Raw genomic sequence first — 55,244 nt, forward strand, 5'->3', positions numbered from 1 at the left:
AGGCACGCCGCCAGCGTTCGTCCTGAGCCAGGATCAAACTCTCCAAAAAAATCTTGGCTTTAACTACACAAACTAGACATTGTGCACCGTATTCTATTGACAAGGTTCATGCCATCGCTAAACTAGCGACGGCGATGAATATACCATGCCTTTCATCTTTGTGCAACCCCTAATTTAAATGAGCTTTGCATGTAATTCATCTTAGCTGTTCCCCCTCTGGCGTTTTTCTGGTATCCTTTCTTGTTGTTTTAGTGTTTTGTTTACTTTATTATCGTTATTATCGTCAACCCGGCTCTTATCAGCCAAGGAGGATCTTAATGTCTAAAAATATGTCTAAAAATAAAAAATCTAAGAAAAATCGTTCTGTATTAGGAACTATTGCTTCTTTTCTGCTACTAGTAATCTTATTTGGTGCAGCAGCCGCTGCAGTAGCTGGCTCTTTATACATAAGAGAGCTATCAGCATCTCTACCCACGGTCGAGGAAATAGCAAGGTATGAACCGGACCTTTCTACCATAGTCTATGACCGTCACAATCGGATTATCACAAGACTCTTCAGACAGAATCGTACGTGGGTTAATCTTGATGATATTCCTCTCGTCATGAGAAATGCCGTCATCGCAGCGGAAGACAGCGAATTTTACAAGCATAGGGGCGTTGATTTAAGTGCCATTTTAAGGGCCTTCTGGAAAAACTTCACCAGCGGGCGAGTAGAACAAGGAGCAAGCACCATTACTCAACAACTTGCTCGCAATATGTTTCTGACCCATGAAAAAACGTTGGAACGGAAAATAAAGGAAGCCATTCTAGCAATGCGCCTAGAAAAGATTTTTTCCAAGGAAAAAATTCTAGAAATGTATTTAAATGTAATTTATTACGGCCATGGAGCATGGGGGCTTTATTCTGCGTGCCAGTTGTATTTCAACAAAGAACCCAAGGACTTAACTTTATCCGAGGCATCCTTGCTGGCCGGCATAATAAAGGCTCCAGAGTACTACACTCCCATAAGACATCCAGATAGGGCTGCCATAAGACAGGCATATGTCTTAAGGCGCATGGTGGAACTAGGAATGATAAATCAAAAGGAGGCAGACGCGGCTAAAAAAATTCACATCAACTTCCATAGTCTCAAAAAACCTTCTTTAATGTTTGACAACGCACCATATTTTGTTTCCTACATCCTTTTCGATCATCTATTACCCAAATATGGAAGCGACTTGGTCTACAGAGGAGGTCTCAGAATATACACTACCATTGATCTGGATATCCAGCATGCTGCAGAAGAAAGCATACAGGGCCTCAAAAGTGAAGGGGCTATTGTTGCATTAGATCCCTACACAGGAGAAATACTTGCCCTAGTGGGAGGCAAGGACTTCAAAAAAAGCAAATTCAACAGGGCAACTCAAGCATACAGACAACCAGGTTCAGCCTTTAAGCCTTTTCTTTATGCAGCTGCTTTAGAAAAAGGGCTAAGGCCCGTAGACCACATCTTTGATGCACCCATATCATTTGATAACGGCATTGATGAAAATGGCGAAGAAAACATTTGGTCACCAGGTAACTACGGGGGAAAGTATCACGGAGAGGTGACGATCCTTGAAGCCCTGGTTCACTCTTACAATACAGTAGCAGTAAGGGTTGGACAAATAACAGGTATCCAAAATATCATTAACGTCGCAAGAGATGCAGGATTCACATCACCCCACCTCCCCGCAGACTTATCAATCACACTCGGCTCCGCAAGTATCACGCCCCTTGAATTGGCAGCAGCATACTGCGTATTCGCAAACGATGGCTTTAGAGTTCAACCTTTTGGCATAAAAAAGGTCACTACAGCAGCAGGAGAAGTTCTCGAAAGTTTTGAACCTTTAAAATTCCAGGCTCTTCCTCCAGAAATAGCAACAAGTATAAGATCCCTAATGGAGGAAGTTGTAAGGTCAGGAACAGGAAAACGCGCAGCGATAGAAGGCTACGAAGTATTTGGGAAAACAGGAACTACCAACGAATACAGTGATGCGTGGTTTGCCGGAGGAATTCCCAATATGGTATCCGTCGTCTACGCAGGAAATGACGACCACACCAGTCTGGGCAGGCCAGGAACTGGAGGTGCCGTAGCGGCTCCAGTCTGGAAAAACTTCGTATCAAAAGCAAAAGAATATCTGCCTAAAGATGTATCCTTCTCTGATACATCCACATATAACGTAACTGAAGTGGACATTTGTAAAGAAACCGGCTTCTTAGCGGGACATTCATGCCCAAGCACAAAAATCATTCTTCCTGCAGGCACTGCACCTGAGACGACATGCCCCATCCATGGTGAAGGAACATGGAACCTTGCAGCTTCGGATCCTAACGCTCCTAAGCTTTTGCTTTCTCCTAACGATCAAGAAGTCTTAGGAGTTACAGTTGCGTCTGTGCCAATCTACAGCATAAATCCACCTGAGATAGAAGGGCAACAGCTCGTAGTGTCACCACTTCAAACCCAAGAACCCCTTGTTGAGGTCAAACGGAAGCAAAAAGAACCCAGCAAAAAGGTCAAGGCCCCTTTACCCAAACAGAAACAAAAACTGCCAAAAGAGAGGTCTCCAGAAGAAGTAGAAAAGCGTTTCAGAGAACTACTTAAACAATATGGAATTACTGATGAGTAGAGAATAAATCATTGAAAGGATCATGAGGCCATGGCGCTGGAAGCGCTATCCTCTTAAAGAGCAACATAGCGTATCTGTCTGTCATGCCTGAAATAAAATCAATCACTGACTGTACGCGGTCAGAGGTGTATTTCTCAGGTATAAAATGAGGGTTTTCCATAAAAAAATTGAACAAAGTGCTAATTAGATGTTCTACCTTCGGCTCCTCCTCAGAAGCCCTCTTAGCAATATACACATTTTTGTAGAGAAACGCTCTTAGAGCTTCCACCGCCTCCAAGATTCTTTCGCTCATACCTATCCCATCTGGGCCACTATTATCTATAATATCCTTTACTATGGTCCCTATCCTTTTGCTATGCCTGTCGCCCAAAGTCTCCGTTACAATAAACGGCAGGTCATCAACTGTTACCATTCCCGCGCGCAAAGCATCATCAAGGTCGTGGTTTAAATAAGCCACAGAATCTGCCACTCGCACTACCCACCCTTCGAGGGTCATAGGAATATCACTATAAAAACCGTACCTTACATTGATTTGCCCTTTCGAATGCTTCAATATGCCGTCTCTGACCTCTTCGGTCAAATTAAGCCCTAAGCCATCCTTTTCCAGCACATCCACTACTCTCAGGCTCTGCTTTGCGTGTGAAAAACCTTCCTTGCCATGTAATTTAGCCAGTTTATTGAGAACTCTTTCTCCCATATGCCCAAAAGGCGTATGCCCTAGGTCATGCCCCAGTGCTATAGCTTCCACCAAATCTTCATTAAGGGAAAGGGCTCTCGCTATCACGCGAGATATTTGGCTGACCTCTAAGGTATGAGTTAAACGGGTTCTATAATGATCTCCCTCCGGCAAAAGCAATACCTGTGTTTTGTGCTTTAGCCTTCTAAAAGCTTTGCTATGAACAATTCTGTCTCTGTCTCTTTGAAAACAAGTCCTGATAGGACAAGGCTCCTCAGGCTTACACCTCCCCTTACTCATACGGCTTCTAGTTGCCCAAGGTGCCAACATATTATCTTCCTTAACTTCGTACTGCTCCCTTGCCGTTTTATCTTCCATATAGGTTCCTCCAGATAAAACAACATGGCTAACAGAGACATTGATCCCTGCTAGCCATGTATGGGTTACTCTTATTCTATAATTCCCAATGCTGCATGAGCAGCAGCCAAACGAGCTACAGGCACTCTAAAGGGAGAACAGCTCACGTACGCCAGTTCCAGCTTATGGCAGAAGGCTATACTTTTGGGATTTCCACCGTGTTCGCCGCATATGCCGATTTTTATATCTTCCCTCTGTTTTCTCCCATCATGGACAGCTATCGTCATGAGACGGCCTACACCTTCCCTATCAAGAACATGGAAGGGATTCTCTGGAAGCACCCCATCAGTTATATACTGGGCCAGGAACTTGCCTTCAGCGTCATCCCTTGAGTAGCCGAAGGTCGTTTGCGTGAGGTCATTTGTCCCAAAGCTGAAGAATTCAGCATACTCGGCAATCTCTCTCGCAACTAACGCAGCCCGAGGCACTTCAATCATTGTTCCAACTGCAAAATCAACTTCTATGTTCTCTTTTTCAAAAACCTCTTCAGATACCCTTTCTACCATCTGCTTCAGCCGTTTCATTTCTTCCTTGGTACCAACAAGGGGCATCATTATCTGAGGTTTGACATCTTTCCCTCTGGCTTTAAGCTCACATGCTGCTTCCAAAATGGCGTGTATCTGCATCTCATATATTTCAGGGAATATCATTCCTAGGCGACATCCCCTAAAACCTAACATTGGATTGCTTTCCTTCAAAGCTAAGACCCTACTTAATGTTTTCTTGTACTTTCTATATTCCTCCGTATTTTCTTTGCCTTCTTTTTCCAACTCCTCAAGCTTCAAGTTTAATTCGTGCTCCTTAGGCAAAAATTCGTGTAATGGGGGATCTAGAAGTCTAATTGTCACAGGAAGTCCTTCCATAGCCTCAAAGATACCTCTAAAATCCTTCGATTGCATTACTTTAAGTTTACCAAGGGCTTCCTTTCTAGCTTGTAAGGTTTCTGCCACTATCATTTCCTGCATTACTGGCAACCTGTCTGTTTCCATGAACATATGCTCCGTCCTGCAAAGCCCAATGCCCTTAGCTCCAAAATCCCTTGCCCTGCGCGCATCTTGAGGGGTATCAGCATTGGCCCATACCTGGAGTTTTGCCACCTTATCGGCTAATTCCAGCAACTTTCTAAAATCTCCCGAGAAGGAAGGTTGAACCAGATTAACCTCACCTAAGATAACCTCTCCTTTACTACCATCTATGGTGATAATATCTCCCTCCTTCACAACCTTACCGTTTACGACAAACTCCTTGCGCTCTGCAGAAATTTCCAAAGCCTCACATCCAGAAACACAGGGTTTGCCCAAGCCTCTTGCCACCACCGCGGCATGACTGGTCATACCTCCCCTACTGGTCAAAACGCCCTGCGCTGCAAAAAGGCCGTGAATATCATCCGGCGTTGTCTCTGGACGCACCAATATAACTTTTTCACCCGAATTACCAAGTCTTTCTGCATAATCAGCGTCAAATACCACCTTACCCACAGCAGCACCTGGAGAGGCGGGAAGCCCCTTAGCTATAGGCTCATAACTGGCCTCAGGATCTATCTGTTTGTGTAAAAGCTGTTCTACCTGTTCAGGGTTGACTCGTGACACGGCCTCTTCTAAACTTATCAAGCCCTCTTCATACATATCCACTGCTATCTTCACTGCTGCACGAGCGGTTCTCTTACCGCTTCTTGTCTGCAAAATATAGAGTTTCCCTCTTTCTATGGTAAACTCAATATCTTGTACATCTTTATAGTGTCTTTCTAGCAACTCTGCAGTATCAACCAACTCATTAAAGGCCAAAGGAAGCTCCTTCTCCAAATCTTTTATAGGTAACGGAGTCCTTATACCCGCTACGACATCTTCGCCCTGAGCGTTTATCAAAAACTCTCCATAAAGCTTCTTTTCTCCTGTAGATGGGTTCCTTGTAAAACACACTCCTGTACCACAATCGTTCCCCAAGTTTCCGAAAACCATCGTAACTACGTTAACGGCTGTGCCTAAGTCGTCTGGAATTTTATTGATTTTTCTATAGGTTTTCGCTCTAGGAGTATTCCAGCTGTTGAATACAGCGATAATCGCCATCCTTAGTTGTTCCCACACATCACAGGGGAAAGGAAAACCTTTCTCCTGCAACACTATAGCTTTATATTTGTCGATAATTTTGCTAAGGCCTTCAGGAGATATCTGATAATCGAATTCAACATTCAATTCTCTCTTGACCTGAATGAGAACGTTCTCAAAGTAACTAACATCAATACCTAAAACAACATCGCCAAACATTTGAATGAACCGTCTGTAGCTATCCAGCGCGAACCTTTCATCCTTGGACTCTGCCGCAAGCATCTTGACAGTTTCGTCGTTCAACCCCAGGTTCAAAATAGTGTCCATCATTCCAGGCATGGAAATAGCAGCACCAGAACGAACTGAAACCAAAAGGGGGTTTTCACCACCAAAATTCTTTCCCGTTTTCTTTTCAAGTTCCCGTACAGCCGATGTAACATCTTCCCAAATCCCACTCAAAAACTGTTCCTGCCTATCTAAGAATTCAAGGCAAGCCTCTGTAGTAATAGTAAAACCAGGAGGTACAGGAAGACCTATCCTGGTCATTTCAGCCAGGTTAGCACCTTTTCCCCCCAAAAGATCTTTCATCTCAGCCTTGCCCTCTTCAAACATGTAAATATATTTCTTACCAGCCCTCATAATAAATGCCTCCTCCCCAGGAATAGCTACAGCTACCCCCGTAAATAATCAAGGATTTCTTGAGCTGTCTCTTCGATGGCTCTATTCGTAACGTCCAACATCTTACATCCAATGCGCCTCATGACTTTTCTCGCAAACGACAACTCCTCCTCAACCCTTTCCCACTGAGCATATGTAGATACGTCAGCATCAAGGCCCAATAGGCGAAGCCGTTCTCTTCTTATATTAACCAGCTTCTCTGGCTGCACCATCAAACCAAAAACTTTCTCTGAAGGAACCTCAAAAAGCTGTTTTGGTGGCTCAATTTCTGGAACCAAAGGTATATTAGCCACCATAAACCCTCTATGTGCCAAATACATACATAAAGGAGTCTTACTCGTCCTAGAAACCCCGATTATAACGACATCTGCGTTAAGAAGTTCCTCTGGGCACCTCCCATCGTCACATTTTATTGCAAATTCTATGGCCTTAACTCTCCTAAAATACTCCTCATCCATCCTCCTTAATAAACCAGGAGTCTCCAACGGAGCATGGCCGATGCGCTTCTGCAATGCATCCAAAACTGGCCCTAAAATATCAATTATATCCAACCCTTTTATGTTGGCTTCTTCAACAAACCACCTTCTCAATTCATGATCCACCAAGGTGCAGACTATTATGGCCTCCACTTTTTCCGCTTCTTCTATGACTTCTTCTGCTCTATCTCTATTATTTATATAACGAAATCTCTTAAGTCTAATAGAATCCGAAGCAAACTGACTCGAAGCAGCTCTAGCTACGTGTTCGGCCGTTTCTCCTGTGAAATCTGACACCACGAAAATTGTAGTCTCCATACAAGAACATCCTTTCGTCTTATGCCTTCCCCTCCGACTTTTAACCTTTCAGTCTGCTTAAATCCCCAACAGTAGAAAATAAACTTTTTGTCTGTTTCAAAAGTGCCAAGCGATTCTTCCTTATCGCTTCGTCTTGTGCCATAACAAGAACGTTATCAAAAAACGCCGACACAAAAGGCTCTAAGCGAGAAAGGATCTTAGTGAGCTCTTCCCAATCATTATGTTCAACAGCGCGAGCTACTTCATCTTTGATGCCATTTACGCCCTCATATAGCTCTCTTTCTTGAGCTTCAACAAAAAGAGCCTCATTCGGGAATTCGGGCACTTCATCAGCCTTGTCCAAAATATTATTAACCCGAACCGCTGACGTTACTAACCCTTCAAACCAATCCTTCTTCAGTACTTTAGAAAAGGTCTCTGTAAATCTGTAAGCCTGTAGGGGGTTAGCCCAAGTAACATCTAAGGCAAGTTCCACTAATTCATGGCCGAACCCTTTCTCTTTCAATTGGAAAAGCAAACGTTGTCGGATAAAATCCAGTACCTCCGCTATCTGCTCGTCACTCATCTCATGCAAGCCAGCCCCTGCACTAAAAACCTGAATCAGGTCTAAATCTAAGCCCAACCCCCATATTATCTCATTTATGCCTCTGGCAGCCCTCCTCAACCCATATGGATCTTGAGAACCTGTAGGCTGAAGTCCAACTTTAAATCCTCCTAATATGGTATCTGCTCTCTCTGCTAAACCCACTACTGCTCCCACGACATCCGTAGGCAAAGAATCCCCTACGTATCCTGGCAAATACTGTTCGTACAAAGCAAGGGCAACTCTCTCATGTTCTCCACTTTTTTTCGCATATTCCCGACCCATAATACCTCTAAGCTCGGGAAACTCGTAAACCATATTCGTCAAAAGATCTGCCTTGGAAAGATATGCTGCACGTTCCACAAGGGGTTTCTCTTCTTCCAATCCCAAAAGAGTGCACACATGTGATGCAAGCTCTTTGACTTTGGTCGTCTTATCGTACATAGAACCCAGTTTTTCCTGATAAACTATATTTTTTAAACCTTCTACCCTGTTCTTCAAAGGCACCTTCAAATCTTCTTTCCAGAAGAATGCAGCATCCGACAACCTGGCTCTAAGTACCCTTTCGTTACCCTCTCTTACATTGGCCATGTTAGTGGCTCTATTATTGCTAACACCTATGAAATACGGCTTGAGCTTCCCAGAAGAATCCCTCACGGGGAAATATCGCTGATGGTGCTTCATCGTGGTAACTAGAACTTCTTCTGGCATCTCAAGAAAAGACTCATCAAAGGTGCCTACAAAAGGTACAGGGTATTCAACCAGATATAGATTTTCCTCCACCAGCTCTTTGTCTAATTGAGCCTTACCATTTATCTCTTTCTCTAATACAGCAATTCCCATCATCATTTTTTCTTTCCTCTTCTCAGGATCCACTATTACGTAATTTTCATATAACTTGGAGAAATAATCATCAACTTTTTCTAAATCAAAGGTTTTAGCCCCCATAAACCTATGCCCCGAAGTCTTTCTATCTGATGTGATGTTACCGTATTTAAAGGACACAACCTCTTCCCCATAAAGAGACAAAATCCACCTAATAGGCCTGGCAAATCTTATCATGGAGCTATCCCAATACATGTTTTTAGGAAAGACCAACCTCTTTATTATTTTTTCAAGAATCTCTGGTAAGATTTCTCTTACGTCCTTACCCTCAGTCCTTCTTACGGCAAAAGCAAAATAGCTCCCTCCTACTTCCCTTTTCTCCAGCTCTTCAACATCTACGCCTTTGCTTTTTGCGAATCCCTTTGCAGCTTTTGTGGGGTTGCCATACGCGTCAAAAGCTTGTTCCCACGCAGGTCCCTTAAAAGCTTCCACAAAATCTTCCTGTCTTTCACTTAAATCTCTTACATAAATAGTCAATCTCCGAGGAGTAGCAAAGCTTTGAATACATCCAAACGAAAGCCTCGCCGCACTAAATTCTGTTTTCGCTATCTCTTCTATCTCTTTGACAGCCCATGAGACAAATCGAGCTGGTATTTCTTCTGTCCCTATCTCAAACAAAAAATCTTTCGTAATCATCTTAGCGCCTCCCTATTCGGTCTTAAATTTACCCATGAGAGGATATCCCAATGCCTTACGCTGTTCACAGTAAGCAGCGCAACAGCGGCTGGCCAAATTGCGAACTCTCGCGATATATCCCGTTCTCTCCGTAACACTTATGGCATTACGAGCATCAAGAAGGTTAAACGTATGAGAACATTTCAAAACATAATCGTATGCTGGGAGGACAACTCCCGCGTTAAGAGCCTTTCTTGCCTCCTCCTCATACATTGAAAACATTTGAAACAACATCCTGGTATCTGCTATCTCAAAATTGTACTTGGAATGCTCGACTTCACCTTGAAAATGAACGTCGCCGTAACTTACTTCTCCAACCCAATTGAGATCAAAGACACTATCCACTTTCTGTACAAACATAGCCAACCTTTCAATTCCATAGGTCAGTTCTACTGGCACTGGGTTCATATCCACGCCACCAACTTGCTGAAAATAGGTAAACTGGGTTACTTCCATGCCATCTAACCACACTTCCCACCCTAGTCCCCAAGCTCCTATTGTGGGAGATTCCCAGTCGTCCTCCACAAAACGCACATCGTGGTCTTCAGGTTCGATGCCCAAAGCTCTCAAACTTTCCAGATAAATATCCTGAACATCCGCCGGCGTAGGCTTCAAAATAACCTGATATTGATAATAATGCTGCAACCTGTTAGGATTTTCTCCATAACGCCCATCTGTAGGCCTACGAGATGGTTCAACATAAGCAACCCGCCAAGGCTCAGGGCCAAGGACCCTCAAGGTAGTTGCTGGATTCATCGTACCAGCCCCGACTTCAATATCGTAAGGCTGTTGAATAATACATCCTTGATCCGCCCAAAACTTTTCAAGTCGCATTATTATTTCCTGGAAATTCAATTTATTCCCTCCTCGCCTATGGAAACTTCATTTTATTTTTCATACTATACAGTTTCTTGTAGTGCCTCTATCAAAAGTTTATTGCACTTTTTTATTACAAGGGAATCTACTAAATCTAACCTTGAACCCCACTCTACAAAATCAGCCTTTTTAAGAAAGGCCGAATTTTTAAGTACAGTTAGCAAGGTTGAGTCAATAGCTATACCGCCATTTTTACCCACCTTACAATCAGCACAAAGAACACCCTCCTTGGTCAAATACCACCATTTGGCTTTCTCCCTCCCACATTCATGGCAGATCCCAATTTCGGGAGCTGTGCCCCAAAGTTTAAGCCATCTCCAAAAAAATCTCCACTCTGTCAGAGTGGAAGGAATTTTGGGATTTTCAAGAAACTTCATGGACCAATAGAATAAAGCAAGGATATTATCGTTTTCCTGCTGAACCATCAACGTTGAACAAAGCACCCTTGCCCATTCCATAGCAAGCCTCAACCGCTTAGGCATTTTCCTCAAAGCCCAAAAATCGTCTTTTACATCTAGGTTCTTGAGATAAACTCTGCTGGGTGTCCTATATATATCCACTATGCTCCATATCAAGGGATCAGTAGCTCCACCAAATCTAATTTTCCCTCTCCCCGCTCCTGGAGCAAACACCCATGTAGGGCCATATCGTTTCAAAAAAAAATATATATTCCTATCACCAGAGGAAGTGTCTAACCTTCTCAAGACCACTCCTTTTGTCCGTACAGTGCCTTGTCTTTGAGTCTCTACTGTAGCATCAACTAACATCTAGAGATATCCCATCCTCCTCAGTTCCCTTTCTGAGTTCCTCCATCCAGGCCTTACCTTAACCCATAAATCCAGGTAGGCAGGATAACCAAATTGCTTCTCTATCTCTTCTCTTGCCTTTTTCCCTATCTTCTTAAGCATTCGCCCGCCCTTACCAATAAGAATTCCCTTTTGACCCTGCCTTTCTACGTAAATATCGGCCCTTATAAACAAGGTATCTCTTTGTGGATACTCCTCCGGGCTCTTAAACTCTTCTATCACAACAGCTACAGAATGAGGCACCTCTTGTTCTGTTTCTTCGAGTATCTTTTCTCTTATTATTTCCTCTGCCACAAACTTTTCTGTGAAATCTCCTACAAACTCCGGTGGATACAAAAGGTCTCCTTCTGGAAGCATTTTTATTACTGTATCTACAAACTCACCTACTCCTTCACCAGTCAAGGCAGAAAGGATAACAGCAGCTTTTATATTAATCTCTTGTCCATATAATGAAACTAATCTTTCCTTTGCTTCTGAAGGATTATCCGCCAAATCTATTTTATTAATTACAAGCACAACTGGAGCCTTAGAATTTTTTTTCATTCTTTCTATCATAACGGCATCTTCAGATCCAAGGTTTCGGGTACGAGCATCCACTATGTAACACACAAGATCCACTTTTTCCATGACATCACAAAGCTGTTTTTCCATAGCTTTGCCTAAGAGATGTAAAGCTTTGTGCAAGCCAGGCGTATCAATAAACACAATCTGCCCCTCTGAGGGACGGGTTATAACGTATCTTGTACATTTACGGGTGGTTTGGGGCTTTGGCGACACTATCGAATATTTCCATCCTAATAAAGCATTAATCAAGGTAGATTTACCTACATTTGGCTTTCCGACAAGCGCAACCATGCCTGATCTAAATTCATCCATGCTCAATTTCAGACACCTCCCATTCATCTACCTTGATTGAAAGGGAAAGGCAACAGTTCCTCCAAGCGAAGGACCTCAGGGCTACCATCCTTCTCAACAACTATTTTCATCCGCTCATTAAATTCCGTCATAACTTGCAAACAAGCTCCACAAGGATAGCAAGGATTCTGTTTAAGGGAATACACCGCTACAGCCAAGGGCTTAGCACATCCTTGAACCCTGGAAGCAGCCAACGCATTTCGCTCAGCACAGATAGTAAGCCCATAGCTTAAATTTTCTACATTGCAACCAAGAACTATTCGCCCATCTGCACAAAGGACGGCAGCTCCAACCTCAAAATTAGAATAAGGGCAATATGCTCTAAGAGCTGCCTTTTTTGCTTCCTTCAACAACTTACTATAGTCTATGTTTGTTTGATTTATCTCTTCCATTTGAGTTTAAGCCATCCTCCTCAGGAGCATCTTCCACCAAAGTTAATCTAGCCTGTCTTATCCTATGTTTACTTACCTCAACAACCTCAATGTCCCAAGGACCATACCTAAAGTGCTGTCCTTGCTCTGGGAAATGCCCCGAAAGAGAAAGAATTAATCCTCCCAGAGTATCCGCCTCATCCGATTCAAAGTTATAATCTAAAGCCTCACTTAAATCCTCCAAATCAATATACCCTTTCACCATGTAACTCCCGTCTTCTTTCTTATTTACCAATGGTGTTTCCCTGTCATATTCATCCTGTATCTCTCCTACTATTTCCTCCAAAAGGTCCTCCAAAGTTACTAACCCCGCTGTACCTCCATACTCGTCTACCACTATGGCCATATGAACTCTTTTGTTTCGCATAACATCAAACAGATCAGCAATTTTCATGGTTTCAGGGACAAACAATGCTTCGCGTTTAAGCTCTTTTACCGGTATGTCCAGCTTTCCTGCCACAATGACACCCATAACATCTTTTACGTAAAGTATCCCCGTTATATTGTCCACATTGTCTTCAAACACTGGAACTCTAGAGTGTCCGTAATCCTCAAAGACTTTAACAGCCTCTCCCAACGTAGTCTCCCCCGCAACCGCCACCATATCAGTTCTAGGAATCATGATTTCATATACCTTTGTCTCTTCAAAAGAAATAACTCCGTGAATCATTCGCCTTTCCTCTTCTTCTATGGCTCCCGAAGCCTCCCCTATGTTCACCATCTGCTCAATTTCCTCACGAGTAACAAATGTATTTCCCCCTGCTATGTCTAGTTTAAAAATTGCACCAATAAACTGGACAATGATTCTAACAAAGGATAAAAGGGGTAACACCAAATAGCTAAACAATCTCAGAATAGGTAAAGCAACCAACACTATCCTCTCAAAGTGGGAAATTGCCACACTTTTAGGCAGGATCTCTCCAAAGATTACTATGAAGACAGTCATACCCCCTACTGCAATTAAAAGACCTTTTTGGCCAAATAACAACATACACACTGACGTAGCTACTGCACTGGCTGCTATATTGACAAGGTTATTTCCTATAAGGATAACCGAAAGCACTTTCTGCATATCCGCCAAGAGCCACTCAATTGTTTTTTTCTTCTGTGGAAATTTTTCCTCAAGGGCCAGCAGCCTTCCTCGTCCAACTATCGTTATAGCTGTCTCAGAAGCACTAAAAAAAGCGGAACAGAAAAGCAGGACAGCTAAAACAACAAACCCCGTATAAATATCCTCTACCACAGATATATCAGCCTCCTGAAATTAGCTTGTTATTTTTTTATATTTATCTATAAGTTTATTTTGCAATGACCACATAAATTCCTTTTCTTTTTCCTCCCTATGATCCAACCCTACAAGGTGCAAAAAACCATGTATTACGACCAGCAATAATTCTTCTTCATAACTATTCCCGTTGTTTCCCGCGTTTTCCCTAACTACCTCCGGACACACTAAAACATCTCCTAATTCTACTACCGGCAAGTGATTTGGAGGCACAAAAACCCCTTCTTCTTCCCACAGCGGGAAGGACAATACATCTGTGGGATCGTCAAATCCCCTATACTTCCCATTAACATTCTTTATATAGTCTTTATCTACAAGGCTAAGGGAAAACCTGCACCTTTCCATCTTCTCCATAGTACTTGGCAAATAATTCCACACGTATTCAAGACATTTTTCAAGCTTTTCCACATCTAAAGCGCAAAGACTCACCACACTATCACTATCCACATCGATTTCTAGTTTCTTACTTGCCATTCTGCCCCTCCTCTAATTTACCATCTTCAGGTTCAAGGGAGGTCACTTTTCGAGAGTGATACATATGTCTAAGTGATTTTATAAAACTCTCTTTTATGACTGAAATATCCCTTAAGGTAAGAGGTGTTTCATCTAGTTGAGATTCCTTTATTTTGGTCTCTATAACGTCACAAACTATGCCTTCGATATCCGGAGCCACACCAGCCTCCTGCCAGACAGCGCGTACCGCAGCTTCAACTGAATCTGCCAACATTACTATAGCAGTTTCAGCGCTTTTTGGCTTAGGACCTGGATAACAGAATTGAGAAACCGACACATAATCGCCTGCCATTTTGGCTTTCTTATAAAAATATTGAAGGCAAGTGGTGCCATGATGCTCTCTAATAAAATCTCTAATTTTTAAAGGCAGTTTGTATTCCCTTGCCAACTCCAATCCATCCCTCACATGAGAGATTATAACTAAGGCCGACATGGAAGGAGCTAACTCATCATGTACGTTTTCCCCCGGCCTTTGATTTTCCACGAAAAAGTGGGGCCTCCGTAATTTGCCAACATCATGGAAATAAGCACCAGCTTTAACCAGTAGGGAGTTTAACTCGAGGCTTTCCGCGGCTACTTCAGCCAGAGTCCCCACCATGAGTGAATGGTGATACGTACCGGGCGCCTCAAGTTGCAAGCGCTTCAAAAGCACATGTGATGGGTGTGTAAGCTCTACAAGCTTTAACGGCGTCATAGCACCAAACAAAACCTCCCATAGAGACAGGAATACTACTCCAATAACCGATGACAACACCGTCCACAAAACAAAAATAACCACAGTTTCCCAATTTATTTGTAAGGAAAAACCGAACATAGCAATCAATACTGCTAAGACTACTAAAACACCAATAGCACAAATTGCTACGAACAGTTTATCGCGAGTTCTCACCTTGGGTATAAATAAGTACCCGCCGCACGTGCTAGCACTTACAGTAACAAAGCCAAGGATCAAATCCATTAAAGAATAAGCAGGTGATGCCAAAACACCTAAAATCCCTGCTCCCAAAACAAGATGGAACGCTACGGAAGGCTCCAATATAAGATACAGCCATATAACAAGAGGTAAAACGCCTACTCCTACCCCACCTAAATATGTTGTTACGCCTAGGAGTACCCACCCTAAGGCCATAGCCGTCGTAACCATTACTTCGTTTTTAAAGTTAAACAACATTCCTCGTCTTCTTAAATACCAGCGAATCCACATTCCCCACAAAATAGTCATCAATGCAAGAGAAACAACATATTTCCACGGAAATTTTTCAGGTAAATATCCTTGCATCACTAGTATTTCCGCTCTTTCCGGCGTTACTATTTCTCCCCTCCAAACTATCACATCTCCGACTTTAAGTCTTTTTTCAACAGGTTCAAATTGCTCCTTTAGATAATCCCGGTAAGCTTTGACTGATCTAGTATCTAACTCCATTGCCATCTTGAAAATATCCAACAACACCTGATATGCCACGTTTCTTTCAGAACTATCTAAATGAGATGCTTCTAGCTCAGACCAGATATCCTCTTCTGAGATGCTTATGGGATGAGATTTCAACAATCTTCTGCCGGTGAGGGAGATAATTTTAAGCAAATTGTTCCTTTTTTCTTCTGGAAGTACATCAAGCAAATATACTAACTTGCTATCCAACATATTGCTATAATAGCCATTTCCTAAATACTCTAATTTTTCTGCGACCTCTCTGGCTTTCTCCGGCTCATAAAGGAGCACGCCAAAGGCCCTCTCGCTCCATTGCTCCTTCAGCCAGAGGGCCATATCTTCATCCTTATAATCCATCCCATATCGGGCATAAAAAGTCCGAGGCGCAGGTTCACCTACTGCAAAGGAGTTGCTTTTTCCCCGCAGCCACCAACCGCAGGAATAGATTGAGGATAAAACCACTACCCAAACTGCTAAAAGAGCCAGCAGTTTAAGGTTCGACCTCGTTAAAAAACTGCTTTTCCTATCATCTTCACCGCTGTTCATATTTTTCATAAGCCTGTACTATTTTTTGGACTATTTCGTGCCTCACCACATCACTACGATCCAAAAACACGAAATCAATGCCAGATATTCCTTGAAGGACATTCTGAACTATCTTAAGCCCTGATTCCTTGCCAGTAGGCAAATCTATCTGGGTGATATCTCCTGTTATAACTGCTTTTGAACCAAAACCTAATCGAGTTAAGAACATTTTCATTTGTTCAGGTGTAGTGTTCTGAGCTTCATCCAAAATGATAAAACTATCATTCAAAGTCCTTCCTCTCATGTAAGCAAGAGGAGCTATTTCTATAACTTTCTTTTCCACGTACTTCATAAAGCGCTCCGGTGAAAACATCTCATAAAAAGCATCGTATAGAGGCCGCAAATAAGGTTCGACTTTTTCTCTCAAATCACCTGGCAAATAACCTAGGCTTTCCCCTGCTTCGACCGCAGGCCGCACTAGAACGATCCGAGTTATAGATCCTTCCTTAAGGGCTGCAACAGCCAAAGCTACGGCCAAGTACGTTTTACCTGTTCCTGCCGGGCCTATCCCAAAGACAACGTCATTTTTCCTTATCGCATCAACATAACGCTTTTGCCCCTCTGTTTTAGGCCTTATAGGCTTCCCTCTATAAGTCATGCAAATGACATCTTCATACAAAGACAAAAGATCCGTTTGACCTTTCTCCGAAAACACATTCAACGCGTACGTCATCTCAGCTCTACGCAAGGCATGTCCTTTCCGTACAATTTTGATCATCTCATTAACAAGCTTCGATACCAAAACCACCACATCTTCGTCTGGTCCCTGTATGACAATCTCTTTGTCTTTCACCAGCAACTGTACGGGGAAGCGTTCTTCCACTATGCGCAAGTTTTCGTCATGTTGCCCTAAAAACCGCATCATCGTTGCTTCATCGGGAATAACAACTACTGCACTATAAGTTATAAGCTATCACCTCTCTGTTGAAATTAATGAAAGCCTATGGCTATTTTTATCCTCTTTTTATGCTATTTACATCTCCCTGACAACACTTTTTATCTCTGGGATATCCTTTTTTAAAACAGCCTCTACCTGGGCCCTAAGGGTTTCCTGCGCAAAGGGGCAACTCCCACAAGCCCCCTGCAGCCTTACCTTCAAAACCCCATTCTGCTCATCAAATTCAACAAACTCAACATCTCCGCCATGACTCTGGAGCGCCGGCCTTATTTTTTCCTCAATAGTACTTAATATCTGCTTTTCAACTGACATCTTTTTCCCTCCATTTTCAGTTTCTCTCAATCACGATCATACAGCGGGATTATATCATACGGGATATGCAACATTTTCAATAGCCTCTTGGAGGCCAACATCCCTTTTAGTCTCTCTAGCATATTTCCTTACTAAGAAATCTTTAGCAACAGCTGGGAAAAGGACATAACTAAGAACATCTTCCGGCTCTACAATCCAGGGTTCCATTACTTCCCTTGCCTTCTCAAGCTCCGGCTCCAAGATTTCCCCAGGGCGCCCTTTAATAGGCTCATCTTCTCCTATTACAATTTTCTTTATCTCTTCGTCCATCTTCCCTGGAGGCCTCCCATAGAAACCTAAGAAATAGTTTTTAACTTCTTTTGGCACTACCTTCCATCTATTACCGGTAAGCACGTTTAATGTCGCCTGAGTTCCAACAAGTTGGCTCGTAGGAGTAACAAGAGGTGGATATCCCATCTCTTTCCTGACTTTGGGCACTTCCTCCAGAACATCATGTAATTTTTCTAATGCATTTTGTTCCTTTAGCTGGCTCACAAGGTTAGAGTACATTCCTCCAGGAATTTGGTAGATCAACACATTTACATCTACACCCTCTATCCCCATCACCAAGCTGCGATTTTCCTCTTTGACCTTCTTGAAATGCTCAGCAATGGGCACCAGCTTTGTAAGTTCTATCCCCGTGTCCATTTCACTACCTTTCAGTGCAGCCACTATTGCTTCTGTAGCTGGCTGACTTGTCCCCATGGATAGCGGCGATATGGCACAATCGACCACATCTGCCCCTGCCTCTATAGCCGCAAAATAAGCCATAGAGGCCATCCCGCTGGTATAATGGCAATGTACCTGCACAGGCAAAGAGGTCTTTTCTTTTATGGCTCGAACTAAATTGGCCGCATCCACAGGGCTCAAGAGGCCTGCCATATCTTTGATACATATGGAATCAGCCCCCATATTCTTCATCTCTTGCGAAAGCTTAGCGAAAGAATCTAGGGAATGAACAGGAGATATCGTATAGGAGATACACATCTGTAGATGACAGCCTTCCTTCTTGATCTGATCCGCCGCAACCTCCATATTCCTTAAGTCATTTAAAGCATCAAACACTCTTATAATGTCCAAACCATTACCTACTGCCCTCTTTACAAACTCTCGCACGGCATCATCAGCATAATGGCGATATCCCACCAAATTTTGCCCTCTAAGAAGCATCTGCAGTTTGGTTTTCTTGAATCTCTTTCTAAGCTCTCTAAGACGTTGCCACGGATCCTCATCTAAGAAACGCATGCATGCGTCAAAAGTTGCCCCACCCCACACCTCTAATGAATGATAACCTACCTCATCCATGAGCTCCGCAACAGGTAACATGTCTTTAGTCCTCATCCTCGTTGCCATTATAGACTGATGAGCATCTCTTAGGGCTGTTTCCGTAATAAACACCTTTTTTTTCTTTTGCTTCTCAGGCTGAGCCTGCACTTTCTCCTCTTCCGCCACATTTTTCACTAAACTATTATCTTGCTGCTTGTTCGGCCTCTTCTTTCTCGGTTCCATTTAGGCACCTCCAAGTCATACTGTTCCAATGCTAGCTATTTTATACGTATGTTTATTTTTATTCCACAATTAAATATCGACCTTCGATTTTTGCCACAATGCCTCCAATTCTTCCAACGAGTATTCCGTCCATTTTTTACCACTTCTTTCTATTGACTCTTCTATAAATTGGAATCTTCTCGTAAATTTATCATTGGCCTTTTGCAGGCATATCTCTGCATCCTTCTTAAGATGCCTAGCCAAATTAACTACTATGAAGAGCAAGTCTCCCAACTCCTCTTCTATTTTGCTGTCATCTCCTTTTTCTCTCGCTTCCTCCAACTCTTCTATCTCCTCCTGCAACTTGTCAAAAAGAGGGGCAATCTCCCCTTGAGGCCAATCAAAACCCACTTTTGCCGCTCTTTCCTGTATTTGCAGTGCTCTAATTAAAGCAGGCAATTTTTTGGGAATCCCAGCTAGTATAGAAGAGTCTTTTCTGCCTTCCTTTCTCTCCTCTTTTTTTATTTTCTCCCAGTTTTTCCTCACTTCCTCACTACTTTCCACCTCAGTGTTACTAAATACATGAGGATGCCTCCTTATCAACTTTGCTACTAGCTTCTCCACAACCGAGCTAAAGGTAAAAATCCTCTTCTCATTGGCAAGTTGAGATATAAACACTACCTGCAGAAGTAGATCGCCGCACTCTTCCTCTATATCCTGGACATCCCCTCTATCTATCGCTTCTACAAGTTCATAAGCTTCTTCTATTATAAAAGGTTTAAGAGTTTCCATGGTTTGTTCTCTATCCCAAGGACATCCACCTGGAGCTCTAAGTCTTTCCATTACCCCCAATAAATTGTCCACCTTATCTCCTAAATCTTTTTTATCTAACATTCAAATTCCTCCCTAAATACTCAAAAAAGTTCTAAGTGCCCTATCTAAAAGGAGTAAGCCCCTGTATCCACCGGGTCCTACTATACTACCATCAGATTTATAAAACCACTCGGTGGGAGATAGCTTTGGCAATATATCCTTACATTCTCCCCACACCAAAGTTTCCTCTTTTGTGCATCTTACACTTACAATATCTAAACGTGGCCCTATGAGCTTAATCCTGGCCGCTGAGAACAAAAATATCATACTTTCCGGCAACTTCCCGAATCTATCTCTGGCTTCCTTTTCTAAAGCATAAACCTCCTCTAGAGATTCACTTCTCAATAATCTGCGGAAAAATGCCACTCTTACCGATGATTGGGGCATAAAGTAAGAGGGGAAAGATAATGGTAACCTTATATCCACATGAGTTTGAGCAAACTCTTGCCTGCCTTTCAACTTAGCAACCTCTTCTTCCAACATTTTACAGTACAGATGAAAACCTACTCTCTCTATGTGCCCATGCTGGCGAAATCCTAAAATTTCTCCCCCTCCTCTTATTTGAAGATCTCGCTTAGCCAGCTCGTAGCCCGTCAACTCCTCCCCTAAATCGGCTATCGCTTCCAATCTTTCTCTGGCCTCTTGAGTAAGTGCCTCCTCTTTGGGATACATAAAAAAGGCGAAAGCTTGCTCCTCCCTCCTTCCAATTCTACCCCTAAGTTGATACAGCTGGGCCAGCCCCAGCTCCTGAGCATTATCTACGATAAGAGTATTGGCAGAAGGGATATCTAATCCACTTTCCACAATGGTTGTACATACTAGGACATCAATTTTACCTGCCACAAATTCCTCCATAACGGAATTTAGTTCCCTCTCCTTCATTCGCCCATGAGCAACCCCTATTCTAATTTCAGGCAGAAGCTCTGACAGAAACAAAGTTTTTTGTCTAATAGTCTCAACTCTGTTATGAACATAAAAGACCTGCCCTCCTCTGTTTTTTTCTCTAATTATTGCCCGTTTAACTAAAACTGGATTCCAAGAGCCAATGTACGTTATAACCGGTTTACGCCTATATGGTTGAGTATTTATTACAGACAGGTCTCTAAGCCCACCTAGGGCAAGATACAAAGTCCTTGGTATGGGAGTTGCTGTCATTGTTAAGACATGGACACTTGGCTCAATAAACTTAGGCAGCTCCTTGTGAAACACACCAAAGCGGTGTTCTTCGTCTATTATCACTAACCCTAGATTTTTAGCTTTTATATCTTTTTGAAGCAGTTTATGGGTTCCTATCAAGATATCGACCTCCCCAGAAGCTAAGCCTTCCTTGATGCGCCTATCCTCCGAGGGAGGCGAAAACCTGGTAATATGTTCTATATTTACCGGTAAACCTGAACATCTAATCTTAAAGGTCATGTAATGTTGTTGAGAAAGAATCGTCGTAGGGGCCAACACAAAAACTTGTCTTCCATTTTCCACCATCTTGACGGCTGATCGGATTGCAACCTCCGTTTTCCCTATACCCACATCGCCTACAAGCAATCGATCCATGGGCCTATCTGATTCAAGGTCTTTTTTTATCGCCTTTAAGGCTTTATCTTGATCTGGCGTCAATGAAAAAGGACAATCTGATTCAAGCTTCTTTAGAATCTCTCCGTCCTTGCCACAAGGGGTGGCTTTTACGGTCTCTCTCTGGGAATACATGGCTACCAACATCTCTGCAGCTTTCTGGGCTCTTTCTTTCGCCTTCTCCTTAGACTTCTTCCAGGCTCTCCCTTTAAGCCTATCAAGCTTTACCTCCATAGTCTCGGGAACATAATAAGGAGCTATCTTATAAAGCTGCAATAGTGGAACCATTAGCCGTTTTTTCTCCGCGAACTCCAAAACAACAAAATCTGTGGACATGCCATCCACAGTAAGAGTCTCTATGCCTAAATTCTTTGCTATGCCGTAATCTTCATGCACCACATACGAAGATTTGATTACTATCTCGTTCCACTCTAAAGGAGGACCTGCATGATAAACCTTACCTTCAGTAGAGGCAGACAAACCATACAGCTCCAGATCACTTAAAAAAACTTCCTTAGTAGAATGGTCTATGAAACCACTAGAAAGCTTTCCTTTTGCAACGCACACATTCGGATCATGTTCAAATAAAGAAACATCCTGAACAGAATGGAAAATGTGTATATTATAATTTTTTCCCCCCCAATATCTGACAAAACCCCTATAAGCTCTAACATCCCCCTTGAATTGGGGGAGCTCTTCTATCCTTGCCCTAAATTCTGCTAGCTCTATCTTCTTGGCAATCTCTATTGTCATTAGTTCGCTAAAACAGCCTAAAAGTTTTTCCCAGCTCAATGATGTTGATTTGTTGGCATTTGTATTTTTATAAACTTCCTCAGCAAGCCAGCTCCAGTCACTAGCGTTTTTCTCTATTTCTGCAGGTTCGTATAGTATCACTTGCGTATTTGAGGGGATTATCTCCTCAATATCAGCTCTTTTCCCGCTATTTAAGCTAAAAAAACAAACTTCCTCTATAACGGAAATACTTCTTTGATCATCAGGCTTGAAAAAGCGCACACTTTCTACTACTTCATCAAAAAATTCAATGCGAACAGGATTTTTGCTTGTGGGGCTAAAAACGTCTACTATACTTCCTCTGCTTACATATTGTCCCGGCAACCAAACGATATCTGTTCTTTCATAACCTTCATTTGAAAGCCACTCCAAAAGTTCTTCTCTGTTAACTTGGCTATGCTTTTTTATATGAAACACCTTTTCTGGAAGGATAAAAGGAGCTAGAAGTGACGCAGGCGTAGAAGCCAAATGGCTTTTCCCTTTGCTCCAGTCTAGGAGGATTTGCCCTCTATTTACCTTTAGCGCCTCGTTTTCAAAACCCTCAGGAGTTAAAGGTAATTCTGGCAAAACTTCAATTTTTTTCTTGCCTGCAATAGACATCCAGTCTAGAACAAAATCCTCCCGGGTTCTTTTATCTGGAAAAACAAACAAAACTGGAGGAGATAGCATTCTTGAGATCCAAGCCAAAGCACTCGTTTTACCTTTTAAGTGTAGGCGAACTCTCCCCTTGCTTTTTTCTGAAGACAATTCACTTAGATCCTTTATGTACCTAAATCTATTCATTTTCACCTTTTTAAATAAACTGTGCGCAAGGGAGAGAAATCACAGTGCTTCTCAGTCCCCCGCGCACAAAGAATTTTATTCCAAAACAAAAGAATTAGCTACCTGCATTCCAATATCCCAAGCACCATCTGCGACGTACCTGACAACTTCAATTGCTTTATCGAAAAGTGCTGGCAACTTCTCCTTCTCTTCTTCCGTAAATTCAGATAAGACGAACTCAGATAACTCCCCTTGAGCTTTTTCATTTCCTATGCCAATCCTCAGACGAGGAACCTCAAAAGTCCCAAGAGAGACCAATACAGACATAATACCATTATGTCCACCAGCTGAGCCCTTTTTACGAAGTCTCATTTTCCCGAAAGGTATAGCTACATCATCATAAACTACCAACAAGTCACCAGCATCACAACTAAAACCTTCCGGTAAATCCTTTAAAGCCATGCCGCTTCTATTCATATAGGTTGTAGGTTTCATCATGGCTACTTTCCTGTTACCAATATCAACAGGCCCCCACAGCATGTAGTTTCTGTTATGAACTCTCAGCTTTGCCTCTGTTTCTTCGATCAACCGATCGACGAAAAGCCAACCAACATTATGCCGTGTCCACACATATCGGGGACCTGGATTCCCCAACCCTACCACAAGCAGCAAAAAACTATTCCCCCTCTTCTTTCTTTCCCTTCTTGATGACTTCTACTTCCGTCTCTTCTTCCTCAACCTCAGTTTCCTCTACTTCAATCCTTGCAGTAGAGATCATAACTACAGGTGTATTGGGGTCTTGCTCTACCACAGCACTCTCTGGCAAAGGCAAATCCTTTATGTGAATTACCTCGTCTATACCCAATTTTGATACATCTACAACTATTGATTCAGGAATTTCCTTGGGAAGCACCTCCATCTCTATTTCGTGCATTAAAATCTCAAGAATTCCACCCTGTTTGACACCCACACACACATCCTTACCTACCACATCAACTGGAACATTAACCATAACTTTATGCCCCTTGACAAGTTTGAGGAAATCAATATGAAGAATCTCCCCTGTCAAAGGCTCTCTTTGAATTTCCTTCATCAAACACTCTGCTTCTGTTCCATCCTCAAATTGGCATTCAATTCTTATTGTTTCCCAGTGTGCAGAGTTGGCAAAAGGCCTAATAGCTTTAGCATCAACCATTACAGGAACAGCTTCTTTTAGCTCTGGACCATAATATATTCCTGGAATATAACCTTCTTTCCTTATTTTCTTGTTAGCCCCTTTACTTCCTGTTTCTCTTCTTTTCATGGGAATTCTTGCATTAAGAGTCATCTTTCGTTCCTCCTTTTTATACTCTAACTTCTAAACTTCATTTACCTAAAAAGAATACTGACAGAATGGTCTGAATGAATTCTGCTTATGGCTTCAGCAAAAAGGGGAGCTATCGAAAGCTCCTTTACCTTGCTCAGGCGCTTTTCTTCAGGGATATTCACAGTATCAGTCAAAACTAACATTTCAATGGACGATTTTTTGATCCTCTCAACAGCGGGACCAGAAAGTACACCATGGGTTGCACACGCATAAACCCTAGAAGCCCCTCTCTCCAAGAGGGCTTCGGCTGCCTGCACTACCGTTCCAGCAGTATCAATTATATCGTCAACCACAATGGCTGTTTTCCCACTAACATCCCCTATGATCTCCATAACTTCGCTATAGTTAGCTACTTCATGAGATCTCCTCTTATCTACAATAGCCAGGTCTGCATTCAAATGTACCGCAAAACGCCTAGCCCTCACAACACCTCCTATATCCGGAGAAACAACAACAAGGTTATCTTTTTCTATCTCTTCTTTAAGCTGCTGCTTAAAGTATGAGGCCAAAAGGGGCACACCTGTAAGGTGATCTACTGGGATATCAAAGAAACCCTGTATTTGTCCCGCATGCAAATCTGCCGCTATGAGCCTGTCCGCGCCTGCTTTTTCAATGAGATTTGCCACTAGCTTAGCTGTTATGGGCTCTCGAGCCTTAGTTTTTCTGTCCTGCCTTGCATATCCAAAATAGGGAGTAACAACGTTTATCCTGTAAGCAGAAGCCCGACGTAAAACATCAATCATAATCAGAAGCTCCATCAAATTTTCATTAACAGGATGGCACGTTGGTTGTATAACATACACATCTGCTCCTCTTACACTTTCCTCGACGGATACCCCTATTTCTCCATCTGAAAACCTAAACAATCTAGCTGCTGCCAGCTTACTACCCAGGCTTTCACAAACCCTCTCAGCAAAAAGGGGATGCGCTGTGCCAGTAAAAACTTTTATTTCTCTCAATTTGGACACCATTTAAATCTCCTCCCCTCGTTTTTCACGTCTTTTAATCCATCCTTCTATATTCTTCTGCTTCGCCCTGCCTATAGCAAGGTTACCAGGAGGAACATCCTTAGTTATAACTGATCCTGCACCAGTATAAGCTCCATCCCCTATGGTTACTGGCGCCACCAGCATGGTATCGCTCCCTATAAAACAATTATCACCTATTACAGTCTTATTTTTTTTCTTTCCATCGTAGTTACACGTTATAGTTCCAGCTCCTATATTAGTATTAGATCCAACCTCTGCGTCTCCCACATATGAATGATGGGGAACTTTGCTTCCTCTCCCTATCTTGGACTTTTTTATCTCCACAAATTTACCTACAAAGGCCTGCTTTTCAATTACGCTACTCTCCCTTACATAGGCAAACGGACCTACCGTCGCACCCTCACCTACTGAACTATTTTCCAAAACAACATGCTCTTTAACCACAGCCTTAGGTCCAACCTGCACATTTCTCAAGACGGAGTAACTTCCTATCTCACTTCCACAAGAGACAAAAGTCTTCCCCCAAAGCTGAACGCTAGGGGCAAGGCGAACATCTGGTTCTATTATTACCTGGGGGCCAATCCACAAAGATGCAAAATCGTCACATCTAACACCGTTTTCTAGATGTTTTCTAATAATTTTTACGCGCATAGTTTCAGATGCTTCTATGAGTTGAGAAGGACTATTTACTCCTTTTGCCTCTGAAGGGTCTTCTAAAACCTTTACCCTAACCGCCTTACCCTTCATTGAGAGAAGCTCAATTACATCAGTCAAATAGTATTCCCCTTGAGCATTATTGTTACTTATTTCCCCTAAAGCCTTAATTAGCGATTCTGTCTTAAACACATATATTCCCGCGTTAGCCAAATTAACTTTCTTTTCTTCTTCTGTGGCATCCTTCTCCTCCACTATTCTAACTTTGCCATCAAGTACAATAACTCTACCATACCCTTTCACCTCTGAAGGGCAAAAAGCCAAAAACGTACCGTCGCTGCATTTCTCTACATGCTCCTCAATAAGGCTTTTCAATGTTTCACTTTCGACCAATGGCACATCCCCAGGCATGATTACTACATGGTCATACTTAGAAAACCAACTTGAGGCAATTTGAGCTGCATGCCCTGTTCCAAACTGCTGTTCTTGTGTTATAGCAACTACCTGAGGCCAAGAAACCCTCAAGTAACTTTCCACTTCTTCTTTCTTCCATCCTACGATCACCGCTATATCCTGCAAGAAAGGCACACCAGACAGGGCTTTTAAAGGATAATAAAGTATGGGCTCTTCCAGCAAAGGTATCATAACCTTGGGCCTGGAACTTTTCATGCGGGTCCCCTTACCCGCAGCCAAAACTACCGCTCCTACTGTAGGTTTTACCATTTCAGCCTCTCCTTATTGAAAGCAAAAAAATCAATTTTACGTAACTTGCACTGACATTATACAAATATAAATTCTTTTAGCAAAAAAACAACATTAAATAAGGGGAAGCCCGGGCTTCCCCTTATTATTAGACTTTGGCTGGGGTGGCTGGACTCGAACCAGCGATCGCGGATCCAAAGTCCGCTGCCTTGCCAACTTGGCTACACCCCAAAGTGGCTTTGCAATTATATATTGGATAACCCACTATCTGTCAAGATGTTAGATTTTTTGTTATCATAAATCGGTCACACCTGTCATTCTATCATTTTTAACGCCTAAGGGGTATTGGAAAAGAGAGAAAACCATGCAGATGATATTTAAAGAGACCTCATCATATACCTACAGTTTTTTGGTTGTCCTGCCAATATTTTTTTCTGTGGTGATAATATCATCTGTCGCTAGAAAATCTAATTCACCAATATGGAGAAACCTCTTTTGGGGAAGTCTTTTTACTTTTTTTTCTATCGCTTTTGTTTTGCTTTATAAAATAAAAATGTGGCTAGCTATTGCTCCTGTATTGCCAGCTGCCATAATAACAGCCTTCTTTTTATGCCATAAGAGATTTCAAAACAAAAATAGCACCGATAAAATCGAAGCAGGTGTAGAAAATGAATAACCTATTCTCGAAAAAAGCCAAATCCCTGATTTTAATATGCATCTGGATATTTATATTTACCTTCACGCCCCATGCAGTTTTAGCTTTTAAAAATCACGGATTTGTCATAAGAATAGAATGTTTCCCAGGAGGCTCTATCACGGTACAAAGAGAAACAGAGCCACCCGTTATTCTAGGCAAAGTTGTGCAAATACCTAAAAAAACCAGATGGCCCTCATTCACCGCATCCAAATGGGGCACTCCAGGTACGGTAGTAGCCTCTGCAGTAAACGCCTTACACATTCTCGTAAGTTTGGAAGATGGTCATGGCAGAACCATAAGCATATTACCTCAAGGCACGATTGCTCCGGCAGCAGGCAAAAATTCATATATTTTAACAACCATCCCCCCTGGCCATGGCATATTCGGCGCATGGGCCCCTACTGTAGGAAGCAAAGTAAAACCCAACCTAAACAAGCAATATAAAGGCATCCCGAAGGAACCATGGGTCTTGGAAATACGTCAAGAACCTAAAGTTAGCCCATATTTCGTTGAAATAGAAAACCGCCCAGGGGGAAAGATCACCCTGTGGACCAGAGAAGGCCCTTCGATTTTAGGTAGGGTAATAAAACCTGTCTCAGGAAGCGGGCGCTTTCAAGGAACTCTTTTTCAGGACAAAGGTAGGATAAGAGCAAATCATCCAGGCGTGATAGATATAAGTACTTCTCCTAAAGGGCAAATTGGAGGCTTCCAGATCTTACCTCTAGAACATGCCGCTTCAAGGGAAATGTACTCAGCCTGGAAGCTTACCCAATGGCTGATAGTAGCTCCTTATAAGGGAAAATTCGTGGGCAGTGCACCGCTTTTTAGCAGTTACTTTGTTCCCGGACCTGCGCGAGGAGAGAAATTATGGGATCTGTGGTCCACTTACGGCAGGAAACCGCTGGTTTTAGTAAGAATAAATGGAGGGAAATGGAGTTGGATGCCAGAAGCTGTGGGGAAAAAAGATTATGCTTTGGCCAGCATCACTCACATACGAATTTATTTCCCTTTTACTGACCCACTCCTCTCCGAAGGGACAACACACTAAGCAAACAAGATAAAGGCGGCGGTAAGCGGTAAAAAGCCTCACCCACCGCCTTTTATATAATCTCTACGTATAATTACAGCTATCTTTCTTTTACTCTACTACAACACCCTATATGCATACAACTTTCCGCTCTATGCTTTATTCCACAGTTACGCTCTTTGCCAAGTTTCTGGGTTGGTCAATTTCCCTACCAAGCATCTTAGCCATATGAAAAGCAAACAGCTGCAAGGGAACTACCGTTAAAAATGGAGAAAACTCCTCATCAGTCCACGGAACCTCAAAATAGTCATCCATGTATTTCGATGCGTGATCATCTCCCTCTGTGCAAATACCCAACACAGGAGCGTTCCTGGCCTTAGCCTCCAGTACGTTTGAAAGTGTTTTTTCATACATCATATCCTTAGGAACAATTGCCATAACAGGAACTTTAGCATCCAAAAGGGCAATAGGACCATGCTTCATCTCTCCGGCTGCATAGGCCTCCGCATGAATATAAGAAATCTCCTTTAACTTGAGGGCCCCCTCCAACGCCACAGGGAAAGATATACCCCTTCCTATAAACAGAAAATCCTTTCGGTCATAATATTTCTGCGCAAGCTTTATTACTTTGTTTTCTTTTTCCAGTATGTTCTCTACTTTGTAAGGTATTTGCAAGAATTCGTTTACCAAACGCTCCTCTTCATCTACAGTGATGGAGCTCCGCAAACGTCCTAAATAAAGAGCCGAAAGGAACAAAGCAGCTACCTGCCCTGTGAAAGTCTTTGTAGCAGCCACACCTATCTCTGGTCCAGCTTTTAAAAGCAAGACGCTATGGACCTCTCTTGCCAGCGTAGACCCTCTAACGTTAGTTATAGCCAGACAATGAGCCCCTTCTGCTCTGGCCTTTCGCTGAGCGGCAATAGTGTCCGCCGTCTCCCCAGATTGGGAGACAAAAATTGCAAGGGTCTGGGGGTCACACCTCAAGCTTCGGTACCTATATTCAGATGCTATGTCCACCCTAACCTCCATATCTGTCCATCTTTCAAAAACTCTTTCTGCCACCAGAGCAGCGTAATAAGAAGTACCACAGGCAACTATATGGACTCTATTCCATTTTTTAGCATCCTCTGGGGTCCAAGCCAAATCACTAGATAAATCAACCTTGCCGTCAGCTATACGCCCTTTCAACGTCGTTCTCAAGACCATTCCCTGTTCATGGATTTCCTTGTGCATATAATGAGAATGACCAGCTTTTTCAGTCATGTCTACATCCCATTCAACGGTATGGGCCTCTTTATCTACAACTTCACCCTGGCTGTCCCATACCATGACTCCATCGGGCCTGAGCTCTGCTATTTCCCCTTCTTCCAAATAAATCACCGATCTGGTGTATGGAAGAAAAGCTGGAATATCAGATGCACAAAATGTCTCTCCATCACCGACTCCCAAAACCAAGGGAGATCCTCTTCGAACACAATATATCTTTTTATCCTCCCCTTCTCTAATAACAGCGAGGGCATAAGAACCTGTTAAAGCTTCTTGAAGTTTAACCATTGACTTAACCATATCTTTTGTCTCATCATAATACCTAGAGAGCAAATGTACTATTACTTCTGTGTCCGTCTCTGATTTAAATACCACTCCATCACGCAAAAGCTGTTCTTTTATGTCCATGTAATTCTCTATAATTCCATTGTGCACCAAAGCAAGCTGCCCGTTCCCATCGCTGTGAGGATGGGCATTCAGTAGTGTTACACCACCATGAGTAGCCCATCTAGTATGACCTATGCCTCTCTTTGCGTTAAAGATGTTTCCTTCTACTCGCTTTGCCAAATCCGCTACCTTACCTACTTCTTTGTATATTTCTATACCATCTGCTCCATCAATAGCCATGCCTGCCGAGTCATAGCCTCTATATTCAAGACGCCTCAAACTATCCAGTATGACACTTGAGGCATTCTTCTTACCCACATATCCAACAATTCCGCACATCTATATTTATGACACTCCTTCCTGATTAACTACAATAGAGAGGTTGCCGCTTCCTTTGTCCCACAGATCGCTCCGCGGTTTTGTAAAACGACTTTTTGGGCTGACCTCTACAACCCCTGGGACACCCGCCGAAACTTCGAAAATCCCAGCCCTCGTCAGCTGACTTGAGCCAGCTCAGGCGCTTGACATTATCCAACCTTATCGTATTCAAATCTTCAATAACTACTCCATAATCTCCTCTTTATATTTGTTCACCTCCTCTAAAATTATTGTTCGCAAAGATTGCTCCCTAAGCGCCAATGCCACATTGGTTCTTAACCAAGCTTCACCTGTCCCACAGTCATATCTTTCACCTGAGAAGACAACCCCGTAGACAGGCTCTTCTTCAAGGAGCAATCTAATGGCATCGGTGAGCTGATATTCCCCTCCTGCACCAAGGGTACACTTTTTTATGTACTTGAATATCTTGGAAGAAAGAACATATCTCCCCATAATGGCATAATTGCTTGGCGCATCCTCAGGAGAAGGTTTCTCTACCATTCCCTTTATGGAGAAAAGTCCTTCACCTATAACTTGACCTATCTCTACTATTCCATACCTACTTGTCTCTGAAGGTGGAACCTCCATCAAGGCTATCACTGAAGCATTTTGGGATTCACATACATCTATGAGCTGCCTTAGCACCGGACAACCTCCTTGAGGGGGAATCATTATATCGTCAGGCAATATAACCCCAAAAAACGGCTCATCGCAAAAAGCCTCCCCCATCAATACTGCATGCCCTAACCCAAGAGGCTGGCTCTGACGCACCGAGGCAAACTCTATATCTTTCGAAATACTTTTTACTTTCTCTACCAGGTCCTTTTTACCCCTTTTCTCAAGCTCCTTTTCTAGCTCTAAGTTGCGATCGAAATAATCTAAAATAGAGTTCTTTCCTCTTGATGTGACAAAAACTATTTTTTCACAGCCTGACAAACGAGCCTCCTCAACACCATAAGCTATAACTGGTCTATCCAATACGGGCAACATCTCTTTAGGGATCTCTTTGGTTGCTGGAAGGAACCTGGTACCTAAACCGGCGACAGGGAAAAGGCATGTTTTCACCAAGCTTTTCCTTTTCATAACAAACCTCCTTAAGCTTTGGTAGCAGTTCTAATAATAGCATCTACCACCTTCTTGGCAGAAAGCTCCAACATTGAATCTTCCTTAGCCTCCACTAATACCCTAATCAAAGGCTCCGTCCCCGATGGGCGAACTAAAATCCTGCCTACACCCCTCATTTCTTCCTCAATCTCCCTGATGACACTCCACAATTCTGGATCTCCCATAACCTTCTCTTTTTTGTCTAAGGGCACATTTTTCAATAACTGGGGGTAACGATGAAACCTATCGATCAAAGTCGACAGATCTTCGTTAAGATAGCAACAGGCAGTTACAAACGCCAGCGAAGAGAGAAGACCATCTCCTGTAGATGTAAACTTCTTTAAAATTACATGTCCTGACTGCTCCCCCCCCAGAAAAGCATTATATTTGTCCATCGTCTCTAAAACGTATCGATCTCCAACCTTACATCGGAAGACAGCTATACCTTCCTTCTGCAACTGCTCTTCAAGAGCCATATTGCTCATTACTGTTGCCACCACTCCAGCTCCAAGGTCATTCGAACTTTTGAGCCATCTTGCAAGAACCCACAACATAACATCTCCGTCTATAACACGACCTTTTGAATCTACAATCAACGTTCTATCTGCATCTCCATCAAAGGCGATCCCAAAGTCGTATTTATCCTCACTAACCTGTTTCGCCAAATTATTCAAATGCATAACACCTGAACGTTCATTTATACTCAACCCATCTTGGCGTACTCCCAAAAAATCTACTTCGCAGCCCATGCTACTGAAAACCTCCATAGCAGGTGCTACGACAGCTCCATTGGCACAATCAACTAATATCTTCCATTTATCAAAAACTGACCTATCGAAAAGTCCCTTCAGCCATTCGGCATATTCTTTCCAACCGTCAGAATTTTCCTCGATTTTGCCTATTGATGCACCGGTAGGTCTCCAGTCATCATTAAGGCTATCACCTATATATTCCTCAACCTCCCCCTCTGACTCATCTAATAGCTTGCTCCCCTCTTCGTCTAAGAATTTAACGCCGTTATATTCAGGAGGATTATGAGAGGCACTAACAACAGCCCCTCCGCTAGCTCGTAACTTCCTAACCATATAACTCACTCCGGGGGTTGGTATAACCCCTAAAGTCATCACATTTGCTCCTGCTGACACCATCCCTGCTATTAGGGCTGACTCTAACATTTTGCCCGAATGCCTGGGGTCCCTCCCGACAACAATCGTTGGCTTGGAATTACCCCTCTTCTCTATGAGATAGAGAACATAGGCCCTTCCTAACCTCAAAACCATTTCAGGGGTCATAAAACCACGATTAGCAACATCCCTAACTCCATCGGTACCAAAAAGGCACCTTATACTATGTCTTTTATCCACAATATTCACCTCTTCGAAACTTATTTCACTCCATATTAGCGAACACCTTCACAGTGGGAGGCTCTATCTTTAAAACCTTCACTCCAGGCTTTAGAAGCTTATATTGCAAAGGGACTCTAATCTCAGTAGATACCAAGTTCGTTACCTCAACATAAAGTTCTACTGGTACAGGCGCCCCTTCTTCTAAAACAGAAGATATTCCTTCCAACGTAACCGATGCACTCTCTGGTTTTACCCTCCAGGAAGGATAAATGCTTTTCCCCTTAATCACTATAAAAACCTGTTCAAAGGTCCGTCTCACTAGGTTGGGCTCCACCATCAAATTAACCGTCACCCTATCAGGTGCCAAAACTTTTGCTCCTTTGTAGATTTCAGGCATAGATGCTTTAATAGTCACATCTTCTTTAATTCCATTGACGTTCACTGGTAAAATTATTTCTTTTATATCTTCTATCACTTCCAAGGGCCCTTCAACAACTGCATTTTTAGGTTCAATAGTTATATCTTTCATTTTATAATTTCTATCCAGTTTTCCTTCCACTTTTATTTTTATAGGTACTGTTTTTTTAGGAACGCCTTTTATCAAAAAGTAGCTTACTTTGGCTCTAGATGGCTCTATTATCAACCCAGCACCAGATGTTTCTTGGCTTACCTTTAAAGGCAAAACTAGGCTGTTTCTATCCTTCAACATCTCAAAAGTTACTTCTGCTTTTACATCAGATATATTTCGCAGGTCATTTTCTGGTCCTTTGACCACAACTTTCTCAGGCTCTATTCGCACTTCTTCCAAAGTATATCCTGGAGGAAGGCCACCCGAAACTTTCAACTTTATTGGCACTTCCTTACTCTGGGTTTTGATTATATTTATTTCTATACTTGCTGGCGAAATACTTATCAATTTAAATCCGGATGGTAAAATGACCTTTACTGGCACCACGTGCCTCCCTGGCCCCAGCCCTCTCAAATCTGCTTGGCACGTTATTTCAGACCACCTCTTACCCAGGAAAAGCTCTCTGCTTGCAGATACTTGCACCTCAACCTTTCGGACATTGCTATTTATGGCATATTCAGAAGGTACATTAAGATACTCTATTGGAAACAAAAAAGTACGTATAACTTCCGAAGTTCTATCGGAAGCTACATAATACCAAATGGCAATTGCCATCAATAAGGAAATCACCTTGAGAAACGTTCTAGACGAAAGCAGACGATCAATTTCCTTTAGCATCTTTGTCTTCCTTCCTGTTCCCTTCTCTAACGGGCCAAAGGGTTTTTAGCTCTTTCTTCAATGTCTCCCACCAGGGGCTAGAGCCTCTTGAAACAGCAGAAAAATAATGTAGGAGCAACCTTCTAATTTGGTCCTCCCTTAATTTTCTCGACAAGTGGCCATTTATAGCTAACGCTATCTCCCCTCTTTCCTCCGAAACTACCAATGCCATAGCATCGGATACTTCTGTTATCCCCAAAGCCGCTCTATGTCTTGTGCCTATCCATCTGGAAAGATTGCTGTTTTCAGTTAAAGGCAAATAACAAGCAGCAGCAATAAGCTTCTCCCTATCAAGAATAACCGCCCCATCATGTAAGGGCGTTCCCGGCCAAAATATAGTAACAATCAAATCTTCTGATATCTCACTGTTGAGCTTAACAGCAGATCGCCAAATATCCTTTAGCCCCGTATTCCTCTGAAAAACCAAAATAGCCCCTATCTTTTGGCTTCTGAGATATTCCAATGCCCTAGTCACTTCGTCCGTAAGCTGGCCCGCTCGCTCCTCAGCTTGCTTTCTCCTAAGAATATTGCCCCTTCCTAGTTCCTCGAGCATACGCCTCAATTCTGGCTGGAATACGATTGGGATAGCTATGACTATGACCCCAAACAGTCTGCCTAATACCCAAGACAGTGCCTCTAAGTGGACCAATCTTGCCAAAGCTGCTATCGATCCCAGTACTATAAGCCCCTTTACCAATTGCATTGCCCTGGTATCTATGAGGAGCAAAAGCACCCTATACAAAATAAAAGCTATTATGGCTATATCCAAAAAATCTCGCCAATGAACCATATCAAAAAACATGCTGTCCCTCAGCCTTCTTTTCTGTTTTTATATACACTACCCCCTACGAAACAATCCTAATGTTTACATAACGAGATGTGGAAGCCGCTAACATGGCTCCATAGTCCACTTTGAAGCGAATCACATCCCCCACTTTAAGCTTATTCTTCATATCCTCCGCATCCATGGTAAGGTGGTCGCTGGATGCTCCTATTATCTCCAATCCTTCCTCCAAAGGAGTTAACCCTTCCAATCTTACATCTTGCCTACCGATAGCAGCAATGGCTCTAAATCTTATACCCCGATCCTCAAAATGAGGCACATTTCCGAAGGCATCTGCGCCGACCTCTCCTATTGGACTGCTGGGCTTCCTGCGACATTCTACTATTTCCGCACATACTTCTATAGCATCGTCATGTAAATAGGGAATCACTCTGTCTCTAGTCACATCTGTACCCAGTAAAATAGCCTCCCCTATCCGCAACTGATTTACCTCTGGTGGCATAATGCCATCCTCTACTAGCTTCAAAGAAGAAGTCCCTCCCCCAGAAACATATTTGAGGGGATTTCCTACCATATTTGCTATCTTCTTTCCTGTTTCCACCAACATAGTCAAATTTTCAGCTGTCGGTATAACACCAGACAGGCACCCCAAATTGCTTCCTACACCTGCAAACTTTACAAATTCACATCCTCGAAGAACGTTTCCTATATCTTCCGCCTCATCTGGCCAGATTCCTTCCCTTAGATCACCAACGTCCACCATGATAATTACTTCACACTGCCTACCTTCTTTTCTGCAGGCTTTCTCCAAAAGAGAGATGGTTTCCTTCATCGAAATCAACGTTACATCAGCATACTTGGCAACTAAATCCAATTCGCTCACCATAGGTATGCGTAAAAGCATAAAGGGGCCATCAATGCCAGCTTCTTTCATACTCACTATATTTTTCATTCTGCTATCTGCAATGCCTACACATCCTCCCTCCAACATTGCCCTGGCAACTCTGGGATTACCAGATAACCCCTTACTAACTCCCCAAACCTCTATGCTGTTTTCTGAGCATAATTGCACTACCTTTCTCGCGTTTTCCTTGATTTTCTCAATATTGATCACAAGCTCTGGAAATTTGAACATTTATGCCCCTCCACTTCCTTATTTATTATGCTCCTCTCATTTTTCGCAAAAGAGTCAGATTTCTCACATCTGAACCTTTCTCCTTAGGCGTTTCCAAAATGCAAGGTACATCCATCCACTTGGGATCGCTGACGATCCTTGAAAAAACTTGTTCCCCTATTTTCCCCTCTCCGATATGCTGATGCCTATCTTTTCTGCTGCCCCTTTCCTCCTTGGAATCGTTGAGATGCCAACACCCTATTCTCTCCAATCCAAACAATTTTTCCAACTTTTGAACAAGTTTTTCGTATGCATAGGGTGTACGTAACTCATAGCCAGAAGCAAATATGTGGCAGGTGTCAACACATATACCGAGCCTGGAAGTCCAATCCAAAGAGCTCAACACCCATTCCAATTCCTCCAAATTAGCCCCCAAACCATCGCCCGATCCTGCCATTGTCTCAAGTAGAACCCTTACTCTCACTTCCTCACTCCTAGCAAAAACTTCCTCCAATGATCCAGAAAGTCGCCTTAGTCCCTCCTTAACGCCCGCTCCCCTGTGGGAGCCAGGGTGGAGAACAAGATCCTCTATGCCAAGCTGATCACACCTTTTTATTTCCTGAACCAACGATTCTATACTTTTTCTTCTTACACTCTCTTCCCCAGCCAAATTAATCAAATAAGATGCATGAGCCACCACTTTACGGATACGACTTTCTCTCCAAATCCGCAAAAACCTATCTACAACGTGATCTGGTAAAGGTGATGAATGCCATTGCAGCTGATTTTTAGTAAATATCTGAATTGCCTCACAGCTCAATAATTCTCCTCTCTCTATCGCCTTCCATAAACCACCTGCAATGGACATATGGGCTCCTATTAAAGACATAGCTCACCTGTATTCATATAATATTTTCTTATTAATCTCCACAAAATTCGTGCCGTAGCCCCCCATACCATTCTCCTAGAACTTAAATAGAACTCTGGATAAACAGTTACACCTTGTGGCGTTTTCATCCAACGCAATTTGGGAGGTAAGGGAAGCTTTTTTATGTCTACCAGCACTGCACTAGCCAATTCCTCTTCGTCTAGGCTTATAGCATCAAACAAATCATCACCATTTATGTAAGCCAAATAAGGATAAATGACAAAATCGCTGCTATACACATATTCTTTCGGTAACGCTTCTACTACCTCAACCATTTCCTGAGCGATCCCAACCTCTTCTTCCAACTCCCTTAAAGCTGTATCTAAAGGTGTCATGTCGTTCTTTTCTCTTGATCCTCCAGGAAAAGCCATTTGTCCAGCATGGTGTTTGAGGTTCTTCCCCTTTTCAACCAAAAGTATCGCGTCTCTGCCGTCTAAATCTTTAACACATGGTATTATAACCGCGCTTTGCCTTCTTTCAGTTTTAGGCAAAGAAGCCCACAAAAACACTCCCTCAAGAGAAAGTCCCCTCGAAGACTCCCTTTTATTCTTTATTTTGTCTTGGGTTTTTCTTTCTTGAGAACTCCATTCTTCGATTATCAGAAAAGCATTATCTTCCATTAGGATTTCCCCAAAAAATCACTAATTTTTTCGCCTTTCGACTCTAAATGCACTCTTCCCCGATATACTATTCCTCTATTCCCGTCCACGGTAACTATCATACCATCCTCTAATACTTCCATTGCCCCTTTGGCATTCACAATACAAGGAATCCTCAACTCCAAAGAGAGTATAGCAGCATGGCTAGTAAGGCCACCTTCTTCCGCTATTATTGCCGCCGCCCTTTTAGCTGCTTCTATGAAATCTCTGTCGGTCTGCCTACACACCAAAATATTCCCATTTCTCATTTTTTCAGAAGCTTCTTCACCGCTAGAAGCTGTAACAATTTTACCGAAGGCCACCTTCTTCATTATTGGTATACCTTTAAGCAGCATCTGTCCTACAGAAACTACTTCTATGATGTTAGTGGTACCAGAAATACCCACTGGAAGTCCAGCAGTCACAACTACCAAATCTCCCTCTTTTAACATATTCTTTTGTAACGCAGTCTCAATGCCGGCAGTTATAGCTTCCTCTAAATTTTTCTTCTGAGAAACCAGCAGCGGTTCTACTCCCCACACAAGACCTAATCGCCTATAAATCTTCTTCGAGGGAGTAGCTCCAATTATTCTCGCTCTAGGTCTATATTTACTAACTATTTGGGCGGTACTGCCACTTTGAGTCATACATAAAATGCCATGAGCTTCCATCTTTCTAGCTATTATCTCCGCTGCATGCCCCACAGCATCTGACACTATCTTGATATCTTCATAAGACCTGTTAGAAGTAATTGACCAAAAATAGTGGTCTTTTTCCGTTCTTTCTATTATTCTCGTCATAGTTTCCACAGCTTCAACAGGATACTTGCCCTGTGCTGTTTCTCCAGAGAGCATAAGCGCATCCGCCCCATCAAGCACCGCATTTGCCACATCACTGCATTCAGCTCTCGTAGCCCGCGGGTTCCTGATCATGGAATCAAGCATCTGAGTAGCCACAATTACAGGCTTTCCAACAAAGCGGCACAAGTTAATAATTCGCTTCTGCTGCATTGGTACTTCTTCTAAAGGGATCTCTACTCCTAAATCTCCTCTTGCCACCATGATTCCATCTGAAACTTCTATAATCTCATCAAGGTTATTTACAGCCTGCATTGTCTCTATTTTGGATATTATTTTTAAATCACCATCTAGGTCTTCCAATATTTTTCTTGCCTTCAAGACATCTTCTCTCGCTCGAACAAAGGAAAGGGCAAGGTAATCAGCTCTTTTTGATATGGCCCACTTAATATCATTCACATCTTTTTCAGTCAGAATGGGTAAACTGTTTAAAGCACCTGGCACTGAAACACCCTTGTGCTCTCCCAATTCCTCACCAACTACTACCTTACATAAAAGTTCCTCTTCAGATATTACTTTTTCAACTATAAGGTTAATCTTCCCATCATCGATGAATATAGTGCTCCCTGGAGACAATTCGCATATCAAATTCGGGTAGTCCACATAAATTTTCTCCTTGGTACCCTCAGTCTGCCTGGTAGTAATTCCTATTAAATCCCCACTTTTTAAAAGTATCGGCTTATGCCCCACAAGGGAGCCAGTCCTTATTTCTGGTCCCTTTGTATCTATAATTATAGGCAGCGGTCGACCTAATTCTTCTTCTAGTTTCCTAACGTTATCAAAAAGCCGGCCGTGGCTATCATAGTTTCCATGGCTAAAATTCAGGCGGGCAACGTTCATGCCCGCCTGAACCATATTCTTTAAAACATCATACTCCGAACAAGAAGGGCCAAGAGTACAAACAATCTTAACTCTCTTCATCATCTTTCCCACTCTTTATCATTCCATGGGCTGTCAATATCTCTGCCTTCCCTCTTATTTTTACGGCAGAAGTGAATTCCGTAAACTGGGAAATCCACACTTCCCCTGCGTCCAGCTTCTCTGAGTGGGAAAATCTAGTCTCTTCCCCTCTAGTCAAGCCAATGACAGAAACACCATTCTCTAAAGCTTTAACCACTATAAAATCCGCCATTACCGAAGGATATTCGTTGCCTTTCATGCTTTCCTCTCCCTCCAAATATAGACTCCGCTCATCAACCACCTACGGTAATTATAATGTTATTTGGCTATTTTATAAACATTAAACACATAACTCTACGGCTTCATTGTTCAATTTCTCCAAAACTGCCCCCTCTTCAAAATCTGAATTAACTCTCAACGAACGAGAAACCAACAAGACTTTCTTTCCACCACATAGATATTCAAAAATAACCTTCGTATCCCCACGGCAGCCTTTCAATTCCTTGCAAAGCTTAAGAATAGTCTTCTCGTCAATGAATTCACCAAACAATTTAATCCTTACCCAAGGGCTCAGCTTAACTGGAGCTTCTACCATGGGGACCATTAAGTCAGCTATCAAAGAAAGGCCCTCTTTTACTTGAATTGAGCCGCTAACTAAATAAACTTCTCCCTTTACCGGTTTTCTCTCCATGTTGTTCCAAATCCCAGGAAAGCATACCACTTCAACTTTCCCATCTGTGTCTTCTAGTTCAATGAAGGCCATCTTGTCTCCCTTACGGGTGTACTTTTCCTGTATTTCCACTACAATACCTGCTACAACTGGCTTTATCTTCTCCGACTTCCAATAGGAAAGTTCTTCAAGAGTACAAGTCACATATTTCCCATAATCACTTTTATACTGGTCACATGGGTGACCAGAAATATAAAGTCCCGTTGCTTCTTTCTCCATTTCCAAGCGAGAGTGAAAATCAAAATCCTCAACATCGGGTAACTCTGGTTCATCATCCACTTCTTCACTCACAAGGTCCAACAGTGAGCGCTGCATACCGTCTGAGGATCTCTTTTGCACAATATCTACAAAGCCAGGCAAAGCTTCCAATAGCTGTTTTCTATTTGGTGATATGCTATCAAACGCTCCAGCCTTTATGAGGTTTTCCACCACTCCCTTACTTACCACTCTCAAATCCACCCTGTTTAGAAAGTCCCAAAAAGAGGCAAATGGGCCATCTTTCCTGGCTTTCAATATGGCATCTACCGCCGTAGTTCCTACCTTGGATACCGCTCCTAAGCCGAAAAGTATTTCTCCTCCGTTAGCTGTAAATGAGTCGCGGGACCTATTTATGTCAGGAGGAGATACATGAATGCCTGAATCTCTCACTGCCCGCACATGTTTTGCCAGTACATCCAGCTTGGAATGGACATGGCTTGAAAGAAATGCTGCCATAAATTCTACCGGGAAATGCGCCTTAAGGTAAGCAGTCTGATAACTTATCATCGCATACGCAGTGCTATGAGATTTATTGAAACCATACCCCGCAAATTCTTGGATAATGTCGAAAATTTGCTCAGCCTTCTTTTCCTCTATTCCTCTCTCCGAACACCCCTTCAGAAAGCTCTCTCTTTCCTTTGCCATTACTTCCACTTTTTTCTTACCCATGGCCCTTCTAAGAAGGTCTGCTTGTCCGAGGGTATAGCCAGCCAGAATTGAAGCACATTGCATGACCTGCTCCTGATACAAAATTACTCCGTGGGTCTCCTTTAAAACATCTTCTAGCAGTGGATGAAGATACGAGGGTTTCTGACGACCATGCTTGCATTCTATGTACTGATCGACCATTCCACTACCCAGGGGGCCTGGCCTATACAAAGCCAAAACCGCTATAAGGTCTTCAAAGCAATCAGGTCTCAATTTTCTTAGTAACTGCCTCATTCCAGAAGATTCCAACTGGAATACCCCTAAAGTGTCGCCATCTGCCAACAGTTGGTAAGTAGCCTCATCATCAAGAGGAAGGTCATTTACATTTGGTGGTGTTTTACCATTATCTCTAATGTTTTTAAGGGTTTCTTCTATAACAGAAAGGGTTCTCAATCCCAAAAAGTCCATCTTGACCAAGCCCAGTCTTTCAATATGCTCCATTGCAAATTGTGTTACGACCTGTTCTTCTCCTATCTTTCTTACTGGGACATAGCTTGTTATCTCATTAGGTGCTATAACCACCCCGGCCGCATGCTGAGAACAGTGCCTCGCCAGACCCTCTATGCTTGAAGCATAATCCAATAACCTCTTGACGGCGGGATCACTTCTGTGTAGCTCCATCAACTCAGGGCTTTGTTCCATAGCTTCCGATATGGACGAAGCTCCAGCAGGAACCAGCTTTGCAACTTTGTCCACCTCTGAGTATGGCATATCTAAGGCCCTTCCAACGTCCCTGATAGCAGCTTTACTCTTCATACGGTCAAAGGTAATTATCTGGGCCACTTTCTCTCTACCATATTTGGCCACTATCTGGGCAAGAACTTCATCCCTTCTCTTATCAGATATGTCAGTATCTATATCGGGCATGCTTATTCTTTCGGGATTTAAGAATCGCTCAAAGAGCAGGTTATAGCGCAATGGGTCTATTTCGGTGATTTGAAGGGCATACGCAACTAAAGACCCCGCGGCGGATCCTCTTCCTGGCCCCACTGGAACCCCTTTAGCTTTGGCCTCCTGTATTATATCCGCCACTATAAGGAAATAACCTGCAAAACCCATCTGCTCTATTACCCCTAACTCATATTCCAAGCGCTTAACATATTCCTCAGGAGGGTTTCCCCCTTGGAACCTGCTTTTGAGCCCCTCTCTGGCCCTGCGCTTTAGAGCTTTCTCTAAGGTCTCTCCTTCAGCAAGCCTCACCTCTGGCAGATGGTAACCAGAAAATTCGATCTTAACAGAACATCTCTCTGCTATATCAACTGTGTTTTTAAGCGCTTCTGGAAGCTCCTTCCCAAATATGCTCCACATCTCCTCAGGAGAGCGCAAATAAAAATCATCTGACCCAAAGCGATATCTGTTTGGTGCATTTATAGTTGCATTCGTCTGAACACAAAGAAGAACATCGTGCCAAGAAGCATCGCTCTTCTCTAAATAATGAGCATCATTAGTAGCAATCAACGGAATGCTCATCTTCTTTGACATTTCCATTAACGCTTTGTTAACCAATGCTTGCTCAGGAACTTTGTTATACATGATCTCGAAAAAGAAATTATCCTTCCCAAATATATCCCTGTACATGGAAGCCCTGGATTTGGCCTCTTCTAAATTGCCTTCAATAATAAGCGAAGGAATTTCTCCTGAAAGACATGCAGATGAGGCAATTAACCCTTTCCCATAGCGGGCAAGCAGATCGTGGTCAACCCTCGGTTTGTAGTAGAACCCATCGGTGTTAGCTATAGATACAAGCTTTATAAGGTTCTGATATCCTTCCTGAGACTCAGCAAGGAGCAATAGATGATAATTCTTACCTTGTCTATCTCTTAATGTGTGCCCTCTAGGATCAACGTAAACCTCACAACCTATAATCGGCTTTACGCCCTTGGACACACAATGTTCGTAAAATTCGACGATGCCATACATGGCTCCATGATCTGTTAAAGCGACAGCAGGAGCCCCCCACTCTTTAACTCTATCTGCTAACTTGCCACACCGAATGGCACCATCCAACAGGCTGTATTCACTGTGGACATGAAGGTGGACAAAAGGATTATTCATTTTCTAGTTCTTCCCCACTTTCCTGTTGAGCTTCTAATATTTCTTCATCTTTAACTAGGAGTATCTCTCCATCAACAAGCTGCATAAGTTTCTTCAAATTTTTATCCTGAAAACCCTTTTTATTTTTATTAGCATTCTCTTTGTTGTAAGGACGACTCACATTACCCTTCTTTTCTCTGTCAGCCTCACGATGTCTGTCAACTCGTTTTTCTACATTTTCGTTCTTGTTTTCTCGCACTTCGATTTGTGCTGAAACATAAGTCTTTTCAGAATCATTCTCTAGCTGAAAATCTTCTCCCAAATCAAGAATATGATCCTTTGATCTCAATAAGATCCTAGATCCCTGCCAAAAACTTTTTGCTATATCCTTTAACTTCCTGAGGTTTCTGGGGCTCCTCAACAATTCAAAGGCAACTTCATGATCAGGGTGAAAGACTACCTCAATATCCCCATCTCTGTAAATAGGTTCAGCGCACGCTAAAGCACAATAGATCAGTATATTATCAGGATAAAAGCATAAAAGAAATTTATCCCAACTGTTTTTGTCTGGTACTCTAATTTCTTTTCCAGGACTTATCGTTTTAGGTTCTTCTTGCTTTTTGTGCTCCCTTTGCTCCCTTTTAAACGTTTTTTCCTGTGGCTTTATTTCCTCTGCCGATCCAAATTCCTCAAAAAAGCCTAAAACAAGCCCAGAAGCAACATCACTTCTCATTCCAAGGTTGGCTCTTGGCATGTTTTCGACACAAAACTTCATTATCTTCCACAGATGATCTGGTTTCCAAAAAGGGCTCTCTTCCTTTAGAAAGCTCTTCTCTTCTTTAGAAACAGCTAAAAGATCCCCGCTATTTTCGCCCCACTTATTGAAAATCCACAAGTCTCTCGCTATTTCATAAAGTCCCTCAAAAAGCCTCTTACTTGTCAAGCCCACATCCAAAAGCTGCTGCAAGAGAAAAAAGGCTTTTCCCCTATCTGTGCGCAAATTAGCCATGAGCCTTTCCATATCCTTCCGACTCCCTCCGCCTAACAAAGGGTTCATAGAATCAAGGGTCAAACCTTTCCCCTCTTCTAGAAAGGCCAAAGCCTGCTCAAGAATGGATAGAGCATCTCGCAGCGATCCATCTGCCTCCCTTGCTATTTCCCACAGGGCGTCATCCTGTACTTCAACTCCCTCAAGAGAGAGCACGTTTTTAAGGCAACTTACAATATCCTGACTGCCAATTCTATGAAATGGTATGTGCTGACATCTGGATCTTATAGTTACAGGGACTTTTCTGGGTTCTGTAGTAGCCAAGACAAATATCACATACGAAGGAGGCTCTTCAAGGGTCTTCAAAAGTGCATTGAATCCATCAGTGGTAACCATATGAACCTCATCTATAATGTAAACCTTATAAGGAGAGGAGAAAGGAGCAAGAGAAACATGCTCCTTAAGCTCTCTTATATTATCTATTCCTCTGTGCGATGCCCCGTCTATCTCTATTACATCTAGGCTACTCCCTTCAGTAATAGCTCTGCAACTGCCACATTCGCCGCAAGGTTCTCCTTCTTTCGACAAATTAGTACAATTCACTGCCTTGGCCAAGAGCCTGGCAACTGTAGTCTTACCGCTCCCTCTAGGCCCTGAGAAAAGGAAAGCGTGTGGGATTTTCCCAGAAAGTATCTTGTTTTTGACTACCTGCACAACCGTGCTCTGGCCTATTACCTGTGAAAAATTTTTGGGTCTGTATTTGCGATACAATGTAATATGGGACATTATCGGGCCCCCTATCTAAAATAATTTGCCATAGGATGCTGTTTTTTTGCATTCTCTAAGGCTGTTATGAGATTGTGTCTAATTTCCTCAAGAGCAGGCATACTTTCACATAAGTCCTCACTTCTTAATGCTATGGATTTACCGATCCTAAGGGCTTCCCCTCTTTTTGTCGTCACTACATCCACGTCGTATGGAGCCGTCTCTAGTTTGAGGTCTTCTTCTATAACACTAGCAAAACGCTCAAAGCTTTTTAAAACAGCAGATAGCGGTGGTCCCCAACAAACTACAACATCATCAACCCAAAGGTTTAAACGCCCATCTTTTTTCTCAATTCGGGGCCTAAGCAGCCCTAATGGGATCTTTCTATTTATTGGAAGGTTCTCCTCTTTCATAGCTTTAAGGATGTAATCTATTCGTTCCTCAGTCTTGGGGTGGTCCATGTAAATACCTGGATCTACATATGGCCGCTTAAGCTGTTCCATCTTCAAACGTTCCAACACAGTGACGGAAGCAGACGGGGCGTAGCCAGCTTTTACCAGTATATGAAGCCCCCCCAAGTCTGCCTCCCTTTCGAAATCTTTGCTGTAAGCATTCATGATAGCCACTTGCGCAAGATTGGCTAAAAGCATTGCTGGTCCCTTCCCCTTGGAAGCTACAGCGATAAGAAGAGCACCAATAGTTAACTTTTGGTTCCTAGCAGCTTGCCTCAAGATGTGATTTTTGTCTGAATGCACAAGCTCATGGGCTACAATAGCCGCCAGCTCATCATCGCTCTTAACAAAATTCATCATCCCACTAGTAACGTAAATTCGCCCTCCTGGGATAGCAAACGCATTAGGTGCTTTCTCTTCTATGATCTTAATCCTGTAATTTAACTTCCTCTCAACAAAAGGAACGCACCGATCAAGAACCATTTCAACTAGAGCAACCTGGTATGGGTCAGATACTACTTCCCAGCGTTGTTCTACCTCCTTGGCCACCTGCTCGCCTAATTTATCCTCTTTTTCTATGGTTCCACCCAAAGAGGGACCACTCAAAAAACATGTTACCGCAATGGCAACACTAAAAATAAAAGCACAAACTCGCATTAGTCTATTCAAAGCTCTTATAATCCTCCACCCAAAAACAATTTGCCGTCCTTAAAACAAATTGTAATCTATCACACCAGCCATTGGAATACTCTACTGGGAGGAAAGAGGCAAACGATAAGGTGACCTTTTAATTGTCTCAATAACAGGCAGGAGCAAATTCTTTATTGTGGTTGCTATATCAAAATAAATTTCATCACTGTTGCCAATAGGGTCAGGAATATCTCCATTTTTACATAAGAACATGGAAGCATTTTTACTTGCACTTCCACCGCACTCTAAATAAAGGTCATACAATCTAATCACGTTCCCTTTAGATCCAGTTATTTCGTTCTTGATAGTATAAACATGGGCATTGGTCATACCCACAAATAAAGTGTCTCCAACTACCGCAATATCTCTAATATTTCTCGTTCTATGAGTCGAAATATCGACACCAAACCTACTCATGGCCCGAACAGCTTCAGGGGCAGCTGGAAACCTTCCATAAACAGCTGTTCCCGCCGAAAGAGCATGCCATACCCCATCAAGAGCTTCCATGCGGAAAAGATAATTAGCCAGCCCCTCCGCCATCGGGCTTCGGCAAGTGTTTCCTGTGCAAACAAAAATTATAAATTTCCCCTCTTTTGTAGCTAATTCTTCAGCTTTATATCCAATCATGAGAGTTTTTCCAGAGTTACTTCTTTCATTAAATCCCCAACCTTTTCCCTGCTGGATATCCCTTTCTCTATGTGAAGCGCATCCTCCCATGCACATGCCATAGAAAAGCGAATCATGTCCTCAACGTCCATACCTTCAACAAAACCCACCATCAAGCCTGCCATAAGGGCTTCTCCGGCGCCAAACATTGACACAAGCCCTTTCCTGCCGAACTCCGCAAGGTACACCCCCTTGGGGGTAAAGAAAACCTCGCCATAGGCCCTGTACGACGTGGTAGCCCATTCGACACCATATTCATGCACCTTTGAAACCAAAGAAATAAGGTTATCCAAAGAGGTAAGGGAAATACCCGCCATTTGATTGATAAATCTACGATCTATCTTAGCTATATTAGGCCCTGTCTCCAGAGCCTCCATCAAGGAAGGACCAGCAGCGTCAACCAGTGTAGTAATTCCTTTGTTCTTAGCTCGAGATATAAGTTCTCTATATATATCCTGTGGGACTCCAGGAGGAAGCGATCCCCCCATATAAACAAATTTCGCCCTAGTTAGCATTCTGTCGTAGTTATTTAAAAACCTGCCAAGGGCACCTTCAGACACATAAGGTCCACTTTCGGTTACACCTGTTTCTACATGGCCTATTTCATCTACTATGTACACGTTCGTACGGGTTTCCCCTCGCACATGAACAAAATTAGTGGTAATTCTCTTCTTCCTAAGTTCGTCTCTTATAAATTCACCGTTAAAACCGGCAAGAAACCCCATTGCAGCGGAAGAATACCCTAACTGGGAAAGTATCAACGATACATTTACTCCCTTACCGCCAGCAGATCTATTAGTTTCACTAGCTCTAAACCATCCACCTGGTCTGAATTCCGGAACTACGTATTCCTCATCCACTGCCGGATTAAGTGTGACAGTGATTATCATAACTATCCCCCCTCCCTGTTTCTAAATCCAGGATAAGGAGCCAAGACATGCTGGCCCCTCATCCCATTAAACCACATATTAGCTAAGTCCAACGAACCTCTTTGCCTCTTCGGCACTGGCCACCTTTTCCGCTTTGAGAATTTTACCTTTAGAAAGCTCTAACATCATAGGCATCTCTTCAATTCCTAACTTTTCCGTCATTCTTGAGTTCTTATACCCATCAATTAAAACCAAATCCTGTACTTGGGATTTCAACTCTTCTAGTTGGGATGCAAGACCCATTTGGGATTCATCTATACTTGAGTACAGGAATATGAAAGTATGCTCCGGCTCAAAAACTTTCTGCCTCAAATGTAACTGTTCAGCAATATAAGCATATGCAGCCATTGCTGCGGTGGCTCCATCTCCAGCAGCAGTTATTACTTGCCTCAGATATTTATCTCTCACATCACCTGCTGCAAAAACTCCTTCAACAGATGTCTCCATTCGATCGTTAGTCTTAATCCATCCACCAGGAGCGACATCCACCATATCTCCTAAAAATTTCGCGTTGGGCTCCATACCAACAAAAACAAAAACACCAGCAACTGGCAATTCGCTAGTTTCTTGCGTCTTAACATTATGAAGGACAAGGTGAGTCACCATATCGTCACCAGCTATCTCCTTAACCACAGTATTCCATATCACTTCAATCTTATCGTTGCTCAATGCCCTTTCCACTGCTACTTTGTCCGCTCTAAAACTATCTCTGCGATGGATTATATAAACCTTAGAAGCAAACTGGGTCAAATACAAAGCCTCTTCAACAGCAGTATTACCTCCTCCTATTACAGCAACTTCCTGTTCTTCAAAGAAGGCTCCGTCACATACAGCACAATAGCTTACACCTCTGCCGGTAAACTCTTCCTCGCCAGGAACTCCCAACTTCCTGAATTTTGCTCCAGTCGCAACTATTATCGCCTCAGCCTCTATTGTGCCATTGTCCGTCACCACGAATTTTGATCCATCTTTAACTTCTATTTTTTGGACTTCGGCATCCCTGAATTCTGGTCCAAAGTGCTCTGCGTGTTTCCTAAAGGACTCCGCTAGCTCTGGTCCCGATGCATGAATGACTCCCGTCCAATTTTCTATCTCATCAGTCAAGTTTATCTGGCCACCTGGAACGCCTTTTTCCAAGACTAACACATCCAACCCAGATCTTCTTCCATAAATTGATGCAGTAAGCCCTGCTGGGCCAGCACCTATAACTACTAATTCTCTCTTTTCCATAACTAATTCCTCCTTTTTATAATTTCTAACATTAAATTTAATTCCCAGTGTTTCTTCAAAGGTTGCTAAATTTATTTTCTTTGAAACACTAGCACTCTATCAAGTCCCGACAAATCTTTCCGCACGCCAACTAAGTTAAATTGCCCTCCATATAATTTCGACAATTGCCTCCACTGAAGGGTCGAACCTATTTCCATAACAAGGTGCCCTCCATGGGACAATAGTCTATTAGCCACAGAACATAATAGGTTATAATACTTAAGCCCATCAGTTCCACCATCGAGGGCTTCTATGGGCTCATAAAGTCTCACTTCGGGCATTAAATTTTGTATCTCCGTAGTAGGTATGTATGGGGGATTGCTCACTATTAGGTCAACCCTTTCATAAGCTTCGGGCAAATCCCAAGTTCCATTGGAATGCCACAAGAGAACCCTTTCCAAAACTCCCAAATTCTTAAAATTCCACCAGGCATAAAACAAAGCCTTGGGCGAGCAATCCACGGCCACGGCCTTACAGGTTGCCTTCTCTGAAAGAATAGCAGCAGCGATACATCCACTGCCCGTTCCCCAATCCAGGAAAATTCCTTCTTCAAAGATCTCTAATGCCGCTTCCACCAAAATCTCCGTCTCTGGCCTCGGCACTAAACACCCTGGCCCTACTTTGAAGGTCAGCCCCCAAAATTCACTCTCACCTGTTATATACTGCAAAGGCTCTCTCTTGACCCTTCTTTCAAGCACTTCTTTAAACTTCGTTTTTTCGGCTGCGCTGAGCATATGTTCTGGGTAGCCATGAATATACCCTCGCCCTTTCCCAGTTGCCCACTCTAATATAAAGTCGGCCTCAAGAGATGGGTTAGGAACTCCTATTGATGAGAGTTCCTTAAAAGCCAAAAGCCTGGCCTCCCTAAAATTCATTTCTTAGCTCCCCAAGGCTTTTAATTTCTCCGACTGGTCCGCGAGTATAAGAGCGGAAATCATTTCATCGAGGTCACCGTCCAGCATTTGGTCCAGCTTATACAAGGTCAAACCAATTCTATGATCTGTCACCCTGTTCTGTGGGAAGTTATAAGTCCTAATTCTCTCTGATCGATCTCCTGTCCCAATCTGTCCCTTACGTTCTGCAGCCAGCTCAGATGCCTGTTTCTGAATCTCGTTGTCCAAAAGTTTGGCTCGCAACAGTTTAAGCGCTTTTGCCCTGTTCTTAATCTGAGATCTCTCGTCCTGACATGTCACTACTATGCCTGTGGGCAAATGAGTAATGCGCACAGCAGAATCTGTCATATTTACATGCTGACCACCTGCGCCACTTGCCCTGTAGGTATCTATTTTAAGATCCTCATCTCTTATTTCCACATCCACATCTTCGGCTTCAGGCAAAACGGCTACGGTAGCCGTGGAAGTGTGTATCCTCCCACTTGACTCAGTTACAGGAACTCTCTGTACCCGATGCACGCCACTTTCATATTTGAGCTGGCTATAAGCCCCCGTACCATCTATTCTGAACACAATTTCCTTGTATCCACCTATACCTGTTTCGTGCATGGTCATTATCTCTGTAGCCCACCCTTTTCGTTCTGCGAAACGAGCGTACATCCTATATAGGTCCCCAGCGAAAAGGGCTGCCTCGTCGCCACCAGCTCCAGCTCGTATTTCCATTATTACGCTCTTTTCATCATTTGGATCCTTAGGAAGCAACAGTAGCCTAAGTTTTTCGCTCAATCTTTCTTCTTCCGGTCCCAGCTCGTTGAGCTCTTCGTGGGCCATATCGGCAAGTTCCTTATCGCTCGAATGTAATAAGGATCTGGCTTCCGCCATCCTATCAGTTACTTCCTTGTATTGCCTATAGGTTTGGACTATTTCTTCGAGAGTTGAATGTTTCTTCGCAAGCTTTTGCAACTCTTTCGGGTCTGAAATATACTGCGGATCTGCAAGTTTTCTTTCTATCTCTTGATAGGTTTCTTCAACTTCTTTGAGTTTTTTCGATAAATCCATTACCCTCACCATCCGGTTCTTGGTTGTAACTTTCTACATCGCATCCTAGGGCCACTTCCAACGCCCTGATAGCGACAGCCAATTGCTCCATATCTGGTTCCCTTGTCGTAAGATATTGCAACCAAAGAGTTGGTAACATAAAAAGCCTTCCTACTCGTCCGGCTTTACCACACCACTTTATTATCTCGTATGATATGCCTATTACAAGAGGCAACAACAAAACTCTGGATCCAATTCTCACAATAAGTCCCCTAGTGGGAACAACAGAAAAAACTATAATGCTAATTATAACAACCACCAAAAGGAATGATGTTCCACATCTAGGATGAATCCGTGAATAAGTACTAACTTTAGCTGGGGTAAGCTCCTCTCCGCTTTCATACGCGTTTATAGTCTTATGCTCGGCACCATGATAAGCAAACACTCGCCTAATATCTTTCCAGAGCCCTATGACAGCAACATATCCTACAAAAATTGCTCCTCTTATGATTCCTTCAAGTACCTGTCCAACCCCTTCACCTAAACCCCAAAAGCCCACTAGCCAGTCCGACATCAAAAGGGGTAGAACAACAAAAAAAACTATCACTGCAATAATAGCTATAGCAACAGAGATAATAAATCCACCCTTGCCGATGGACTCTTCCTCTGGAAGAGCTATTTCTGCCGATAGAGAAAGGGCCTTAGCTCCAGTACAAAGCATTTCCGCCATAACAGCCAGGCCTCTTAATATCGGCAAATTCCAAAACCCTTTATCTGCCCAAGACCTGCCAATCCAACTTTTAGTCCAAATGTCTCCTGTCGGAGTCCTCACCGCAAGCCCCCATCGTTTTGGCCCCTTCATGAGAACCCCCTCAAGTACCGCTTGCCCCCCAACGGGCACTTCACGCTTCAGCCTAAATAACAAAATACAACCAAGCAACCTCGCTAACTGGCTAAAAATCAAGGACATCCGCCAATACTTCCTCTACGTTTTTATATGGCTCGCCACACGAAGATACTTCCTTGCATTTTCCATAAACTACACACGAAGGGCCAGCAAGCTTAAAAATCAGGGGAGCTTTTTCCCTTACCAAAAGCAACATCCTTCTGGCAACCTCTCGAATCTCCCATTGAGCTCGCCTGCACAGCCTTAGGCTAAAGAAATGATGCAGCTCTCTCGCGTTCATCGTGACCACTATTCGCGTCTTCCAAGAATGAGGCAATACATACCTAGCATCTTCTCGTGGCACACCACGCTCTACAAGCAATTTATAAACTTCAAAGCTGTTTTGCACTATCTTCATATACTTATCTTTCAAGGCTCCGTCTTTAGTAATGGATGGAGGAACTACAACTTCAGGCTTTTCCATCAATACATACCTTTGGCTTTGCTGGGAGTAACTTGCAAGTCTATGCCTAACAAGCTGATGAGTACAAACCCTACTTAAGCCATCCATAGCAAAAGTAAAGGCAACATGCTCGAAAGGAGACATATGGCCAGACTTAACCAGGTGGGCCAAAAGCTTTGCGCTTTGATGGTCGCTCAGCCCCTCCTTTAAATTACAAGCTGACACATCACTGTAACAAAGCTTAGCTGAGGCAGCAACAACCCTGTCAGGCTCAGGGGTAAAAGACAAAAGCTCAACGGACACACTCATGGTTCATCACGTTCTAAAGAGGGAGCTTTGCCCCCTCTTTAGCCCTGTTCCTTTTCTGCAGTTTCTTCCACGGGACGACCAAAACGGGTCCCAGCATACTTGCGCTGGAACTTCTCAACCCTACCGGCCTCAATAACAAGCGACCCTCTCTTGCCAGTGTAGAAGGGATGGCACGAGGAACAAACTGCAACTTTTATTTCCTTCAAAGTTGACCTCGTCTCAAACCTGTTGCCACAAGCACAACTTACCTTACAGGGACCATATTCAGGATGAATATCCTTCTTCAACGAAAACACCTCCACGCTACATACTTTACACCACAAGTTGTGAATGTATCACACCTAAGCTTAAAGCACAAGAGGATATATTACAAGTGCATTACACCAAGACCACATCGCTCGTGATGGGCTACCGCATGATAAGCCGTATCTCCTAGAACCGCTACAGCTATCCAGCGGTCATTTCTCACTATGCCTATTTTTGCCCCTATACTCGCTTCAAGCATGCTCATGCTTACAAAACCATTCAAGGCCTCAACCGCAGCATGCATCAACGCATGCATCTCGTTGGATTCCTTCTCCACAACTCCCGCATTCAAAGCCGCACCTACGAGGGCCCTTGTTATCTTCTGTGGCAACTCTCCAGCCAAACCTCCAACTTCTGTCGCAACCGCTTTCCAGCCACTAGCAATTATCTGCTTCTTCACGCTCTCCTCCTCTTCTTCATCGGTAGTGAGAGCAAGCAAAAGGGCAGCTCTTCCAACTTGGCTTCTTTGTTTAAGGTCTATCTTTACACTGAGTTTTACGTACTCCATCTCCTGATTACCGCAACTTTCTTTTATTTCTTCAGCCTCTTCTTCACGCTCTTGCGGAAGGTCACCAAACCCTATAAAAGTTTTCCAGTCCATTTTATAAACCTCCAAATAAACATACATAGGTTATTTTACATGACATACGGCTTCTGAGCATAGTGGCAATATGCATTTTCGCCCCATTCTAAGAATTATTTTCCTCAATGCTAGTTCTCACATATCTACAAGCTATCTAAATCAAGACTTGAAACATATGTCACATAAAATTATACTTAAATTGAAATGTAGGCAAATTACATAAATGAAACAACGAACAGATTGAAAGGGGGGGACTAAAAACTAGTTACTAGAAAAAGCAGTAAGAGGGGAGTTTTAGAGTCTAAAAATTAAAGGAGGCGATTTGATAATGAAGAAGGTTGTGGCATTAGCTTTAGTTCTTGTAATGGCAATGGCCTGTACGGCTTCCGCTAAAACATTTGTTTCGCTCGCTACAGGTGGAACTGGAGGTACATACTATCCTGTAGGTGGAGGGATAGCAGATATAGTAAGCAGAAATCTTCCTGATGTTCAAATGACTGCAGAAACAGGAAACGCATCAGTGGCGAACCTCAATCTTATAGGTACCCACCAGATTGAGATGGGCCTGGTACAAAATGACGTTGCATATTTCGCATACCACGGAAAAATGATGTTCGATAAGCCCTTCAAAAACGTCCGGGCAATAGCTACTCTTTATCCTGAAACCATTCAAGTAGTGGCCCTCAAGAATGCTGGAGTCAAAACCATAAAAGATCTTCCTGGCAAGAGGGTTTCTGTTGGGGCTCCAGGTTCAGGAGTTATGGCAGACGTCCAGTTAATATTCCGGACTCTGGGCTACAAATTCTCCGACATGAAGACTGACTTCTTGGACTTTAACAACACAGCCCAGCGGATGAAAGATGGCCAGATTGACGTAGGTTTCGTTGTAGCTGGGTTCCCAACCTCAGCGATAATGGATCTTGCAACCATGCACGACATCACCTTGGTTTCCTTTGACGAAGAAACCATAAAGAAGCTTCATGCCGAATATCCATTTTTCGTGAAAAATGTGATACCCGCAGGAACCTATAAAGGCGTAGACAAAGACACTACCACTGTGGCCGTTCAGGCCATGTGGGTATGCGATGCTGATCTTGACGAGGACACAGTCTACAAAATTACTAAAGCCTTCTGGGAAAACGTGGAAGACCTATATAAGGTACACTCGAAAGCTAAAATGATAACCCTTGACACTGCTTTACAGGGTATCTCCGTACCAGTACACCCAGGTGCCGCAAAATATTACAAAGAAATAGGCATGCAGGTACCTGAGATTGAGTAAATTTGCGGTAGCATGCGCCCTTCGTATAAGTAGAAGGTACTGATGGTGAAACTTGTATGAGTTAAACAACAAAGTCCTTGCCCTGCCAGCTGGCGGGGCAAGGACTTTGTTTATATAAGGGTTCCTCTAATTTTCTTCAGACTCTGCGTCCTGCTCGGGACTTGCTCTCTACATACAACGAGCATACCGGACTCATAAAAAAAGAAGGCGCCTTAAGGCGCCTTCTTTTGCTAGTTTTCGAAGTAAGGTGTTTTTACAGCTTGACTACGTTTGAGGCCTGAGGGCCTTTATTACCTTGGGTAACTTCGAAAGAGACTTGCTGGCCCTCTGCCAAAGTCTTAAAGCCATCTCCCTCTATAGCTGAAAAGTGGACAAATACATCAGTTCCGTTATCGGACGTGATGAAACCATAACCCTTAGACTCGTTAAACCATTTTACTGTTCCGTTCATTGTCAAAATATTTCCTCCTAAAGCTTTAAAAAGCGAATATTGGTCGCCGGCTGACCATATGGAGAACAGTACAGGAAAACCATCAACCTGTCAAGCAATATTTTCTACCCACTTGTAGATGTGCCTAAGTTTCGTTCCGACTACTTAG

47 protein-coding genes and 1 tRNA gene are annotated in these 55,244 nt (G+C 42.9%); 4 read left to right on the plus strand and 44 right to left on the minus strand.

Annotated features, from left to right (window positions below; genetic code table 11):
• Nucleotides 1-317 precede the first annotated feature (317 nt).
• On the plus strand, nt 318-2,648 hold the full coding sequence (locus H0Z23_RS04655; protein WP_296867810.1) for a transglycosylase domain-containing protein: 2,331 nt from the start codon (nt 318-320) through the stop codon (nt 2,646-2,648).
• Here the strand turns inward: H0Z23_RS04655 and H0Z23_RS04660 are convergent.
• The 21 genes from H0Z23_RS04660 to H0Z23_RS04760 form a co-directional block, all read right to left on the minus strand.
• Nucleotides 2,635-3,702, minus strand: coding sequence for a deoxyguanosinetriphosphate triphosphohydrolase (locus H0Z23_RS04660; RefSeq protein WP_296867811.1), 1,068 nt, complete (start codon nt 3,700-3,702; stop codon nt 2,635-2,637). The genes H0Z23_RS04655 and H0Z23_RS04660 overlap by 14 nt on opposite strands.
• Before the next feature lie 71 nt (nt 3,703-3,773).
• A complete protein-coding gene (ppdK, locus tag H0Z23_RS04665; RefSeq protein WP_296867812.1) occupies nt 3,774-6,425 on the minus strand; it encodes a pyruvate, phosphate dikinase in 2,652 nt (883 codons plus the stop codon).
• Nucleotides 6,426-6,457: 32 nt separating this feature from the next.
• A complete protein-coding gene (locus H0Z23_RS04670) occupies nt 6,458-7,258 on the minus strand; it encodes a pyruvate, water dikinase regulatory protein (RefSeq protein WP_296867813.1) in 801 nt (266 codons plus the stop codon).
• 40 nt (nt 7,259-7,298) lie between these two features.
• A complete protein-coding gene (gene glyS, locus H0Z23_RS04675) occupies nt 7,299-9,362 on the minus strand; it encodes a glycine--tRNA ligase subunit beta (RefSeq protein WP_296867814.1) in 2,064 nt (687 codons plus the stop codon).
• 12 nt (nt 9,363-9,374) lie between these two features.
• Nucleotides 9,375-10,256, minus strand: coding sequence for a glycine--tRNA ligase subunit alpha (glyQ, locus tag H0Z23_RS04680; protein WP_296867815.1), 882 nt, complete (start codon nt 10,254-10,256; stop codon nt 9,375-9,377).
• A 44-nt stretch (nt 10,257-10,300) separates the two neighbouring features.
• A complete protein-coding gene (recO, locus tag H0Z23_RS04685) occupies nt 10,301-11,044 on the minus strand; it encodes a DNA repair protein RecO (protein ID WP_296867816.1) in 744 nt (247 codons plus the stop codon).
• Entirely contained in the window at nt 11,045-11,959 is a 915-nt protein-coding gene (era, locus tag H0Z23_RS04690; RefSeq protein ID WP_296867853.1) for a GTPase Era, read from the minus strand. It abuts the gene before it with no gap.
• Nucleotides 11,960-11,982: 23 nt separating this feature from the next.
• The gene (locus tag H0Z23_RS04695) at nt 11,983-12,390 is read right to left on the minus strand and encodes a cytidine deaminase (RefSeq protein WP_296867817.1); all 408 of its coding nucleotides are present in this window, start codon (nt 12,388-12,390) and stop codon (nt 11,983-11,985) included.
• Nucleotides 12,356-13,672 carry a hemolysin family protein gene (locus H0Z23_RS04700; RefSeq protein WP_366928872.1) on the minus strand — a complete coding sequence of 439 codons (1,317 nt, stop codon included), beginning with the start codon at nt 13,670-13,672 and terminating at the stop codon, nt 12,356-12,358. Before H0Z23_RS04700 ends, H0Z23_RS04695 begins: the two co-directional genes overlap by 35 nt.
• Nucleotides 13,673-13,693: 21 nt before the next feature.
• Nucleotides 13,694-14,188: an rRNA maturation RNase YbeY gene (ybeY, locus tag H0Z23_RS04705; RefSeq protein WP_296867818.1), complete on the minus strand. Its 495-nt coding sequence runs from the start codon at nt 14,186-14,188 to the stop codon at nt 13,694-13,696.
• The gene (locus H0Z23_RS04710; protein WP_296867819.1) at nt 14,178-16,211 is read right to left on the minus strand and encodes an HDIG domain-containing metalloprotein; all 2,034 of its coding nucleotides are present in this window, start codon (nt 16,209-16,211) and stop codon (nt 14,178-14,180) included. Before H0Z23_RS04710 ends, ybeY begins: the two co-directional genes overlap by 11 nt.
• A complete protein-coding gene (locus tag H0Z23_RS04715) occupies nt 16,189-17,106 on the minus strand; it encodes a PhoH family protein (RefSeq protein WP_296867820.1) in 918 nt (305 codons plus the stop codon). The genes H0Z23_RS04710 and H0Z23_RS04715 overlap by 23 nt, the downstream gene beginning before the upstream one ends.
• 108 nt (nt 17,107-17,214) lie before the next feature.
• Nucleotides 17,215-17,451: a NifU family protein gene (locus tag H0Z23_RS04720; protein WP_296867821.1), complete on the minus strand. Its 237-nt coding sequence runs from the start codon at nt 17,449-17,451 to the stop codon at nt 17,215-17,217.
• Between the two features lie 54 nt (nt 17,452-17,505).
• Nucleotides 17,506-18,999 carry a pyruvate carboxylase subunit B gene (locus H0Z23_RS04725; RefSeq protein ID WP_296867822.1) on the minus strand — a complete coding sequence of 498 codons (1,494 nt, stop codon included), beginning with the start codon at nt 18,997-18,999 and terminating at the stop codon, nt 17,506-17,508.
• 69 nt (nt 19,000-19,068) lie between these two features.
• Nucleotides 19,069-19,872, minus strand: coding sequence for a nucleoside triphosphate pyrophosphohydrolase (mazG, locus tag H0Z23_RS04730; protein WP_296867823.1), 804 nt, complete (start codon nt 19,870-19,872; stop codon nt 19,069-19,071).
• 12 nt (nt 19,873-19,884) lie between these two features.
• Nucleotides 19,885-22,995, minus strand: a complete 3,111-nt coding sequence (locus H0Z23_RS04735) for a DEAD/DEAH box helicase (RefSeq protein WP_296867824.1) — start codon at nt 22,993-22,995, stop codon at nt 19,885-19,887.
• Between the two features lie 75 nt (nt 22,996-23,070).
• Nucleotides 23,071-23,637: an aminoacyl-tRNA hydrolase gene (pth, locus tag H0Z23_RS04740; RefSeq protein ID WP_296867855.1), complete on the minus strand. Its 567-nt coding sequence runs from the start codon at nt 23,635-23,637 to the stop codon at nt 23,071-23,073.
• A 13-nt stretch (nt 23,638-23,650) separates the two neighbouring features.
• Entirely contained in the window at nt 23,651-24,301 is a 651-nt protein-coding gene (locus H0Z23_RS04745) for a 50S ribosomal protein L25 (RefSeq protein WP_296867825.1), read from the minus strand.
• 41 nt (nt 24,302-24,342) lie between these two features.
• A complete protein-coding gene (locus tag H0Z23_RS04750; RefSeq protein WP_296867826.1) occupies nt 24,343-25,311 on the minus strand; it encodes a ribose-phosphate pyrophosphokinase in 969 nt (322 codons plus the stop codon).
• Nucleotides 25,312-26,706 carry a bifunctional UDP-N-acetylglucosamine diphosphorylase/glucosamine-1-phosphate N-acetyltransferase GlmU gene (gene glmU / locus H0Z23_RS04755; RefSeq protein WP_296867827.1) on the minus strand — a complete coding sequence of 465 codons (1,395 nt, stop codon included), beginning with the start codon at nt 26,704-26,706 and terminating at the stop codon, nt 25,312-25,314.
• Nucleotides 26,707-26,841: 135 nt separating this feature from the next.
• Nucleotides 26,842-26,916: transfer RNA gene (locus tag H0Z23_RS04760), tRNA-Gln, on the minus strand.
• A 139-nt stretch (nt 26,917-27,055) separates the two neighbouring features.
• On the opposite strand from H0Z23_RS04760, the gene H0Z23_RS04765 reads away from it, so the two are divergent.
• Nucleotides 27,056-27,361, plus strand: a complete 306-nt coding sequence (locus tag H0Z23_RS04765) for a hypothetical protein (RefSeq protein ID WP_296867828.1) — start codon at nt 27,056-27,058, stop codon at nt 27,359-27,361.
• Nucleotides 27,354-28,430, plus strand: coding sequence for a hypothetical protein (locus tag H0Z23_RS04770; RefSeq protein ID WP_296867829.1), 1,077 nt, complete (start codon nt 27,354-27,356; stop codon nt 28,428-28,430). Before H0Z23_RS04765 ends, H0Z23_RS04770 begins: the two co-directional genes overlap by 8 nt.
• Before the next feature lie 138 nt (nt 28,431-28,568).
• On the opposite strand, the gene glmS is transcribed toward H0Z23_RS04770, so the two are convergent.
• The 22 genes from glmS to H0Z23_RS04880 all read right to left on the minus strand — a co-directional run bounded on the left by glmS (nt 28,569) and on the right by H0Z23_RS04880 (nt 53,381).
• The gene (gene glmS / locus H0Z23_RS04775) at nt 28,569-30,401 is read right to left on the minus strand and encodes a glutamine--fructose-6-phosphate transaminase (isomerizing) (protein ID WP_296867830.1); all 1,833 of its coding nucleotides are present in this window, start codon (nt 30,399-30,401) and stop codon (nt 28,569-28,571) included.
• A 222-nt stretch (nt 30,402-30,623) separates the two neighbouring features.
• A complete protein-coding gene (galU, locus tag H0Z23_RS04780; protein ID WP_296867831.1) occupies nt 30,624-31,523 on the minus strand; it encodes a UTP--glucose-1-phosphate uridylyltransferase GalU in 900 nt (299 codons plus the stop codon).
• A gap of 11 nt (nt 31,524-31,534) precedes the next feature.
• A complete protein-coding gene (glmM, locus tag H0Z23_RS04785; RefSeq protein WP_296867832.1) occupies nt 31,535-32,908 on the minus strand; it encodes a phosphoglucosamine mutase in 1,374 nt (457 codons plus the stop codon).
• A 25-nt stretch (nt 32,909-32,933) separates the two neighbouring features.
• Nucleotides 32,934-34,136 (minus strand): CdaR family protein, encoded by a 1,203-nt coding sequence (locus H0Z23_RS04790; RefSeq protein WP_296867833.1) that lies wholly within the window; start codon nt 34,134-34,136, stop codon nt 32,934-32,936.
• Nucleotides 34,120-34,965, minus strand: coding sequence for a diadenylate cyclase CdaA (gene cdaA / locus H0Z23_RS04795; protein ID WP_296867834.1), 846 nt, complete (start codon nt 34,963-34,965; stop codon nt 34,120-34,122). Before cdaA ends, H0Z23_RS04790 begins: the two co-directional genes overlap by 17 nt.
• 55 nt (nt 34,966-35,020) lie before the next feature.
• Complete coding sequence (locus H0Z23_RS04800; RefSeq protein ID WP_296867835.1) at nt 35,021-36,094, minus strand: alanine/ornithine racemase family PLP-dependent enzyme; 1,074 nt, start codon at nt 36,092-36,094, stop codon at nt 35,021-35,023.
• Nucleotides 36,095-36,119: 25 nt separating this feature from the next.
• A complete protein-coding gene (locus tag H0Z23_RS04805; protein ID WP_296867836.1) occupies nt 36,120-36,962 on the minus strand; it encodes a deoxyribonuclease IV in 843 nt (280 codons plus the stop codon).
• Nucleotides 36,953-37,621 (minus strand): CoA pyrophosphatase, encoded by a 669-nt coding sequence (locus H0Z23_RS04810; RefSeq protein WP_296867837.1) that lies wholly within the window; start codon nt 37,619-37,621, stop codon nt 36,953-36,955. Before H0Z23_RS04810 ends, H0Z23_RS04805 begins: the two co-directional genes overlap by 10 nt.
• Nucleotides 37,621-39,420, minus strand: a complete 1,800-nt coding sequence (gene pyk, locus H0Z23_RS04815) for a pyruvate kinase (protein WP_296867838.1) — start codon at nt 39,418-39,420, stop codon at nt 37,621-37,623. Before pyk ends, H0Z23_RS04810 begins: the two co-directional genes overlap by 1 nt.
• Nucleotides 39,404-39,655, minus strand: coding sequence for a trp RNA-binding attenuation protein MtrB (mtrB, locus tag H0Z23_RS04820; RefSeq protein WP_296867839.1), 252 nt, complete (start codon nt 39,653-39,655; stop codon nt 39,404-39,406). The genes pyk and mtrB overlap by 17 nt, the downstream gene beginning before the upstream one ends.
• Nucleotides 39,656-39,736: 81 nt before the next feature.
• Complete coding sequence (locus H0Z23_RS04825) at nt 39,737-43,147, minus strand: DNA polymerase III subunit alpha (protein ID WP_296867840.1); 3,411 nt, start codon at nt 43,145-43,147, stop codon at nt 39,737-39,739.
• Nucleotides 43,140-44,900, minus strand: coding sequence for a DNA polymerase III subunit gamma/tau (gene dnaX, locus H0Z23_RS04830; protein WP_296867841.1), 1,761 nt, complete (start codon nt 44,898-44,900; stop codon nt 43,140-43,142). Before dnaX ends, H0Z23_RS04825 begins: the two co-directional genes overlap by 8 nt.
• An 11-nt stretch (nt 44,901-44,911) precedes the next feature.
• Complete coding sequence (locus H0Z23_RS04835) at nt 44,912-46,000, minus strand: M48 family metalloprotease (protein WP_296867842.1); 1,089 nt, start codon at nt 45,998-46,000, stop codon at nt 44,912-44,914.
• 81 nt (nt 46,001-46,081) lie between these two features.
• On the minus strand, nt 46,082-46,648 hold the full coding sequence (locus H0Z23_RS04840) for a hypothetical protein (protein ID WP_296867843.1): 567 nt from the start codon (nt 46,646-46,648) through the stop codon (nt 46,082-46,084).
• Nucleotides 46,645-47,577 (minus strand): 1-phosphofructokinase family hexose kinase, encoded by a 933-nt coding sequence (locus tag H0Z23_RS04845; RefSeq protein ID WP_296867844.1) that lies wholly within the window; start codon nt 47,575-47,577, stop codon nt 46,645-46,647. Before H0Z23_RS04845 ends, H0Z23_RS04840 begins: the two co-directional genes overlap by 4 nt.
• Before the next feature lie 78 nt (nt 47,578-47,655).
• The gene (trxB, locus tag H0Z23_RS04850) at nt 47,656-48,846 is read right to left on the minus strand and encodes a thioredoxin-disulfide reductase (protein WP_296867845.1); all 1,191 of its coding nucleotides are present in this window, start codon (nt 48,844-48,846) and stop codon (nt 47,656-47,658) included.
• A gap of 71 nt (nt 48,847-48,917) precedes the next feature.
• Complete coding sequence (gene prmC / locus H0Z23_RS04855) at nt 48,918-49,760, minus strand: peptide chain release factor N(5)-glutamine methyltransferase (protein WP_296867846.1); 843 nt, start codon at nt 49,758-49,760, stop codon at nt 48,918-48,920.
• 3 nt (nt 49,761-49,763) lie between these two features.
• The gene (gene prfA / locus H0Z23_RS04860) at nt 49,764-50,837 is read right to left on the minus strand and encodes a peptide chain release factor 1 (RefSeq protein ID WP_296867856.1); all 1,074 of its coding nucleotides are present in this window, start codon (nt 50,835-50,837) and stop codon (nt 49,764-49,766) included.
• Complete coding sequence (locus H0Z23_RS04865) at nt 50,806-51,786, minus strand: DUF1385 domain-containing protein (RefSeq protein WP_296867847.1); 981 nt, start codon at nt 51,784-51,786, stop codon at nt 50,806-50,808. Before H0Z23_RS04865 ends, prfA begins: the two co-directional genes overlap by 32 nt.
• Entirely contained in the window at nt 51,770-52,474 is a 705-nt protein-coding gene (gene thyX, locus H0Z23_RS04870) for an FAD-dependent thymidylate synthase (protein ID WP_296867848.1), read from the minus strand. Before thyX ends, H0Z23_RS04865 begins: the two co-directional genes overlap by 17 nt.
• Before the next feature lie 38 nt (nt 52,475-52,512).
• Nucleotides 52,513-52,761 carry a 50S ribosomal protein L31 gene (gene rpmE, locus H0Z23_RS04875; RefSeq protein WP_296867849.1) on the minus strand — a complete coding sequence of 83 codons (249 nt, stop codon included), beginning with the start codon at nt 52,759-52,761 and terminating at the stop codon, nt 52,513-52,515.
• An 80-nt stretch (nt 52,762-52,841) separates the two neighbouring features.
• Nucleotides 52,842-53,381: a HutP family protein gene (locus H0Z23_RS04880; protein WP_296867850.1), complete on the minus strand. Its 540-nt coding sequence runs from the start codon at nt 53,379-53,381 to the stop codon at nt 52,842-52,844.
• 310 nt (nt 53,382-53,691) lie between these two features.
• Between H0Z23_RS04880 and H0Z23_RS04885 the strand changes: the two genes are divergently transcribed.
• Nucleotides 53,692-54,645, plus strand: a complete 954-nt coding sequence (locus tag H0Z23_RS04885; RefSeq protein WP_296867851.1) for a TAXI family TRAP transporter solute-binding subunit — start codon at nt 53,692-53,694, stop codon at nt 54,643-54,645.
• A 253-nt stretch (nt 54,646-54,898) separates the two neighbouring features.
• Here H0Z23_RS04885 and H0Z23_RS04890 read toward each other — a convergent pair whose 3' ends face one another.
• Entirely contained in the window at nt 54,899-55,096 is a 198-nt protein-coding gene (locus tag H0Z23_RS04890) for a cold-shock protein (RefSeq protein ID WP_296867852.1), read from the minus strand.
• Between the last annotated feature and the right edge of the window lie 148 nt (nt 55,097-55,244).

Origin of the sequence: Thermovirga sp., assembly GCF_017656375.1 — a bacterium.
In the GTDB taxonomy this organism is placed as follows: domain Bacteria; phylum Synergistota; class Synergistia; order Synergistales; family Thermovirgaceae; genus Thermovirga.

Coding starts and splice junctions, on each gene's coding strand:
- H0Z23_RS04670 (WP_296867813.1), bottom strand. CDS start 7,258: ATGGAGACTACAATTTTCGTGGTGTCAGATTTCACAGGAGAAACGGCC.
- H0Z23_RS04765 (WP_296867828.1), top strand. CDS start 27,056: ATGATATTTAAAGAGACCTCATCATATACCTACAGTTTTTTGGTTGTC.
- prfA (WP_296867856.1), bottom strand. CDS start 50,837: ATGGATTTATCGAAAAAACTCAAAGAAGTTGAAGAAACCTATCAAGAG.
- H0Z23_RS04725 (WP_296867822.1), bottom strand. CDS start 18,999: ATGGAACCGAGAAAGAAGAGGCCGAACAAGCAGCAAGATAATAGTTTA.
- dnaX (WP_296867841.1), bottom strand. CDS start 44,900: ATGTCCCATATTACATTGTATCGCAAATACAGACCCAAAAATTTTTCA.
- H0Z23_RS04800 (WP_296867835.1), bottom strand. CDS start 36,094: ATGTTCAAATTTCCAGAGCTTGTGATCAATATTGAGAAAATCAAGGAA.
- H0Z23_RS04810 (WP_296867837.1), bottom strand. CDS start 37,621: ATGGAAGATAATGCTTTTCTGATAATCGAAGAATGGAGTTCTCAAGAA.
- H0Z23_RS04890 (WP_296867852.1), bottom strand. CDS start 55,096: ATGAACGGAACAGTAAAATGGTTTAACGAGTCTAAGGGTTATGGTTTC.
- galU (WP_296867831.1), bottom strand. CDS start 31,523: ATGAAAAGGAAAAGCTTGGTGAAAACATGCCTTTTCCCTGTCGCCGGT.
- H0Z23_RS04865 (WP_296867847.1), bottom strand. CDS start 51,786: ATGTCCTTGATTTTTAGCCAGTTAGCGAGGTTGCTTGGTTGTATTTTG.
- H0Z23_RS04790 (WP_296867833.1), bottom strand. CDS start 34,136: ATGCTAAAGGAAATTGATCGTCTGCTTTCGTCTAGAACGTTTCTCAAG.
- H0Z23_RS04720 (WP_296867821.1), bottom strand. CDS start 17,451: ATGTCAGTTGAAAAGCAGATATTAAGTACTATTGAGGAAAAAATAAGG.
- H0Z23_RS04845 (WP_296867844.1), bottom strand. CDS start 47,577: ATGATAATCACTGTCACACTTAATCCGGCAGTGGATGAGGAATACGTA.
- H0Z23_RS04770 (WP_296867829.1), top strand. CDS start 27,354: ATGAATAACCTATTCTCGAAAAAAGCCAAATCCCTGATTTTAATATGC.
- recO (WP_296867816.1), bottom strand. CDS start 11,044: ATGTTAGTTGATGCTACAGTAGAGACTCAAAGACAAGGCACTGTACGG.
- H0Z23_RS04710 (WP_296867819.1), bottom strand. CDS start 16,211: ATGAAAAATATGAACAGCGGTGAAGATGATAGGAAAAGCAGTTTTTTA.
- H0Z23_RS04840 (WP_296867843.1), bottom strand. CDS start 46,648: ATGATTGGATATAAAGCTGAAGAATTAGCTACAAAAGAGGGGAAATTT.
- ppdK (WP_296867812.1), bottom strand. CDS start 6,425: ATGAGGGCTGGTAAGAAATATATTTACATGTTTGAAGAGGGCAAGGCT.
- mazG (WP_296867823.1), bottom strand. CDS start 19,872: ATGTTAGATAAAAAAGATTTAGGAGATAAGGTGGACAATTTATTGGGG.
- H0Z23_RS04745 (WP_296867825.1), bottom strand. CDS start 24,301: ATGACTCTTAATGCAAGAATTCCCATGAAAAGAAGAGAAACAGGAAGT.
- glmS (WP_296867830.1), bottom strand. CDS start 30,401: ATGTGCGGAATTGTTGGATATGTGGGTAAGAAGAATGCCTCAAGTGTC.
- H0Z23_RS04715 (WP_296867820.1), bottom strand. CDS start 17,106: ATGATGCGGTTTTTAGGGCAACATGACGAAAACTTGCGCATAGTGGAA.
- H0Z23_RS04655 (WP_296867810.1), top strand. CDS start 318: ATGTCTAAAAATATGTCTAAAAATAAAAAATCTAAGAAAAATCGTTCT.
- mtrB (WP_296867839.1), bottom strand. CDS start 39,655: ATGAAAGGCAACGAATATCCTTCGGTAATGGCGGATTTTATAGTGGTT.
- H0Z23_RS04880 (WP_296867850.1), bottom strand. CDS start 53,381: ATGGACTGGAAAACTTTTATAGGGTTTGGTGACCTTCCGCAAGAGCGT.
- H0Z23_RS04695 (WP_296867817.1), bottom strand. CDS start 12,390: ATGGAAGAGATAAATCAAACAAACATAGACTATAGTAAGTTGTTGAAG.
- prmC (WP_296867846.1), bottom strand. CDS start 49,760: ATGAATTTTAGGGAGGCCAGGCTTTTGGCTTTTAAGGAACTCTCATCA.
- H0Z23_RS04805 (WP_296867836.1), bottom strand. CDS start 36,962: ATGTCTTTAATAGGAGCCCATATGTCCATTGCAGGTGGTTTATGGAAG.
- H0Z23_RS04825 (WP_296867840.1), bottom strand. CDS start 43,147: ATGAATAATCCTTTTGTCCACCTTCATGTCCACAGTGAATACAGCCTG.
- thyX (WP_296867848.1), bottom strand. CDS start 52,474: ATGAGTGTGTCCGTTGAGCTTTTGTCTTTTACCCCTGAGCCTGACAGG.
- H0Z23_RS04660 (WP_296867811.1), bottom strand. CDS start 3,702: ATGGAAGATAAAACGGCAAGGGAGCAGTACGAAGTTAAGGAAGATAAT.
- H0Z23_RS04735 (WP_296867824.1), bottom strand. CDS start 22,995: ATGAATAGATTTAGGTACATAAAGGATCTAAGTGAATTGTCTTCAGAA.
- cdaA (WP_296867834.1), bottom strand. CDS start 34,965: ATGGTTCATTGGCGAGATTTTTTGGATATAGCCATAATAGCTTTTATT.
- pyk (WP_296867838.1), bottom strand. CDS start 39,420: ATGATGAAGAGAGTTAAGATTGTTTGTACTCTTGGCCCTTCTTGTTCG.
- trxB (WP_296867845.1), bottom strand. CDS start 48,846: ATGGAAAAGAGAGAATTAGTAGTTATAGGTGCTGGCCCAGCAGGGCTT.
- glmU (WP_296867827.1), bottom strand. CDS start 26,706: ATGGTAAAACCTACAGTAGGAGCGGTAGTTTTGGCTGCGGGTAAGGGG.
- era (WP_296867853.1), bottom strand. CDS start 11,959: ATGGATGAATTTAGATCAGGCATGGTTGCGCTTGTCGGAAAGCCAAAT.
- H0Z23_RS04885 (WP_296867851.1), top strand. CDS start 53,692: ATGAAGAAGGTTGTGGCATTAGCTTTAGTTCTTGTAATGGCAATGGCC.
- glyS (WP_296867814.1), bottom strand. CDS start 9,362: ATGATTACGAAAGATTTTTTGTTTGAGATAGGGACAGAAGAAATACCA.
- H0Z23_RS04750 (WP_296867826.1), bottom strand. CDS start 25,311: ATGGTGTCCAAATTGAGAGAAATAAAAGTTTTTACTGGCACAGCGCAT.
- ybeY (WP_296867818.1), bottom strand. CDS start 14,188: ATGGCAAGTAAGAAACTAGAAATCGATGTGGATAGTGATAGTGTGGTG.